Annotated in this window: 45 protein-coding genes (1 of these 45 running past the window's edge); 17 read left to right on the top strand and 28 right to left on the bottom strand. The window is 64.7% G+C overall.

The window, feature by feature from the left end; genetic code table 11:
• Nucleotides 1-487: the 5' portion of a LysR family transcriptional regulator gene (locus B0G57_RS25845; RefSeq protein ID WP_018441745.1), read on the bottom strand. Its footprint begins 392 nt before the window's first position; only the first 487 of its 879 coding nucleotides appear in the window; the start codon lies at nucleotides 485-487; its stop codon lies beyond the left edge, outside the window.
• A gap of 127 nt (nucleotides 488-614) precedes the next feature.
• On the opposite strand from B0G57_RS25845, the gene B0G57_RS25840 reads away from it, so the two are divergent.
• Nucleotides 615-2000, top strand: a complete 1386-nt coding sequence (locus B0G57_RS25840) for an MFS transporter (protein ID WP_018441744.1) — start codon at nucleotides 615-617, stop codon at nucleotides 1998-2000.
• Nucleotides 1997-3121: an NAD(P)/FAD-dependent oxidoreductase gene (locus B0G57_RS25835; protein ID WP_018441743.1), complete on the top strand. Its 1125-nt coding sequence runs from the start codon at nucleotides 1997-1999 to the stop codon at nucleotides 3119-3121. The genes B0G57_RS25840 and B0G57_RS25835 overlap by 4 nt, the downstream gene beginning before the upstream one ends.
• A gap of 47 nt (nucleotides 3122-3168) precedes the next feature.
• On the opposite strand, the gene B0G57_RS25830 is transcribed toward B0G57_RS25835, so the two are convergent.
• Nucleotides 3169-3504 (bottom strand): HigA family addiction module antitoxin, encoded by a 336-nt coding sequence (locus B0G57_RS25830; protein WP_018441742.1) that lies wholly within the window; start codon nucleotides 3502-3504, stop codon nucleotides 3169-3171.
• A gap of 259 nt (nucleotides 3505-3763) precedes the next feature.
• On the opposite strand from B0G57_RS25830, the gene recC reads away from it, so the two are divergent.
• From recC to recD, 3 genes are read left to right on the top strand one after another with little or no spacing between them, the layout of a single operon-like run.
• Nucleotides 3764-7360: an exodeoxyribonuclease V subunit gamma gene (gene recC, locus B0G57_RS25825; protein ID WP_223258740.1), complete on the top strand. Its 3597-nt coding sequence runs from the start codon at nucleotides 3764-3766 to the stop codon at nucleotides 7358-7360.
• Nucleotides 7361-7378: 18 nt separating this feature from the next.
• Nucleotides 7379-11206 carry an exodeoxyribonuclease V subunit beta gene (recB, locus tag B0G57_RS25820; protein WP_223258739.1) on the top strand — a complete coding sequence of 1276 codons (3828 nt, stop codon included), beginning with the start codon at nucleotides 7379-7381 and terminating at the stop codon, nucleotides 11204-11206.
• Nucleotides 11203-13416 (top strand): exodeoxyribonuclease V subunit alpha, encoded by a 2214-nt coding sequence (gene recD / locus B0G57_RS25815; RefSeq protein ID WP_102607251.1) that lies wholly within the window; start codon nucleotides 11203-11205, stop codon nucleotides 13414-13416. Before recB ends, recD begins: the two co-directional genes overlap by 4 nt.
• Before the next feature lie 30 nt (nucleotides 13417-13446).
• Here recD and B0G57_RS25810 read toward each other — a convergent pair whose 3' ends face one another.
• Nucleotides 13447-13893: an SRPBCC family protein gene (locus B0G57_RS25810; RefSeq protein ID WP_018441738.1), complete on the bottom strand. Its 447-nt coding sequence runs from the start codon at nucleotides 13891-13893 to the stop codon at nucleotides 13447-13449.
• 137 nt (nucleotides 13894-14030) lie between these two features.
• Between B0G57_RS25810 and B0G57_RS25805 the strand changes: the two genes are divergently transcribed.
• Nucleotides 14031-14510 (top strand): GNAT family N-acetyltransferase, encoded by a 480-nt coding sequence (locus B0G57_RS25805; protein WP_026229859.1) that lies wholly within the window; start codon nucleotides 14031-14033, stop codon nucleotides 14508-14510.
• Between the two features lie 53 nt (nucleotides 14511-14563).
• Here the strand turns inward: B0G57_RS25805 and B0G57_RS25800 are convergent, their stop codons facing one another.
• From B0G57_RS25800 to B0G57_RS25790, 3 genes are all read right to left on the bottom strand, one after another.
• Complete coding sequence (locus B0G57_RS25800) at nucleotides 14564-14773, bottom strand: hypothetical protein (RefSeq protein WP_018441736.1); 210 nt, start codon at nucleotides 14771-14773, stop codon at nucleotides 14564-14566.
• A gap of 171 nt (nucleotides 14774-14944) precedes the next feature.
• A complete protein-coding gene (locus tag B0G57_RS25795; protein ID WP_018441735.1) occupies nucleotides 14945-16255 on the bottom strand; it encodes an Nramp family divalent metal transporter in 1311 nt (436 codons plus the stop codon).
• Nucleotides 16256-16420: 165 nt separating this feature from the next.
• On the bottom strand, nucleotides 16421-17287 hold the full coding sequence (locus B0G57_RS25790; protein WP_035468931.1) for a helix-turn-helix domain-containing protein: 867 nt from the start codon (nucleotides 17285-17287) through the stop codon (nucleotides 16421-16423).
• A gap of 331 nt (nucleotides 17288-17618) precedes the next feature.
• Between B0G57_RS25790 and B0G57_RS25785 the strand changes: the two genes are divergently transcribed.
• The 3 genes from B0G57_RS25785 (at nucleotide 17619) to B0G57_RS25775 (ending at nucleotide 23623) form a co-directional block, all read left to right on the top strand.
• Complete coding sequence (locus B0G57_RS25785) at nucleotides 17619-18530, top strand: DMT family transporter (RefSeq protein WP_018441733.1); 912 nt, start codon at nucleotides 17619-17621, stop codon at nucleotides 18528-18530.
• Nucleotides 18531-18748: 218 nt separating this feature from the next.
• Nucleotides 18749-22417 (top strand): ATP-binding protein, encoded by a 3669-nt coding sequence (locus B0G57_RS25780; protein WP_018441732.1) that lies wholly within the window; start codon nucleotides 18749-18751, stop codon nucleotides 22415-22417.
• A 180-nt stretch (nucleotides 22418-22597) separates the two neighbouring features.
• Nucleotides 22598-23623, top strand: a complete 1026-nt coding sequence (locus B0G57_RS25775) for a class I fructose-bisphosphate aldolase (protein ID WP_018441731.1) — start codon at nucleotides 22598-22600, stop codon at nucleotides 23621-23623.
• Nucleotides 23624-23707: 84 nt separating this feature from the next.
• Here B0G57_RS25775 and B0G57_RS25770 read toward each other — a convergent pair whose 3' ends face one another.
• Nucleotides 23708-25378, bottom strand: coding sequence for an NRAMP family divalent metal transporter (locus B0G57_RS25770; protein WP_018441730.1), 1671 nt, complete (start codon nucleotides 25376-25378; stop codon nucleotides 23708-23710).
• A 604-nt stretch (nucleotides 25379-25982) separates the two neighbouring features.
• Nucleotides 25983-26741, bottom strand: coding sequence for a Mut7-C RNAse domain-containing protein (locus B0G57_RS25760; RefSeq protein WP_018441728.1), 759 nt, complete (start codon nucleotides 26739-26741; stop codon nucleotides 25983-25985).
• Nucleotides 26742-26861: 120 nt separating this feature from the next.
• On the opposite strand from B0G57_RS25760, the gene B0G57_RS25755 reads away from it, so the two are divergent.
• Entirely contained in the window at nucleotides 26862-27731 is an 870-nt protein-coding gene (locus B0G57_RS25755; RefSeq protein ID WP_018441727.1) for an NAD(P)-dependent oxidoreductase, read from the top strand.
• Between the two features lie 97 nt (nucleotides 27732-27828).
• Here B0G57_RS25755 and B0G57_RS25750 read toward each other — a convergent pair whose 3' ends face one another.
• Nucleotides 27829-29088: an MFS transporter gene (locus tag B0G57_RS25750; RefSeq protein ID WP_018441726.1), complete on the bottom strand. Its 1260-nt coding sequence runs from the start codon at nucleotides 29086-29088 to the stop codon at nucleotides 27829-27831.
• A 99-nt stretch (nucleotides 29089-29187) separates the two neighbouring features.
• Here B0G57_RS25750 and B0G57_RS25745 point away from each other — a divergent pair, with 99 nt between their 5' ends.
• Both B0G57_RS25745 and B0G57_RS25740 read left to right on the top strand, forming a co-directional pair.
• Nucleotides 29188-30111 (top strand): LysR family transcriptional regulator, encoded by a 924-nt coding sequence (locus B0G57_RS25745; RefSeq protein ID WP_018441725.1) that lies wholly within the window; start codon nucleotides 29188-29190, stop codon nucleotides 30109-30111.
• Between the two features lie 298 nt (nucleotides 30112-30409).
• The gene (locus tag B0G57_RS25740) at nucleotides 30410-30889 is read left to right on the top strand and encodes a response regulator (RefSeq protein WP_018441724.1); all 480 of its coding nucleotides are present in this window, start codon (nucleotides 30410-30412) and stop codon (nucleotides 30887-30889) included.
• A 317-nt stretch (nucleotides 30890-31206) separates the two neighbouring features.
• Here the strand turns inward: B0G57_RS25740 and B0G57_RS25735 are convergent, their stop codons facing one another.
• From B0G57_RS25735 to B0G57_RS25715, 5 genes are all read right to left on the bottom strand, one after another.
• Nucleotides 31207-32040, bottom strand: coding sequence for an OmpW/AlkL family protein (locus tag B0G57_RS25735; RefSeq protein WP_018441723.1), 834 nt, complete (start codon nucleotides 32038-32040; stop codon nucleotides 31207-31209).
• Nucleotides 32041-32162: 122 nt separating this feature from the next.
• Complete coding sequence (locus B0G57_RS25730; protein WP_018441722.1) at nucleotides 32163-33431, bottom strand: DUF2957 domain-containing protein; 1269 nt, start codon at nucleotides 33429-33431, stop codon at nucleotides 32163-32165.
• Nucleotides 33432-33565: 134 nt separating this feature from the next.
• Nucleotides 33566-34906 (bottom strand): DUF2957 domain-containing protein, encoded by a 1341-nt coding sequence (locus tag B0G57_RS25725; protein WP_026229855.1) that lies wholly within the window; start codon nucleotides 34904-34906, stop codon nucleotides 33566-33568.
• Between the two features lie 561 nt (nucleotides 34907-35467).
• Nucleotides 35468-36418, bottom strand: a complete 951-nt coding sequence (argC, locus tag B0G57_RS25720; RefSeq protein WP_018441720.1) for an N-acetyl-gamma-glutamyl-phosphate reductase — start codon at nucleotides 36416-36418, stop codon at nucleotides 35468-35470.
• A 174-nt stretch (nucleotides 36419-36592) separates the two neighbouring features.
• Nucleotides 36593-37162, bottom strand: coding sequence for a YbhB/YbcL family Raf kinase inhibitor-like protein (locus tag B0G57_RS25715; protein ID WP_018441719.1), 570 nt, complete (start codon nucleotides 37160-37162; stop codon nucleotides 36593-36595).
• A gap of 168 nt (nucleotides 37163-37330) precedes the next feature.
• Between B0G57_RS25715 and B0G57_RS25710 the strand changes: the two genes are divergently transcribed.
• Entirely contained in the window at nucleotides 37331-38050 is a 720-nt protein-coding gene (locus B0G57_RS25710; protein WP_018441718.1) for a response regulator transcription factor, read from the top strand.
• On the opposite strand, the gene B0G57_RS25705 is transcribed toward B0G57_RS25710, so the two are convergent.
• Nucleotides 38044-38730 (bottom strand): orotate phosphoribosyltransferase, encoded by a 687-nt coding sequence (locus B0G57_RS25705; RefSeq protein ID WP_018441717.1) that lies wholly within the window; start codon nucleotides 38728-38730, stop codon nucleotides 38044-38046. The two genes, B0G57_RS25710 and B0G57_RS25705, sit on opposite strands and share 7 nt — an antisense overlap.
• A gap of 353 nt (nucleotides 38731-39083) precedes the next feature.
• On the opposite strand from B0G57_RS25705, the gene B0G57_RS25700 reads away from it, so the two are divergent.
• Nucleotides 39084-41354 carry an NADP-dependent malic enzyme gene (locus B0G57_RS25700; RefSeq protein WP_018441716.1) on the top strand — a complete coding sequence of 757 codons (2271 nt, stop codon included), beginning with the start codon at nucleotides 39084-39086 and terminating at the stop codon, nucleotides 41352-41354.
• A 134-nt stretch (nucleotides 41355-41488) separates the two neighbouring features.
• Here the strand turns inward: B0G57_RS25700 and B0G57_RS25695 are convergent, their stop codons facing one another.
• Complete coding sequence (locus tag B0G57_RS25695) at nucleotides 41489-45076, bottom strand: indolepyruvate ferredoxin oxidoreductase family protein (RefSeq protein WP_020566308.1); 3588 nt, start codon at nucleotides 45074-45076, stop codon at nucleotides 41489-41491.
• A gap of 400 nt (nucleotides 45077-45476) precedes the next feature.
• On the opposite strand from B0G57_RS25695, the gene B0G57_RS31455 reads away from it, so the two are divergent.
• On the top strand, nucleotides 45477-45653 hold the full coding sequence (locus B0G57_RS31455) for a hypothetical protein (RefSeq protein WP_018441714.1): 177 nt from the start codon (nucleotides 45477-45479) through the stop codon (nucleotides 45651-45653).
• A gap of 75 nt (nucleotides 45654-45728) precedes the next feature.
• On the opposite strand, the gene hppD is transcribed toward B0G57_RS31455, so the two are convergent.
• Nucleotides 45729-46826: a 4-hydroxyphenylpyruvate dioxygenase gene (hppD, locus tag B0G57_RS25690; protein WP_018441713.1), complete on the bottom strand. Its 1098-nt coding sequence runs from the start codon at nucleotides 46824-46826 to the stop codon at nucleotides 45729-45731.
• Between the two features lie 165 nt (nucleotides 46827-46991).
• Between hppD and B0G57_RS25685 the strand changes: the two genes are divergently transcribed.
• Complete coding sequence (locus B0G57_RS25685) at nucleotides 46992-47483, top strand: Lrp/AsnC family transcriptional regulator (RefSeq protein WP_018441712.1); 492 nt, start codon at nucleotides 46992-46994, stop codon at nucleotides 47481-47483.
• 27 nt (nucleotides 47484-47510) lie between these two features.
• Here the strand turns inward: B0G57_RS25685 and B0G57_RS25680 are convergent, their stop codons facing one another.
• The 11 genes from B0G57_RS25680 to B0G57_RS25630 all read right to left on the bottom strand — a co-directional run bounded on the left by B0G57_RS25680 (nucleotide 47511) and on the right by B0G57_RS25630 (nucleotide 55776).
• A complete protein-coding gene (locus B0G57_RS25680; protein ID WP_018441711.1) occupies nucleotides 47511-48152 on the bottom strand; it encodes a GNAT family N-acetyltransferase in 642 nt (213 codons plus the stop codon).
• Between the two features lie 287 nt (nucleotides 48153-48439).
• A complete protein-coding gene (locus tag B0G57_RS25675) occupies nucleotides 48440-49042 on the bottom strand; it encodes a TetR/AcrR family transcriptional regulator (protein ID WP_026229851.1) in 603 nt (200 codons plus the stop codon).
• Nucleotides 49043-49217: 175 nt separating this feature from the next.
• Nucleotides 49218-50306, bottom strand: coding sequence for a 1,2-phenylacetyl-CoA epoxidase subunit PaaE (gene paaE, locus B0G57_RS25670; RefSeq protein ID WP_018441709.1), 1089 nt, complete (start codon nucleotides 50304-50306; stop codon nucleotides 49218-49220).
• Between the two features lie 9 nt (nucleotides 50307-50315).
• Nucleotides 50316-50924 (bottom strand): 1,2-phenylacetyl-CoA epoxidase subunit PaaD, encoded by a 609-nt coding sequence (gene paaD, locus B0G57_RS25665; protein WP_018441708.1) that lies wholly within the window; start codon nucleotides 50922-50924, stop codon nucleotides 50316-50318.
• 88 nt (nucleotides 50925-51012) lie between these two features.
• Entirely contained in the window at nucleotides 51013-51813 is an 801-nt protein-coding gene (gene paaC / locus B0G57_RS25660) for a 1,2-phenylacetyl-CoA epoxidase subunit PaaC (protein WP_018441707.1), read from the bottom strand.
• 10 nt (nucleotides 51814-51823) lie between these two features.
• Nucleotides 51824-52108, bottom strand: coding sequence for a 1,2-phenylacetyl-CoA epoxidase subunit PaaB (gene paaB, locus B0G57_RS25655; protein WP_018441706.1), 285 nt, complete (start codon nucleotides 52106-52108; stop codon nucleotides 51824-51826).
• A 79-nt stretch (nucleotides 52109-52187) separates the two neighbouring features.
• Nucleotides 52188-53186 carry a 1,2-phenylacetyl-CoA epoxidase subunit PaaA gene (paaA, locus tag B0G57_RS25650; RefSeq protein WP_018441705.1) on the bottom strand — a complete coding sequence of 333 codons (999 nt, stop codon included), beginning with the start codon at nucleotides 53184-53186 and terminating at the stop codon, nucleotides 52188-52190.
• Between the two features lie 103 nt (nucleotides 53187-53289).
• On the bottom strand, nucleotides 53290-54252 hold the full coding sequence (locus B0G57_RS25645) for an alpha/beta fold hydrolase (RefSeq protein ID WP_018441704.1): 963 nt from the start codon (nucleotides 54250-54252) through the stop codon (nucleotides 53290-53292).
• A 170-nt stretch (nucleotides 54253-54422) separates the two neighbouring features.
• Nucleotides 54423-54923 (bottom strand): lytic transglycosylase domain-containing protein, encoded by a 501-nt coding sequence (locus B0G57_RS25640; RefSeq protein ID WP_018441703.1) that lies wholly within the window; start codon nucleotides 54921-54923, stop codon nucleotides 54423-54425.
• 37 nt (nucleotides 54924-54960) lie between these two features.
• Nucleotides 54961-55389: a hypothetical protein gene (locus B0G57_RS25635; protein ID WP_018441702.1), complete on the bottom strand. Its 429-nt coding sequence runs from the start codon at nucleotides 55387-55389 to the stop codon at nucleotides 54961-54963.
• 12 nt (nucleotides 55390-55401) lie between these two features.
• Nucleotides 55402-55776 carry a hypothetical protein gene (locus B0G57_RS25630; protein WP_018441701.1) on the bottom strand — a complete coding sequence of 125 codons (375 nt, stop codon included), beginning with the start codon at nucleotides 55774-55776 and terminating at the stop codon, nucleotides 55402-55404.
• 371 nt (nucleotides 55777-56147) lie between these two features.
• On the opposite strand from B0G57_RS25630, the gene B0G57_RS25625 reads away from it, so the two are divergent.
• Nucleotides 56148-57374, top strand: coding sequence for an SGNH/GDSL hydrolase family protein (locus B0G57_RS25625; protein ID WP_399278836.1), 1227 nt, complete (start codon nucleotides 56148-56150; stop codon nucleotides 57372-57374).
• Nucleotides 57375-57671 lie beyond the last annotated feature (297 nt).

The raw sequence follows: 57671 nt of genomic DNA, 5'->3' as shown, positions 1-57671 counted from the left end.
CGTAGCTTCGAATTCGAGTCGATACGAGATCGGCATGGTCGGCGGGCGACAAAGTAAATGCGGCGTTGAGGTGTCCCGATGCGACTCTGTTTGCCAGCTGCCAGTACCGCCCGCTTTCCAGGTGCAGGCGGATCGGCGGATCTTCGCGCGATAGTTCGGCCACGAACGGCGGCAGCACGTGGATCGCAACGGCATCGACAGCGCCAATCGCCAGATAGCGATCGCTTTCCATTTTCAACTGCTCGGCCTCCATCTCGAGGCGCTTCCACCGTTCGGCGATATCGAGGAACCGCTCGCCATGCGGCGTGAGCGCGATTCGTCGCGAGCCGCGCGACCGCAGCAGCAACGAATGGCCGATCCGTCGTTCGAGCGCCTGAATGCGATAGGAAACCGTCGACTGCGTCGCGCATACGATCTCCGCCGCTTGCAACAGGCTTCCGGTGCGCACGACCGCTAGAAACGTATTGATCTCTTCGCTGAACAACATATCGATCCCTTCGATATGACGTAAATAAAGAACGACATTGACCGATATTTAACGCGTCTCTAGCCTTGATGCAAGCGGATGAGAAGAAGCCGCCTCTACCCCACATGTAAGCATCGGGAGCCCCACCATGACAGAGAGACGTGTCAGCCTCGACGAATTGCCTACCAGTCGCTTTCATCGACGCGTCGCGCTCGTCGCCGCCGGCGGACCGTTTTGCGACGGTTACTTGCTCGGGATCATCGTTGTAGCGTTGCCGCTCATCGCGCGCGATTTACATCTGAGCGCGGCCCAAGCGGGGCTGATCGGCGCGGCGAGCTTGCTTGGTATGTTCGTCGGTGGAATCGTGTTCGGTCCGATGACGGACCGGTTCGGGCGCCAATCGATGTATGTGCTCAATCTGGCGGTGTTTGTCCTCTGCTCGATCGCGCACCTTTTCGTCACGGGTGCGACGGCGCTCTTCGCGCTGCGCCTCGTCATGGGGATCGCGCTCGGCGCCGACTATCCGATCGCAACGGCGCTTGCCTCCGAGTTCTTGCCAAGGCGGCTGCGCGGGCCTGTTCTGTCGAGCCTCGTGCTCTGCTTGTGGGTCGGCTACACGCTGAGCCTTGCCACCGGGCTGTTCGTCCATACCGGCGATAGCAGTACCTGGCGTTACGTGCTGGCCAGCGCGGCCATTCCATCCGCGATCTTCCTCGTGCTTCGGCTGAACATCCCCGAATCGCCGCGCTGGCTCGTGTCCGTCGGACGAATCGACGAGGCGCGACGGATCGTCGAAACACATCTCGGGCGGCAGGCCGACTTCGATCACCTGCTTGCGCATACTTCGCGGAGCGCGCCGCGCACCGGGCTCGGCTTGTCGAGCCTTCGGGACTTGTTTGCACGCGGTTACGGCCGGATGGTGTTTTTCTGCTCTGTGTTCTGGACCTGTCAGATTGCGCCGTCATTCGCCATCAAGACATTTCAGCCGCTGCTGCTGAAATCGCTAGGCGTGACGCATGTGCTCAGCGGCACGCTCGTGATCATCTCCTTCGCGATCGTCGGCACCGCGCTCGGCATGCTCGTGATCAATCGCATCGGCCGCCGGCCGCTGCTGATCGCGGCGGGCACTATCGCAACGCTCTCGTTGTTCGCGCTCGCCACGCCGCTCTCGGCGCTGGCTGTTTTCGCCATCGCGCTGTTCATCGTTTTCACAATCGCCGAAGCCGCCGGCTCGGCGCTGCAGTTCGTCTATCCCAATGAGGTGTTCCCGACGGACGTTCGTGCCACCGGCATGGGCCTCGCGATGTCGGTGAGCCGCATCGGCGCGGCGGCCGGCACATTCGTGCTGCCGATCACGATTGCGAAGTGGGGCGCGGCGAACGGGCTCCTGATCGCAGCCAGCATTGCTGCGCTGGGCTTGCTGGTGTCATACCGGATGGCGCCGGAAACATGCAATCTGCCGCTTGCGGACTCGGAGCCGACTCAAGCGCGCGAAAAGCTTTCTCCTGTGAGCAACAACGAGGTTCGAACATGACGATATCTTCTCCCCGCGTCCTGATTGTCGGCGCAGGCATCATCGGCGCCATTCTTGCCTACGATTTCTCGCGCCGCGGCGCGCGCGTCACCGTGCTCGACCGCAATGAGAGAGCGAGCGGCGCGACGGCGGGATCATTCGCCTGGATCACGAATCAGACGAAGTTTCGCAATGCCGATACGCTCAGCGAGGCCGGCGCACGCGACTATTTCAATCTTCATCGGCTCTCGCATCTGCGTTGGCGCCATTTGCAGGACGAGGTGAAGGCGAAGCTGCCGATCCGCTGGTGCGGGTGTCTGCAACTGGCGATTCCAGGCACTCAGCAAGCGACGGAGCTCGACGCGGAACTGCAGCGCCGCCTGAGGTGGGGGAGTCCGACGTTCAAGGTGAGTGCCGCCGAGGCGCGCGAACTCGAACCGGCCCTGCATCCCGGTGACGAGACATTCATCACCTACACGCCGGACGAAGGCATGATGGCGCCGGTGCAGATGACCGCTGCGATGCTTGACGAAGCGATTGCGCTCGGAGCCTCCTACAGTGCGAACGATGCATTCGCGAGTCTGCAACGAACTGCGGGGGGATATACGGTGACGAGCGCCAAGGGCAAGCGTGAGGCCGATATCGTCGTATTCGCGGGCGGGATCGCCAATCCGGAGTTGGCCGAACAGGTTGGACTGAAAGCGCCGCTTGTTCATAGCGTCGGCAGTGTCGTTCACCTCGCGCCGCTGCCCCCACTCTTCGATAAAGTCGTGCTCGGCTCGCACGTGCATGCCATCCAGCGCTTCGACGGGCGAGTGGTCATCGCGCAGCATTTCTCGGGTTCACCCGTTGGCGACCCGAGTGCACCCAATCCCGAGCAACTCGTCGAAGTTGCCGCCGCAATTCTCCCGGGGCTGAAAGGCGCGAAGGTCGAAAAAGTCACCGAAACGCGCCGCGTGATCCCAGCTGATGGTCTGCCGGTGTTCAGCCGCAGCGATGATAATCCTGGGATCGCGGCGATCACGACGAATGCCGGCGTGAGTTTGGGAGCGATTCTTTCACAGTTGATCGTGACCGAAATGATCGACGGTCTGCGCGTGAAGCTGCTCGATCCGTACCGCGCGGAACGGTTCACCGCTTAAGGGCGGAACTCGTAAGATCCTGGCGCGCGGATGACTGCGCGCCTTTCTCATTCATAATCCCACGGCAACGCTTGCTGGTATTCACTTTCTAGGTTTAACCAATAGTCAGCGGGCATGCCCAGCGTCCTCTCGAACTTGAGGGCGGTTTCAGGTGTAATCGACGACTTCGCTTGGACGACCGAGACAATGTAGTTCGGACTCAGACCCGTCCGCTTTGCGAGCTCTTGCTGAGTCATCCCGCGTACTTCCAGTTCTTCGCCAAGCACTTCGCCTGGCGCGACGGCGTAGTCAGGCCGAAATTCGTTCCCATGCGTCTTGACCATCGGCTTCTCTTCGTTGAGTTGCTCGCACAACAGCGCCTTGTTGGCGAAAGTGATGCCCATTCACGTTGAAGACTGAGACTTCATTGACCTGTGAGGTTAGCATTTCTTGCGGTGGTTTCCGAGCACGATGTCAGTTCCTGCATCGCGTCCCGAAAGCGCGCTGCCGTGCCCCGATTTTCCCGAACGACCTTGAGTCCAATGCTGCCTTAATATGTATGCCGGCTCGCCGCGGTCCGGAGCCGATCTCTTCGAAACTACCCTCGGTCTCTGCGACGGGCCGTCGCTGACCGGATTCACAAGCACGTTAATGGAGTCCCGTTTGACCTCACAAACGCTTCCCGCCGGGCTGATGCTGGTGCATGGCAACCGGCCCGAGCGACTGCGCGAGCTGATGATCGAATGGATCAAGCAGTACCCGCTGGCGCCGTTGGAAAACGAAGTCATCCTCGTGCAGAGCAACGGGATCGCTCAGTGGCTGAAGCTAGCGTTCGCGGCCGATGCCGAAGAGGGCGGCTGCGGGATTTCCGCCGCGCTCGATTTGTCGCTGCCCGCACGGTTTCTCTGGCAGGTCTACCGCGCGGTGCTCGGCGCCGACGCGGTGCCGGCTGTCTCGCCATTCGACAAGTCGCGGCTCGTATGGCGGTTGACGCGTCTCTTGCCGGCGCTGCTCGAGCTGCCGGAATACGGCCCGCTCAAGCGCTTCATGGCGCACGACGACGATCAGCGTAAGCGGTTCCAGCTCGCCCAACGTGTGGCTGAACTGTTCGACCAATACCAGCTGTATCGCGCGGATTGGCTCGCGAGATGGGCCGCGCACGACGACGTGCTGATCGATGCCCGCGACGCGCGCACGCCGCTGCCCGACGAGCATCGCTGGCAGGCGGCGTTGTGGCGCGCGCTGCTCGACGATGTCCGCGCGCACCGCCCGGACGGCATCGACGCGGCGAAGGCCGGCCGCGCGGCGGTGCACGACGCATTTCTGCGACGTGTCGCCGCCATGGGCGACGGTGAGCGGCCGCGTGGGCTCCCGCCGCGCGTCATCGTTTTCGGAATCTCGAGCCTGCCTCGGCAATCGCTCGAAGTGCTCGCCGCGCTGGCAAGCTTCACGCAGGTGCTGATGTGCGTGCACAACCCGTGCGCGCACTATTGGGCCGACATCGTCGCCGACCAGGATCTGTTGCGTGCGCAGCGCTCGCGCCAGCGCCGTCGTCAAGGCGCGCCTGCGATGATCGACGAGGCGGAGCTTCACCTCTACGCCCATCCGCTGCTCGCGGCCTGGGGCAAGCAGGGGCGCGACTTCATCGGCTTGCTCGACGAATTCGACAGCGACGCCGACCGCAACACGTATGCGTCGCGCTTCGCGAGCATCGGTCAGCGTATCGATCTGTTCGAGAGCGACGGCACCGCCACGATGCTGCAACAGTTGCAGGACGATATTCGCGATCTGCGGCCGCTCGCGGAAACGGGCGAGCGCTGGCCGGCGGTGGACCCACGCGCGGATCAATCGATTCGCTTTCATATCGCGCACAGCCCGCAGCGCGAGGTCGAGATCCTGCACGACCAACTGCTCGCCGCATTTGCGGCCGATGCGACGCTGCGCCCGCGCGACGTGATCGTCATGGTGCCCGACATCGAGGCCTATGCGCCGCACGTGCAGGCCGTGTTCGGCTCGCTCGATGCGGGCGATTCGCGCCACATCCCGTTCAGCGTCGCCGATCGGGGCCAACGCGACTTCGACCCGCTGCTCGGCGCGCTCGAGACGCTGCTTGCGCTGCCGCAATCGAGAACGACCGTCAGCGATGTGCTCGACCTGCTCGAAGTGCCCGCGCTGCGAGAGCGCTTCGGCATCGCGGCCGACGACGTGCCGACGCTGCACCATGGGATCGGCGGCGCGAACATTCGCTGGGGCCTGCACGGCGAGCAACGCGCGAGCCTCGGTTTGCCGAAGGCGGGCGACGACGATGCGCCGAATACGTGGGCCTTTGGCCTGCGCCGAATGCTGCTCGGCTACGCGGTGGGCGACAAGTCGGACGCGTGGTCCGACATCGAGCCGTATGCCGAAATCGGCGGGCTCGACGCGGCGCTCCTCGGACCGTTGACGCGCCTCATCGAGGCGCTCGACGAGACATGGCGCACGTTGCGCGAGCCGGCCACCGTCGATGAGTGGTGCAGGCGCCTGCGCAAGATCAAGGGCGCATTCTTCGCGCCCTCCGATAGCGACGATGCCTACACCCTCGACCGTCTCGATGCCGCGCTCGAAGCATGGCGAGACGAGTGTGACGACGCCGCGCTGACCGAGGAGCTTCCGCTATCGATCGTGGCGGACTATTGGCTGTCGCAATTCCAAGGAGGCGGCCTGTCGCAGCGATTCTTCGCGGGCGCGGTCACGTTCGCGACGCTGATGCCGATGCGCGCGATTCCGTTTCGCCGCGTATGTCTGCTCGGCATGAACGACGGCGACTTCCCGCGCACGCGGACGCCGCTCGACTTCGATCTGATGCGGCAGAGCTATCGGCCTGGCGATCGGTCGCGCCGTGAGGACGATCGTTATTTGTTCCTCGAAGCGCTGCTCTCGGCACGTGAGCATCTGCATGTGTCATGGGTCGGGCGCAGCGTGACCGACAACACGCCGCGCCCGCCATCGGTGCTGGTGGGGCAGCTGCGCGAGCATCTGTCGGCCGGCTGGCGCCTGGCGGGCGACGAGAGCGGCAAGCCCGACGCGCTTATCGACGAACTGACGATCGTGCACCGGCTGCAGCCCTTCAGCGCCGACTATTTTCCCGCCGATCCGCACGCCTCGAAGCTGTTCACTTTCGCGAGCGAATGGAATCAAGTAGAACAGGCGGACGACGCAACCCGCCGCGCCGTGACGAAGTTGCCGCCCATCGAACGCGAAGAGCCGTTGTCGGTTCGCGAGCTGGCCGCCTTCTTGAAGGATCCGGTCAAGTGTTTCTTCCGCCAACGGCTGCGCGTGGCCTTCGAGGCCGATGCGACGGCCAGCGAGAACGACGAACCGTTCGCCCTCGATGGGCTCGAAACGTGGCAACTTCAAAATGAGTTGATCCGCGCGCAGACCGCGGCGCTCGAGCGCGGCGACGAAGAGTTGATGCCGACTGCGCTTGCGCGTCTCGAGCGCATGTACCGCAGCGGCGATCTGGCGAAAGGCGGTTTCGGCGAGCTCGTCGGCGAGGAACTGCTTGCGCCGATGCCGGACCTCTTCGCGCGCTATCAGGCCGCGCTCGCACGTTGGCCCGAGGCGCTCGAAGAGCAATTCGAACTGCGTGTCGAGGCGATGCTCGATGACCGCGCGCGCTCGATCGAAGACTGGATCGGCGGTCTACGCGGCAGCCCGGACGGCGGACTGGGCCACGTCATTCTCGATGCGAGCACGCTCGTCAAGGACAACAAGTATCGCCGCGATAGAGTCATCGCATTCTGGGTCCCGCACTTGGCCGCACAGCTCGCGGCGGGCCCGCTTACGACGGTGGTGATCAGTAAGGTAGGCGGCATCGAGCTCGCGCCCGTGGCACCGGATGAAGCGCGCGCGCATCTGCTCGCATTGCTGCGCGCGTGGGACGAGGGTATGCGCAGGCCGTTGCCGCTCGCGGTCAACACGGCGTTCGCATGGCTCGGGAAGCGGCGCAACGGCGACGGCAACGGCGCGCGCGAGGGTTCGCCGGACGCCGACGAAACGCAAGCGCGCGACGCTGCGCGCGCGGCCTATGAAGGCACGTCGTGGCAACCGGGCGAGCGCGATATGAACGCTTACTTGTGCCGCGTGTACCCCGATTTCGACGCACTCGCCGCGGGCGGCGAGTTCGAGGCGCTGGCCGTCGAGTTGCTGCAGCCGCTCCATCTTGCAATTCCCGCGACGGCAAGGGGGAAGAACGATGCCAAAAACGGTGGGGAGTCCTAATTGATGAACGATGCACCCGTGAGTGATCCGATTGGGTCGGCTGCCGTGGTGTTGGACCCGCTACGCTTTCCGTTGCGCGGCAGCAGTCTTATCGAAGCGAGCGCGGGCACCGGCAAGACGTTCACGATTGCGATGCTTTATGTGCGACTCGTCTTGGGTCATGGCGATCCGCAGCAGCGCACGCAGGCATTGACGCCTCCGGAAATCCTCGTCGTGACGTTTACCGATGCGGCGACGAAAGAACTACGCGAGCGGATCCGCGCGCGTCTCGTCGAGGCCGCCGCGTACTTCCGCGCGGATCCTGCTGACGTTGCCGGTCCGGCGGGCGACGACCTGCTGCACGCGTTGCGCGCCGACTATTCACCCGATGAGTGGCCCGCCTGCGCGCACCGGCTGGAACTGGCCGCGGAATGGATGGATGAAGCAGCCGTCTCGACGATCCACGGATGGTGCAATCGGATGTTGAGCGAGCATGCGTTCGATAGCGACAGCCTGTTCTCGCAGACGCTCGAAACGGATCAAAGCGCGTTGCGCGCGGAGGTTGTGCGCGATTACTGGCGCATCTTCCTCGCGCCGCTCGATGCGCAGTCGGCGGGCGACGTGCGTCGATGGTTCGCCAGTCCGCACGCATTGCAGTCGATGATTGGCGGTCTCATTGCGCACGCACACCTTCTGCCCGAAGCGCCCGCGCCGGAACACGCGCTGCGCGACGCGCGTGAAAGGCTTCACGCGCATCTGGCATGCCTCAAGGAAAACTGGACGATATGGGCCGATGAACTGCAAGCGATCCTCGACGATGCGCGCGAGAAGAAGCTATTCAACGCGCAGCGCCTGAATCGGACGAACTGCCAGAACTGGCTCGACAAAATGCGCGCATGGGCCGCCGATCCGGACATGATCAAGCCGGCGTTCGCCGACGATGCGGCCGTCTGGACGCGCTTGACACGAGACGGGCTCGCCGAGATCTGGAAGGCCGGCGATCCGCCGTGTCACCCGGCGCTCGACGCGATGCAGGGGCTCCCCGCCGCGCTGGCGGCGCAGCCGACGGCCTATCGAGAACTGCTTTGCCACGCGGCTCGCTGGGTTGCCGAGCGCTTCGCGGCCGAGGAGAAGAAACGGTCGCAGATGGGCTTCGACGACCTGCTGACACGCCTTCGCGATGCGCTGCGCGCACCGAACGGTGCGCGCCTCGCCGAGATCATTCGCCGGCAATACCCGGTGGCGCTCATCGACGAGTTTCAGGACACGGACCCGGTCCAGTACGACATATTCGACTCGGTCTATCGAATTGCCGAGAACGACGCAGACACGGCCATCATCCTGATCGGCGATCCGAAGCAGGCGATCTACGCGTTTCGCGGCGCGGACATCTACACATACCTGACGGCGCGCCGTGCCTGCGCGGGGCGTCTCTTCACGCTGAAGAAGAACTTCCGCTCGACGGCCGCGATGGTGGCGGCCGTCAACCGCTGCTTCGCGGCGGCGGAGGCGCGGGCGGAAGGGCAGGGTGCGTTTCTGTTCCGCAACGCAGCGGATGGAGACAACCCGTTGCCGTTCGTCGCCGCCGACGCGCAAGGCCGTCCCGACAAGCTTCGCGAGAACGGACATGACTTGCCGGCGCTGACCGCATGGTGGCTGCCGCCCGCCGAGGATGGCAAGCCGCTCGGCAAAGAGGCTTATCTGCGCGCGATGGCGGCCAGTTGCGCGACGGAGATGGTTCGTCTGCTGAACCTGGGCCAGCGAGGCGAAGCGGGGTTCGTCGGCCCCGAGCGGATGGCGCCGCTCGAGCCCGCCCACATGGCTGTACTCGTCAACAACGGTGAGGAGGCGCGCACGATTCGCGCCGCGCTCGCCGAGCGCGGCGTGCGCAGCGTCTACCTGTCCGACAGGGACTCCGTCTTTCAGACCGAGCAGGCAGCCGAACTGCGTCATTGGCTCGCGGCCTGCGCCGAGCCCGATGACGGACGGCTCCTTCGCGCCGCGCTCGCGACGGCGACACTCGGGCTCGATTGGGCCGCGCTCGATGCCCTCACGCACGATGAAATCGAGTGGGAATCGCGCGTGCTGCAGTTTCGCGGTTACCGCGATTGCTGGCGCAGCAAGGGCGTGCTGCCGATGCTGCGCCGGCTGCTCAACGATTTTCAGGTGCCGCGAAGACTGATCGGGCAAGCGAGCGGCGCGTCGGCGAACGGCGAGCGCGTGCTCACCAATCTGCTTCATCTGGCCGAGCTGCTGCAGCAGGCAAGCACGCAGCTCGACGGCGAGCACGCGCTGATTCGCTACCTCGACGAGGAGATTGCGGACGACGCGGGCGGCGCAGTCGGCGACGCGCGGCAGCTGAGGCTCGAAAGCGACGCGGGCCTCGTGCAGGTCGTGACGGTTCACAAGTCGAAGGGGCTCGAGTACCCGCTGGTGTTCCTACCATTCGCGTGCAATTTTCGGCGAACATTGCCGTCCGATATGCCGCTGAAGTGGCACGACGAGACCGGTGGGCTTCATGTGACGGTCGGTGATGCGTCCGTCTTGCCGCAAGTCGATCGCGAGCGGCTCGGCGAAGATCTGCGCAAGCTCTACGTGGCGCTCACGCGCGCTCGCTACGCGACATGGATCGGCATGGCGCCGATCCAATGCGTCGAGTCGAGCGCGCTCGGCTATTTGCTCGACGGCGGCAAGCCGATTGCGCCGCATGCGCTCGGCGAGCTGCTCGAGCGGCTTGCCGAAGGATGCGCGCAGATCAGCGTCGGACAAGCCGCGACTCCGAGCGACGAGCCCTTCACATTGCGCGGATCGCAAGTCAGGCGAGGCGCCGCGCGGACGTTGCGGCAGGCCGTGAGCGAGCGCTGGTGGATCGCCAGCTATTCGAGCCTGCGCAAGGTTGACGGAGTGATCGGCGGCATGGGCGCTCATTCGCATGGACCGTCTAACGCGGACGAATCGGGTGACGCGCATGCCGCGCCCGACACGCGTGGACAGGACGTTTTCCAGGAGCTCTCCGAAGCCGAGGTGCCCGACGAGCCGGATGTGAACTGGCCGCCGACGGGCGCCGCGACCCGCACGTCGGAGCAGCCAGACGGGGCGCTCCACGATTTTCCGCGCGGAGCCGACGCCGGCAGCTTCCTTCACGAGTTGATGGAATGGGCGGCGACCGAAGGATTCGAGGAAGTGGCCAAGCGCCCCGACGTGCTGCGCGATACGGTCGCGCGCCGCTGCAGTCTGCGCGGTTGGGCGCGCTGGATCGAGCCGCTGACCGCTTGGCTGCTGCGCCTTTTGCACGAGCCGTTGCACTTGCCGGCCCGCGGCGGCGAGCCGATGCGGGCCGTTACGCTGCGCGCAATGAAGTCGTATCTGCCCGAGATGGAGTTTTGGTTAGGCGCGCATGCGGTCGATGCGCAAGTGCTTGACCGCATCGTCTGCGAGATGACGCTCGACGGCGCGGCGCGCCCCGCGCTCGAGCCGGCGCGGCTCAACGGCATGCTCAAAGGCTTCATCGACCTCGTGTTCGAACATGAGGGCCGCTACTACGTCGCGGACTACAAATCGAACTGGCTTGGGCCGGACGATGCGGCGTATACGCCGGCGAGAATGCGCGCCCAGATCCTGCATTCGCGCTACGAGCTGCAGTACGTGCTGTACCTCTTCGCCCTTCATCGGCTGCTGAAGGCGCGTCTGCCGGATTATGACTACGATCGCCATGTCGGCGGCGCGGTGTATTTGTTCCTGCGCGGCAGCCACGCGCCGAGCCAGGGTCTTCACATCGATCATCCGCCGCGCGCGCTGATAGAGCGACTCGATGCGCTCTTCGCGCATCGCGTGAGCGAAGAAGAATGGGCGGGGGACATCGCATGACGACTCCAGTCACTCATCCTATTGAAGCGGCCGAGGACACTACGACGCACCGAGCCCGCGACGACGCGCGCGCGGATGCGCGACGGATGCTCGCCATGCTCGACGATTGGGTCGAGCGAGGCTGGCTGCGTGCGCTCGATGCGGCATTCGCGCGCTTTCTGTCGCGCGAAGTGCGGGAGGCGCCGCCGCTGCTGATCCTTGCGGCGGCGCTTGCCAGCCACCAACTCGGCCGCGGCCATGCCTGCCTGGATCTGCGCGCGACGCTCGACGACCCGGCGTTCGCGTTGTCGCTGCCGCCGGACGGACCTCCCGAGTGGTTGGCCGACGCGCCAGCCTGCGCGCCCGCCGATCTGCTGGGCGGCGTCACGCTCGCCGGGTGGCTGGCGGCGCTCGACGAGCGGATACTCGTGAGCCCGGGTGCAGGCAACACGCCGCTCGTGCTGGTTGGCACGCGCCTGTACCTGCGTCGCTATTGGCAATACGAACAAGACGTGCGGGCCGGCATCGAACGACGATTGCATGCGTCGAGAGAGCAGGCGGTGCTGTTGAATACCGATGCGGTGCGGGCTGCACTCGACATGCTGTTTCCTGCGCGGAAAGCCACGACGCCCGGCGCGAACTGGCAGAAGCTGGCCTGTGCGCTGGCGGCGCGCAGTGCGTTCAGCATCGTCACGGGCGGCCCGGGCACGGGCAAGACGACGACGGTCGTTCGCCTGCTTGCGTTATTGCAAGCGATCGCATTGACGAATGATGCAGCTGGCGCAAACACGGCTCGGCGTGCCCGACCGCTCAGAATCAAGCTCGCGGCGCCGACCGGCAAGGCGGCTGCGCGACTCAACGAATCGATCGCGGGTACGGTGGCGCGCCTGCCGCTAGACGGCTTCGCGGACGGCGTGGCGGTGCGGGAGTCGATCCCGACGGCTGTCAGCACGCTGCACCGCGTGCTCGGCACGCGTCCTGACAGCCGGCGTTTCCGTCATGACGCAGCCAATCCGCTGCCGGTCGACGTGCTCGTCATCGACGAAGCATCGATGGTCGATCTCGAAATGATGGCGGCCGTTCTGGACGCGTTGCCCGAATCGGCAAGACTGATTCTGCTCGGCGACAAGGATCAGCTCGCCTCGGTGGAAGCGGGCGCCGTGCTCGGCGAGCTTTGCGGCCGCGCCGCCAAAGGACATTACACGTCCGAGACGATCGACTGGCTGCAGGCGGCGACCGGTGAGCGAATCGACGACTCGATGCGCGACGACCATGGCACGACGCTCGATCAGGCGATCGCCATGCTGCGCGAGAGCCATCGATTCTCGTCCGATAGCGGCATCGGCGAGTTGGCGCTGTGCATCAATGAAGGCGATGCCGCGGGTGTCATGCGAGTGTTGAGTGAGCGGCGCGCCGACGTCGCGTTGCTGAGCTGTTCGGCGACTGAAGATGCGTCGTTCAGATCGCTCGTGGTCGATGGGCGGGGTGCCGCCGATCCTGCTTCCTGCGATGCGGCGGGAGCGGCGGTAGCGGCGCGGCAAGGCTACCGCCACTATCTGGAGACGATGGCGCGCTGCAAGCCCGAAGCAGATGCCACGCCGGAAGCGTTTGCCGCATGGGCCGCGCAAGTGCTGAAAGCGCACGGCGCGTTTCAATTGCTCTGCGCGGTGCGCCGCGGCCCGTGGGGCGTCGAGGGGCTGAACAAGCGAATCGCGCGCCTTCTGCACGAAGAAGGTCTGATCGACGCGCGCAGCGAATGGTATCCGGGGCGGCCGGTGCTCGTGACCCGCAACGACTACGAGCTCGGGCTGATGAATGGCGACATCGGGATCGCGCTCCCGGTGCCCGGCGGCAAGGACGGAGTGCGGGCATTGCGTGTCGCGTTTCCGTCCGCCGATGGCTTGGGCGGCATCAAATGGGTCTTGCCGAGCCGGCTCCAGGCGGTCGAAACGGTGTTTGCGCTGACCGTGCATAAGTCTCAGGGCTCCGAATTCGAGCATGCGGCACTGGTCTTGCCGGACACGTATAGCCCGATTCTGACGCGCGAGCTCGTCTATACGGGTGTGACGAGGGCGCGGGCATTTCTCACTTTGGCCATGCCCGAAGGGAAGACCGTCCTCGAGCAGGCCGTGACCGCGAAAGTGCAGCGGGCGAGTGGGCTTCTGGCGGGATTCGGCGAACGCGGCCGGTCGCAAGACGAGTCGTCGGAAGCGCTTGGCTGGCCCAAATAGGATAGGCCGCTCGTGTGAGCGGCCATTCAACTACTGCCGAATCTCGGCCTCCACCAACAAGGCGAGCAACGCAAGCGACTCCTGCCACCCGAGATAGCACGCTTCGGCGGGAAGGACTTCCGGAATACCTTCCTGCACGACATGGAGCTCTGTTCCAAAGATCACAGCCCGTAGCGACACGGTCGTCTGCATGGTCCCCGGCAAGTTCGGATCGTCGAACTGTGCTGTATACCGAAGTCGCTCATGCGGCACGAGCTCGAGATACTCGCCGCCGAAAGAATGGCTATCGCCCGTCGTGAAGTTCGTGAACGACATCCTGTAGCCGCCCCCCACCTTGGCATCGAGCTCATGAACCTTGCCGGTGAACCCATTCGGCGGAAGCCACTTCGACATTGCATTCGCGTCGAGGAATGCGCGATAGATGCGCTCGGGCGTGGCCCGAATGACTCGATGCAGACGGACAGTTTGTGTAGACATGATCGACTCCCGGAGTGAACGGAGGATGAGCCTCCGATCCTACGCGACGATCGAGGCTGGGAGAAATCGACAGCGCGCATGCGTGCTAGCATGCCCTCTCGTCGCGCCTACAGAACCTGCAGAATAGGACAACTCGAGTGAACGCATCATTGAACAACGACGCGCCGCTGATCGTACGCGCTATCGAGGAAAACGATTTTGACCGTTGGCTCCCGTTATGGGACGGCTACAACCGGTTCTATGGCCGTTTCGGCGATACGGCCTTGCCGCGGGAGATCACGAATCTGACGTGGTCGCGGTTCTTCGACGGCTACGAGCCCATGCACGCGTTCGTCGCGCAGCGCGGCGAGGCCCTCGTCGGCCTCGTGCATTTTCTTTATCACCGCAGTACGACGCTCGCCGGCCCGCTCTGCTATCTGCAGGATCTATTTACGCTCGAGAGCGAGCGCGGCAAGGGCGTCGGCCGCGCGTTGATCGAAGCGGTCTACGCCGAAGCGCGTGCCGCGCGCGCCGAACGCGTCTACTGGCACACGCACGAAACCAACCACACCGCAATGCGGCTCTACGATTCCGTAGCGGACAAACCGGGTTTCGTGATGTATCGACGATCGCTCTGAAAACCGGCGAGCGGCCCGGCCGACTTCGAACTTCTTCTGAACCCGTTCACGCTTCAGTGCTTGGGGCCAAAGCACGCCTGCACCGCCTCTTCCGGCGTCAGACCAAACCGGAAGTACTGATGCATACGGGTCAGTACCTCAGCCTCGGGCTGATAGGGTTCCTCGACGTAGTTGGCCGAAAGCGCTTCTTCGTACCAAGCCTGCGTCCATTCGACGAGCTTCTTCATTTCGTCGAGCGCGAGATATTCCGATGTCGCGAACATGGCAACCTCCAATCGTTTCAAATGCCGCCGCCGGCCTCCGGAGCCGCTGCTGCCCGTACCCGGAACGGCGCCGACTGTTGCTGCATGAAACCAGTCTAAAAGGCGACATGTCACGAATAAATACGCGCGATATGAAATCACTGGTGTGCCCAAGTGAACAATCCGCGCCACTCAAGGCGCGCCCAACCCCGGTACCGCCACACCGAGCGTCTGCAACACGAGCACGACGTTGAGCACGACGATCAACGCGGTCGCCCCCACGGCGGCAAGCCGCACCGTGCCTGTGTTGGCGAAAGGCCCCATGATGTCGCGCCGATTCGTCAATACGAGGAGGGCGATCATCGGCACCGGCAGCGCGAGACTGAGCACGATCTGGCTGTAGACGAGTGCTTCGGTAGCATTGGCGCCGAGCGCGACGACGATGATGGCCGGCACCATCGTGACGAGGCGGCGCAGGCCGACAGGAATCCGGAAGCCGACAAAGCCCTGCATGATCATCTGCCCGGCCATCGTCCCGACGACGGAGCTGGACACGCCCGACGCGATCAACGCAATAAGGAACACGGCAGCCGCGCCGGCGCCGAAGAGGGGCACGAGGCTGTGATAGGCGGTCTCGATCTGCGCCACGTCGGCGTGCCCGTCGTGAAACGCGCCCGACGCCATGACGATCATCGCCATATTGACGAGCCCGGCGACCGAAAGCGCGATGACCACTTCCCAATTCGAAAAGCGCAGCAGCTTGAGGCGACTGGCGTTGTTGCGCGCCGGCGCGCGGTTCTGCGTGAGTCCGGAATGCAGGTAGATGGCATGCGGCATGACGGTCGCGCCGAGCATCGCCACGGCGACCGACAACGCCCCGGCGCCCGGCAATTGCGGCACGGTGGCGCCGTGCACGGCTTGTTGCCAGTCCACATCGACGATCGAAAGCTCGATCACGTACGAGAGCGCAACGGCGGCAATCAACCCGCCGATGATGAGTTCCATCGGCCGAAATCCGCGTTTTTCGGCCGCGAGGATGCCATACGTGACGATCCCCGTCACGATCATGCCGGCCCACAAGGGCAAATGGAAAAGCAGCGAGAGGCCGATCGCGCCGCCGAGAAATTCGGCGAGGTCCGTGGCCATCGCGGCAATTTCGCTGACGGCCCACATCGCGTAGACGACGGGCCGAGAAAAATGCTCGCGGCTCATTTCGGCGAGATTGCGGCCCGTGACGATACCGAGCTTGGCCGAGAGCGCCTGAAACAGCATCGCGATGACGTTGGCGACGGCGACGACCCAGAGCAGCGAGTAGCCGTACTGCGATCCGGCCTGGATGTTGGCGGCGAAGTTGCCCGGATCCATGTAGGCGATGGAGGCGACGACGGCGGGGCCGGCGAAGAGCAGCGCCGAGCGCAGGCTCGTGCCGCGCGGGGCGAGCGCGGCGCCGATCGCCTGCGTCGCTCTTTCCGTCATTCCCAGCTGCAATTGTGCTGTCGTCATCGCACACCTCGTCGTCACGCTTTCGTTGCTTCAACCCTGTTACGACGAATGGTGCCGTGCGCCGCGAAAAAAGAACAATTGAACGTTCCCATCGCGGCGATAACGATGGGTGGCTATCGATGCGATAGCGCACCTACATGCGGGTCAAGAACGAGGGAAGGGGATTCAAGCGGCGTTCATTGCGCGCCGAAAGCCGAGCGGGGAGGCGCCCACGACCGCGCGAAACCGGTGGCCGAGGTGGCTGGTGTTCGCATAGCCACATTCGGCCGCAACCCGATCGAGCGCAAGCGTCGTCGAGCGCAGCAGCGCCCGTGCGCGTTCGATGCGTTGCTCGGCGATCCACGCATGCGGCGGCATGCCGAACGATGCGCGAAACATGCGCGAGAAGTGAAATTCCGACAGGCAGGCCACGTCGGCGAGTTCCCCGAGCGTGACCGAGCGCGACAGGTGAGCGTCGATGTATTCGCGTACGCGGCGGCGCGTCGCCGGGGCGAGCCCGCCCGTGACGGGCGCGTCTTCCCGGCGCACGGCCTGGCCGCGCAGCAACAGGCTCAGGATCTCGTGCGCGGCTTCGTTGGCGCGCAGCCGATCGTCGGGGTCGTCCCACGGCGCGACGGCGAGCGATTGACAGAGCGCCGCCAGCCGCGCGTCCTCGAAGTAAGTCCGATCGGCGAGCGTGAGCTCGCGCGGCTCGCGGTCGAGCTCGCGGATGGCCCGGCGCGTGAAATGCTCGGGCAGGAAGTAAAGATGCACGAAATGCATGTACCCGCGTACCCACCAGCGCGATTCATGATCGCTCGGTAGCGCGCAAAGCCGCTGCGGCGCGCCATACCGTCCCGGCAGCTTTTGTCGCTCGGTCCGATGACCGCCGTCGAGGTAACACGAGAGCGTATGGTGGCCTGGATTGTCGTAAGCCGTTTCGGCCTCGACGATGTCGCGCCGCCAGACAGCTGCCGCGAGCCGATCGCCGAGCCAGGCGAAACGCTCGAGCGTCGCGTTGGCCTCGGCGAGCGTGCGGCCGATCGAGTGCATGCCAAACGGCGGCTCGTCCACGCGCGCACCGGCCGCGAGGGCGGCGTCGGGCGCGGCGCACGCCGAAGGTGCGCCGGCGCGATCGGCGGTGGTCAGGAACAGGCTCGCATCCACGGCAAAAATGCAATTCGTAACGATCAATCGAGGAGTTCCGAGTATAGCGAGCCAGCGCGTTCGGCGCCTTTCTGTCCCGAAAAAACCGCAAGGCTGGACAACGCCTGGAGCGGCCGGCGATGCATAGTCGGACTCGATTTCGCCGTCGGTCCGCCTGCGCACGCCCGTTTGCGTGCGGCTGGCGGGCTTCCGGCCAAAAGACAAATCGGACTCGAACATGAATCTCTTGCTTTATTTCGCCACCGTATTGATCTGGGGCACGACCTGGATCGCGATCAAATGGCAGACCGGCGTCGTCGCGCCCTCGGTCTCGATCGCCTTTCGCTTCTGGCTCGCCGCGCTCGTCATGCTGGCGCTCGTGCGTCTCATGCGCCGCCCGCTGTTGCCGCCGCGCAAGGCTTGGCCGCTGCTTTTCTCGCAGGGTCTCGCGCTCTTTTGCGTGAATTTTCTCTGCTTCTACTACGCCGAGCAGATCGTCCCGAGCGGGCTCGTGGCCGTCGTTTTCTCGACGGCCCCACTCTTCAATGCGATCAACGGGCGCATGTTTATGGGCCGTACGCTGCAGCCAAGCGCGATCGTCGGCGCGGTGCTCGGCCTGATCGGCATTCTGTGTCTTTTTGCGCCCCAGATGGTCGGGCATGCGAACGATCATGCGATGTGGGTGGGGCTCGTGATTACGCTCATCGGCACGATGTCGTTTTCGGCCGGCAATCTCCTTTCGAGCCGCATGCAGGCGATGGGGCTGCACCCGACCGTCACGAACGGCTGGGCGATGCTGATCGGCGCCGCGATCCTAACGGCCGGCAGCTTCGCGGCGGGTCTCTCTTTCGAGCCCGAATCGACGGCCCGCTACCTCGGCGCGCTCGTCTATCTGGCCATACCGGGCTCGGTCATCGGCTTTACGACCTACCTGACGCTCGTCGGACGCATCGGTCCGGAGCGGGCCGCCTACTGCACGGTGCTGTTTCCGTTCGTCGCGCTCGCCGTCTCGACGGTGTTCGAAGGCTACCGCTGGTCTCCTTCAGCCGTCGTCGGTCTCCTGCTCGTCGTGACGGGTAATCTCATCGCCTTCAATATGCTGCGGCGCTTGCCGTTCGTGCGCAAGCGCGAGCGCACCGCCCGCGTGTGAGCGCGCCGGGAAGCGCTGACCGCGACAAAGACCGGCGCGGCGCCGATCAACGCTCGTTCGTCGCTCCTTCGTCGCTCGCCGCCCGCGCCTTACACTGAGCGATCGTCCTATCTTTTGGCATTCTCTGTTAGATCGCCGCTCGACTTGGCTAGCGTAACGGCCTCTCACTAACTACGCTAGCGGCGCCCAGTTCGAGGCGCCACAAGGACTTCGCGCCGATGAACCGAAAACGCTCGTGGTCGCGCAGGCTGGCCGCATGGCGCAAGCGCCTGCGCCGGTCCGCCGAAAACGCATCGCTCGCCGGCCTCTACGATCGCACGCTGCTGTTCGGCGGCGGCGCCGTACTGACGCTTTCAATCCTCGCGGCCGCCATCGCCGGCATCGCGCATCGTTATACGCGCTGCATCGACGACTGGCGTGCCGGCTTCCTCGCGCAGCGCGACTTCGTCAACGCGTCGGTCGAGCGCAATCAGGCGCGCTTGCGGCATACGGTCGAAACCTATGAGGCGCTCAGCGCCGTGCACGAGCGCGATATCGTGCCTGTCGACCGCTATTCGCGGCTGCTCGCGCAAAACGGCGGCATCGTCGTCACGGGGCAGGACCTCGGTGCGGCGCCGTTCACGATCGTTTCGACGCTGACGGCGCCCGAGGATCGCGAGCGTCTCGCCGGCCTGCTGCGGCTCGTGCGCGAAATTTCGCCGCGCTCGCTGTTGAGGCGGCAAGAAGCGGCTGACGACATCGGCGGCTTTCTCTATACCGAGGATCGGCGCTTTCTGGCGGCCTGGCCGCCGCTGCGCAACGAGAGGCTCATGGGCGGCGCGCACGTGGAGAGAACTGAGGCGCCCACGCCCGCGCCAGGGCGCAACGAAAACGAGAGCGCGGCCGCGCGGCCCGCCTCGGACGGCATCCAGGCCCTCATCGACCGCTATGTCGCCCACGTCGACGCGGAGCTCGGCAATCACGCGGACGCCTTGCTGCGCCGCGATCGGGTGTTCTGGGTCACGCTCCACGACTCGGACATGTACGGTGCCCTCGTCAAGCACTACGCGGCGCCGATCTATCGCGGCGACGAGCGCCTGGCCGTGCTCGCCGTGACGCTGCCGGCCAGACAGATCCCCCGGCTCTTCCAGCCGGCGGTGCACGATCCCGATTTCTTCATGGTGTCGCGCGATCGCCGCCATCTGATCGGCATCGACGAATCGAATCCGCGCGGCGAGCGCTGGATGCACGCATTGGCTGCGAAACCGTCCGTCTTCGAGGTCGCCGACGAGCGCGTACGGCTCGTACGTCGCGGCGGCGATTTCTTCATCATCCAGCGTATTGCCGGGCCAGAATGGATCGCGGTGTCGGCCTTCGATTGGCGCACGATCGCGGCCAATCTCAAAGGGCCGATCGGTTGGACCGTCGCGCTGACTTCGGTCGTGCTCGCGGTGCAGTGGGCGTTCGTTCTGCTGATCGACCGGTTTGTGCTCGCGCCGCTCCGCCTGCGCGCGCAAAGCGTCTTCGAAAGCGAGGCGTTCAGCCGCACGGTGCTCGCCACCGCACCTGTCGGCCTTACCGTATTCGATCCCGCGACAAGCCGCATCGTCTTGCAGAACGACATTGCGCGCGCATTGCTGTCAGCATCGACCGACGAGGCTGGCTTCTACGCGCGGCTACTCGAGCCCCGTCCGCGCAGGCGCCGCCGCGCACGCCGAGGGCGCCGACGCGCCACGCGAGCGGCATCCGGCAGCGGGTCCCGCGGCGCGCGTCACAACGGGCTCGTCGATGCGTCCAGCGGTTCGCGCCCGACGTCCACCGGCACCATTCGCAGCGCCGAGGTGTCCGTAACAGGGGCCGACGGCATGCGCCGCGAGCTCGCCGTGGCATTTGCGCGTGCGCGCTATCGCCTGCAGGAGGTCGTGCTTTGCAGCCTCACGGACATCAGCCGCCAGAAGGAAACCGTCCGGCTGCTGCGCCGTGCGCGGCAGGCCGCCGACGAGGCGAGTCGCGCCAAGTCGATGCTCGTCGCCACGATCAGCCATGAGCTGCGCACGCCGCTTTATGGCGCGCTCGGCAATCTCGAGCTGCTGTCGATGGAGGCCCTGACGCCTTCGCAGGCCGCGCGCGTCGGCTCAGTCAGGCGCGCGTTCGATTCCTTGCTCTCGCTCGTCGACGATGTGCTCGATCTGTCGAAGGCCGAGGCGCGCGAGCTGAGCTTGCACCTCGAACCGTTTCGGCTCGACGAAGTCGTCGAGCGTTGCGCGCAGACGCTCGCGCCGGCGATCACCGGCAAGGGGCTGCACTTTCTCTGCCTCATCGATCCGTCGATCGGCGGCAGTTGGAACGGCGATGGGTTGCGCATCGCGCAGATCGTGACGAATCTGCTCGGCAACGCCTGCAAGTTCACGCAAAGCGGCTCTATTACGCTGCGCGCGACGGTGGTGCAAGCGGCGGGCGGCGACGAGATGGTCGTGCTGTCCGTCGCCGATTCGGGCATCGGCATTCCGGCAAGTCAGCTCGCGCGCATCTTCGAGCCGTTCGTGCAGGCCGACGGTTCGATCGGGCGCCGCTTCGGCGGCACCGGCCTTGGGTTGTCGCTGAGCCGGCGTCTCGTCGATCTGATGGGTGGCCGCATCGACGTGAAAAGCGTGGAGGGGCGCGGCGCCGTCTTCGCGGTTCGTCTGCCGCTGTCACGCAATCCGACTGCGAAGGCCTGCGCGGCCGCACCGATCGATGAGACGCTGGAGTTCGATGCGATCGCCGTCGCTTGCGACGACGCGGCCTGGCGGGCCACACTCCTCGCCCGGTTGCGTCACCGGTTCGGTGGGGTAGCCCGGATCGAAGAAGCACGCCCCGATGCGCCTCTCGCCGCGACGGACGTGCGTACCCTCATCGTGCTCGGCTCTCATGCCGACGACATTCCGCCAGCCTGGCGCGCGGCGCTTACAGCGTATGCCGATGTCGTCGTCGTTTCCGAGCGCGGCCCGCTCCATCCGCAACGTCGCGCGGGCGCGCTGCACATCACTTCGCTTTGCTGGGCGAAGCTCGAGCTGGCCCTCGTCGCTTGTGGGCGCGACGGTGCAGTGCCCGGCCCAGAGACGAGCCGCGATACCCATTCGCCGCCAAGCTGTGAACATCGCGGCGCGCGGATCCTCGTCGTCGACGACGATCCCGTCAGCCGAGCGCTGCTCGCCGACCAGCTCGACGCGCTCGGCTATCGCCAGGTCGCCGTCGCAGCCGACGGGCAGGAGGCGCTTGCCGCCTGCCAGCGGCACGCCTGCGACGTCGTCGTGGCCGATCTCTGCATGCCTCTCATGGGTGGCCGCGAACTGCTCGCGGCTTTGCGCAAAGAAGGGATGACGATGCCCGTGATCGCGCATACCGCCGCGCCGCACGCGGCCGCCGACGCAAGGCGCAGCGGTTTCGCCGCGCTTCTCATGAAGCCGCTCTCGCTCGAGCGGCTGCGCGAGGCGCTCGATAGGGTGTTCGCGTCGTCGCAGCCAGCGTTGCGCGTGTCGCCTTCATCCCTGCCGCTCTCAACTCCAGGCTTTCCATCGATGAATTTGCTGGACGCGCCGCACGCGGGCGCTCTCAAATCGCGCGCCGCAATGCTGCACGCGGTGTTTGCCGCATCTTGGCCCGAGGACGATGAGCGTTTGTGCGCCGCCGCAAAACGTGGCGACACCGAGTCGTTCTTACAAGCACTGCATCGAGTGAACGGCGCGCTGCTCGCGCTCGGCGAGCGCGAGGCGAGCCGGCGCTGCAGCGCGTTGCGGGACCGGGTCTGCGCGAAGGGAATCGCTGCGAGCGCGCAGGCACTCGAAGCGTTTCGGCGCGGTGTCGCACGGATTGCGGAATCGGGCGCTGCGATGATGGCGGACGACGGAGAGGCGGCTCACGAGTGACGGGCGAGCGGCCGCCGATGCGTGCCCTGCCGCGCCACGCCTCAGCGCTCCGTGGGCACCGAACTTGCAGCGCAGGGCGGACCGGCACCAGGCGGTTCATCCGCGCGCCGGAGTCTTCTTGCCGCTTGAAGTCGCCGGCATTCAATGGTCCCTGGTGCAACAGCTTTCGGAGGATCGACGATGAGTACGCTCAGACAGGAATTACAAGCCACCATCGATGCCCTCGTGCAGGAGGGCAAAGGGCTGCTCGCAGCCGACGAGAGCGGCCCCACGATCGCGAAGCGGTTCAAGACGGTCGGCATCGAATCGACGGAAGAGAACCGCCGTCAGTGGCGCAGCCTGCTGCTCGGTGCGCCAGGGCTCGGCGAGTTCGTGAGCGGGGTCATCCTGTACGAGGAAACGCTCGGGCAAAAGGCCGACGACGGCGAACTGCTGCCGCGTCTGGCCGAGCGCCAGGGCATCGTGCCCGGCATCAAGGTCGATAAAGGCAAGATTCCGCTCGTCAATGCGGCCGGCGACGAAATCACGCAAGGGCTCGACGGGCTCGCCGAGCGACTCGAGCATTACAAGGAGCAGGGCGCGCGCTTTGCGAAGTGGCGCGCGGTCTACAACGTGTCGGACACGTTACCGAGCCGGTTGGCGATCGAGACGAATGCGGAATCGCTGGCCTGCTACGCGGCAATTTGCCAGGAGGCGGGCGTCGTGCCGATCGTCGAGCCGGAGGTGCTGATCGATGGCGATCACTCGATCGAGCGCTGCGCCGAAGTCACCGAAGCGGTCTTGCACGAGGTGTTTCATGCGCTGCACCGCCATGGCGTCGCGCTCGAGTTGATGTTGCTGAAGCCGAGCATGGTGCTGCCGGGCAAGGAGCACGCGAAGCAGGCGAGTATCGACGAAGTCGCATCGAGTACGGTGAGGGTGCTCGGCCGTACAGTGCCGCCCGTCGTGGCCGGCGTTTTCTTCCTGTCCGGCGGCCAGACGCCTGAGCAGGCGACCGCGCATCTCGATGCGATCAATCGCACAGGGCGGCGCCCATGGCCGCTCAGCTTCTCTTATGCGAGGGCGCTGCAGGAGCCGCCGTTGAAAGCATGGCGCGGCCAGTCCGCGAACGTCGGGGAAGCGCGTCAGGCGCTGCTCAAGCGCGCACGGCTCAATGGAGCCGCGGCACGCGGACGTTACGACGCCGCGGACGAGAAGAAGGGCTGAACCGGACCTGGCGTTGGGAGCTGGACCGCCGCCGCACGATGGCGATCATCGAGCGGCAGCGGCCGGGGCGTGCAGGTGCTCTGGTCAATGCACCGCGAGTTGCACGACCTTGACGATGACGAGCCCGACGGCGATCACCAGATAGCCGCGCAACGCGGCCATCCATACGCGCGTCGAAAGCGTCAGCTTCGGCGGCGGCAATTCGTCGAGCGGCGGCATACGCCATGAATCGCGCGCTGCATCGTCGTCGCCGTTCCCGTGTGCCGGCTTATGTTCCCCACCGAGGACTGGCTTCGCGACCCGGCGCTGCGCGATGAGCGTCGCCAGGTACCCCACGACGAAGAGCACGATCCCGCCGACAAGGATTTCGACGATCGTGCCGCCCGTGATGTCGGGGAAGACCGTCGCGGCCGTCAGGATGATCGAGAGTACGACGAGGACGGCGATCACAGTGCCCGTGAACGCATTGAGCCGCTTCGAGTTGACCCATGGGCCGAGCACTGCCTTGTCGTTGCAAAGCAGCAGCAGGAACACCGTCGCGCTCGGCAACAGCACGCCGGCGAGCGTTTGCACGGCTTCGGTCAAGAGGCCGAGCGGGGTGCCCGGCAGCAGGACGAGCGTGGCGGCAAGCGCGATGATCGCGAAGTAGACGAGATAGAACCCCTTCGCATCGGACACGCCTCGATGCAGCGAATGACGGATCGCGAACACGTCGCCGATCGCGTAGGCGGTCGCCAGCGAAACCGCGGCGGCGCCGATGATCGATGCGTCGAGCAGCGCCACGGCGAAGATTGTGGCCGACGTCTTGCCGACATACTGGTGCAGCCCCGCGATCACGCCGCCCGCGTCGGTGAAGTTGCCGGACTCGGGGCGGCCGGAAAAGAGCGCGGCCGTGAACGCCATCATCGCGACAGCGCCGACGATCACGAAGACGATCCCGATCCAGAGGTCCGCCTTTTCATACTTCATGAAGCGCGGCGTGATGCGCTTGTCGATCACGTAGCTCTGCTGGAAGAACAATTGCCACGGCGCGATCGTCGTGCCGACGATGCCGATCACGAGCAGCATGACGTCCGAGAGCTTCGCACCGTGCGGCCAGCCCGGCACCGCGAAGTCGTGCGCGATGACGCCGACGGGCGGATGGATCGACACGAGCACGGGCACGAGCAGCAGGCTCAGCAGACAGAGCACGATGGCAAAGCGCTCGAAGCGCCGGAAGTCGCCGGTGCTGACAGCGGCCATCGTCAGCACGGCGGCCGCGCAGACGCCGAGGATCTTCGGCACGCCGAGAAATTGCAGCGCGAACGTAATGCCGATGAATTCGGTGACGATCGTGAGCGCATTGAGCAGGAACAGGTCGATGACGCTGAAGGCACCCCAGAACTTGCCGAAGCGCTGGAAGATGAGGCGCGCATGGCCCACCCCCGTGACGGCGCCGAGCCGCAGCACCATCTCCTGGTTCACGTAGAGCACCGGAATCAGGAGGGCGAGCGTCCAGAGCAGCGTCGTGCCGTAGTTCTGGCCCGCTTGTGTGTAAGTGCCGAACGCGCCGGCGTCGTTGTCGCCGACCATGACGATGAGGCCCGGGCCGAGGATGGCGAGCAGCGTGCGCAGGCGCGCCATCCACGTGCGGCGCGGCGCCACGTCGTGATGGGCGATGGTGCCGAACGCACCCCTGATGTCGCCGATGTGCGCGTCGTCGAGCACGGCGCTACGTGCGCGGGCGAGGTTCGTGATGTTTGCAGGTGTGGACATTTCGCTTCTTCCGCTGATGATGCCGGTTATTGGAGCGACGACTCGGTCCGCCGGGCGTTTGCGCATCCGCGCAGCGACGGATCGTGTTCGACGATCGCTTGTTGCCCGCGCTACGCGCGGACATGTTCAACCACGCGCGGCCAGTACGGCCGGCCGCGCGAACGAATGGCGCACGAACCCGCCAGGCCCGTGCGCACCGAACCATCGAAAACGGACGTGCGAGCGGAAACGGCCATACCGGCCATACGCACGCGTTCCGTCCCGATGGCGGAACGGCCATTCGAAGCGATGCGCGAGTGATGTCAGAGAAAGAAGACTACGAAGCGCACCGTCTGCCTGCTGGCTAGACGGCGGCGAAGAGGGGAATCAGCGCGGACGTCGTGCCGGTCAGGCAGAAAAACTGTTCGAAGGTCGACTACTGCAACCGTCCAAGGGATACACCCCACTTGTTGAGATAACGAAATTGTAGTTTCCCAGTGAAACGACGGTCAACCGTTAATTTCGGAGTCCTGTGCGTTTTCAGCCACTCCGGTCGCGGGCGAGCGTTCGATAGGAGTGCGAACCATTTCGAAAGCGGGCCGGGTCGCATTGAACTGCTTTCGGACTACTGAGCGTTCCGGTCGCGGGCGAGCGAATCGACGAGCGCGCGCATGCGGCTCCAGTGCGAGCCTTCCCAGAAGATGCGCTTGCAGACGTCGCAGGTGACGAACCGCGTTTGCCGCTCGAAGACGCCATCCGGTACGCGCCCGAGCGCCTCGGACCGCTCGAGCGAGCGCAGCGGCACATTGCAGGTCAGACAAAGGCGGAACGGCCTGAGGCTTCGGATCAAGTCGAGTCTGCCGACGATTTCGCGCAATTGTTCCTGCGGCTTCAGCGCGCGCACATAACAGCCGTGCGTGATCGTACGGCGCTTGAGCAACTCGCGATCGCGCGAGAGCACGATGCGTCCCTCGGCGGCGGCGAGCGCCTCGATTTCTTCATCGGCGTAATGATTGTCGTAGAGCGTATCGAAGCCGGCGAGGCGCAGCAGATGGGCGAGGCCGCCGAGATGGGCGTCGGCCACGAAGCGAATGACACGCAGCGGCGCCGGCCGCACGCGCAGCATGGGCGTGATGTCGAGTGCCTCGAACTTCGGATAGACGGCGACGCGATCGCCTTCTTCGAGCACGCGATCGAAGCCGACCGATTCGCCGTTGACGAGAATGAGCTCGACCTCGGTATGCGGCACGCCGAGTGCTTCGATCATGTGTTTGGTGGTGGCCGCCCGCGCGCAGACACAGCTGATCTCGCGCCGACGCAGCGGCGGGGCCAGAAAGTCGTTCAGCTCTTCGTAAAAGCGAAAAGTCGCGGTCACGGGCGGCATGAATACGAGTATCGCATAGCGGGCACGACCCCGAGGTTTGCCGAGTCGGCTGCAAGCGCCGGACGTTCGTGCTGCACTAGGCGCCTTTCGGCAAGAGCCGTTCGTCAGAAGGAGCGATAGATGGACATCGGATTTATCGGCCTCGGCAGCATGGGCCGGAGCATCGCGGAAAACATCCTGAAAGCCGGCCACGGCGTGCGCGTCTGGAACCGCTCGCGCGAGCGGGCGCAACCGCTCGAGGCGCTCGGCGCGAAGCTCGTCGATACGCCGGCCGATGCGTTTTCCGGCGACGCCGCGTTCTCGATGCTGGCCGACGATGCGGCCGTGCGCGAGGTGTTCGCGACGGGCCTGCTCGATCACGCGCCGCGCGATTTCGTGCACGTGAACATGGCGACGGTCTCCGTCGCGTTCGCCGAAGCGTTCGCGCGCGAGCACGAGGCGCGCGGGATTCACTATGTGGCCGCGCCGGTCATGGGGCGCCCGGACGTCGCCGCGGCCGGCAAGCTCACGATCATCGCCGCCGGCGCGAGTGCCGCGATCGATCGCGTGCAGCCCGTTCTCGATGCGATCGGTCAGAAGACCTGGCGGATCGGCGCCACGCCGCAGCATGCGAACGTCGTGAAGCTCGCCGCCAACTTCGCGCTGGCATCGGCCGTCGAAACACTCGGCGAGGCTTCGGCGCTGCTCGCCGGGCACGGCGTCGCGATGACGGATTTTCTCGACGTCATCACGAATAGCGTGTTCCCGGGCCCCGTCTATTCAGGCTATGGCAAGCTCATTGCCGAGGATCGCTACGAGCCCGCGCAGTTCAAGGCGCGGCTCGGATTGAAGGATGTGCGGCTGGCGCTCGCCGCCGCCGAGGCTTGCTCGACGCCGCTGCCCATCGGCAGCGTCGTGCGCGACAGCCTGCTCGACGCGATCGCCCATGGCGACGGCGAGAAGGATTTCGCCGTGCTTGGCAAAGTGGCGGCGCGGCGGGCGGGGCGATAGGCGGCCATTACGAACCGTCGAACCGTCGAGCCTTCGAGCTTGTCCTGCCGCGGCCATCATCGCTGGCGGTTGCGGCAGCGACGGTTCGCCAACCATCCTAATCGCTCGCCCCCCGAGCCAATCCGAGCGCGAGCGCGGTGCCGGCGAATGCCAACGCGACGACGGTGACGCCTGTCCAGCCTGCCCACGCCCAACCCAAGCCGCCGAGCGACGCGCCGAGTGCGCCGCCGACGAAGAAGATGCCGACGAAAAGACCGTTGAGCCGGCCGCGAGCGGCGGGATTCATCAAGTTGATCGCGCGCCGCCCCAGCGTCTGATCGGTCACGACGCCCGCATCGAGCGTCGCCGCGCTCGCGACGAGCAACGCGAGCGCCCATCCGCGATGCGCGGTTACAGAAAAGCCGAACCATCCGGCGCCGGCGATGCCGCTCGCGATCACGGCCACGACCATGCTCAGGTGGCCAATCGTGAGTGCCGCCCTGCCGTGACCAAGATCGCCGGCGCGGCCGGCGAGCGGCGTGGCGACGACCCCAGCGGCGCCGGCGAGCGCGAAGATGCCGATCTGGTAGAAGTCGAGTCCGAACGGCGCTTGCGCGAGCTTCAGGCCGATCGCGGTCCAAAAGGCGCTGAACGAACCCATCGCCAACGCGGCGGATAACGCGCGGCGCTGCAAGGTCTGCTCATGGCGCAGGAGCGTCCATAGGGAGCCAAGCAACTGGGGATATCGCGTGGCGACCTCCGGTGTCCGTTTCGGCAACTGTGTCGCGAGGACGAACGCGATCACGACGTCCGCCGCGGCCGCGATGCCGTAGAACGCGCGCCATCCCACCGATCCCGCCACGACGCTCGCGAGCGGTCGCGAGAGCAGAATCCCGAGCATCAGGCCGCTCATGACGTTGCCGACAGCGCGGCCGCGATGGCTCTCAGACGCCATCGACGCCGCCATCGGCACGAGCATCTGAATGACGCTCGAGGTGGCTCCGGCGAAGAAGATCGCCGCGAGAAAGAGAGTCCCCGAGTGCGTGAGCAGGGCGACACTGAGCCACACGGCCGCGGCCGCGAGCGTGCGCACGATGAGCCTGCGGTTTTCGACGAGATCGGCGAGCGGCACGAGCAGCACGAGCCCGAACGCGTAGCCCAACTGCGGCAGCATGGCGACAGCGCCAGTGAGGCTCGCGGGCAGCGCGAGCGAGCGGGCGATCGGGCCCGTGAGCGGCTGCGCGGCGAACAGGTTGATGACGATGATTCCGGTTGCCGCGGCAAAGAGCAGCGTGAGCGCGGTCGTGAGCGTCTGGGGTGCTTCGACCTCGATGCTGTCCGTCACCGTGGCGGGGCAAGTGTCGGCGGGCCGGTTCATAGCGGCTGGGTCCATGAACGAGTGAAGGAGCGTTCATCGTAAGTGCCCGCCTTATATGCGACAATTGAAATATATCGATACTGATTATGCGTAACTGTTGTGAACACTCGTGACCTTCAGGCGTTCGTGGCGGTCGTCGATAGCGGCTCGATGGTGCGCGCGGCGACGCGGCTGCATCTGACGCAGCCTGGCCTTACGCGTCGCGTGCAGAACCTCGAAGCGATGCTCGGCGTGCCTTTGCTCGACCGTCAGAGCAAGCCGCTGAAGCCCACGAGCGCGGGCAGGGAGGTATACGCGCTCGCGCGCGCGGTGCTGCGCTCCGTCGACGATCTGCTCGCCGTTGCGGCGCCAGGCAGCGAGCCGACCGGCGAACTGAGAATCGGCGTGCCGCCGTTCTTGTCCGAGCTGGCGCTGGAGGCGCCTGTCGACCGGCTGCGCGCGGCGTTTCCGCGCTTGACGCTGCGCGTGATGGCCGCGTGGTCGCCGGCATTGCTCGAGCGCCTGACGCGCGCGGAGGTCGACGCGGCGGTCGTCCTGATGCCGGCGTCCTTCGAGATGCCGGACTCGATCACGTCGACGTTGCTGGCTGTGCACCCGACGCTCGTCGTAGCTTCGCGTGCGTTCGAGTTGCCGCGCCCGCCACGCGGCAAGGAGGCGGCTTCGCTGACGCTCGAGGAACTCGCGCGCTACCCCTGGGTGCTCAACCAGGACGGTTGCGGAATGCGTTCCGTGTTGAACCGCGCGTTGCAAGCGGCCGGACTTCGATTCGAAGTCGCCGTCGAAGCGTTCGGGTCGGACTTGCAGCTCTCGCTCGTTGCGCGCGGCCTCGGCCTCGGCGTCGTCACGCCGCACGTGCTCGCGCGCAGCCCGTATCGAGACGCGTTACGGCCGATCGATGTCCCGGGCTTCGACGGGCGCCTCAATGTCTGGCTCGTGCACGGAGCCTTGCCTGGCCGGCTCGTGCGGCCGATCGAGCTGTTGCGCGACGCGCTGACCGAGCTGCTGGACGACGAGCGTCCCTAGCCACCGCGCCGTGCACGCAGCTTGCTCGCCTTACAACATGGACAGGTGGGCGGTCCACGATCGCCGTTCGGGCCGCGCCGTCGAGTGAATGCCGTTTATGCCAACGGGAAGCGCGATGCAGAAAAATTTTGCCAATCTGTGAGAAAAGGCTCTATTTTTAGCAGGGCGCTCACGATCGAATGCGCTTTCGGACTGTCAAAGACGTTTAGGACTCCGGAGCGATCGATTGGGCAAGGGCGGTAGTCGACAGGAATGCGAGGTGAGCTTGACTTCCTCTGACGCAAGTCAAGGACGGGCCATGACGAACACGATGAAATCGAACTCACCGGATACCGGTCGCGTCGCGGTGGCGACGCCGGGCCTCCATGCGAGCCAACAACCTGATCTCGGCACCGCGAAGACCGAAGCCATGCAGCACAAGTGCGTCCTGATCGTGGACCGCGACGCCGAGACGCTCGCGGGCCTGACGTTCCTGCTCGAATCGATGGGCTACGGCGTCGTCGCGACCTGCGACAATCGCGAGGCCCTCGAAATCGCGCAACGGCGGTTGCCCGACGCGGCGTTGATCGACGTCGGCGCACCGCAGCTCGAAGGGCTGAGCGTGGCGCACGCCTTGCGCGAAATCGCCGGCAAGCGTCCTCTCTTGCTGATCGCGCTGACGGGATGGGGCCAGCCGCAATATCGCGAAATGGCGCTCGAGGCAGGGTACGACGTCCATTGGGTCAAGCCGATCGGCGCGGATCAGGTGAATTTTCTGCTGTCGATGACGCTCGTATGACTGTTGTCGAAAAGCAACGAATCCCGTCCGAATCGGACAGGTTGTTGCAACGCACCAAGGTCTTTGGTAAAGTAGGAACTGTCTCCTCCATGTCTCCTCTGATATGGATTCAGCCCGCCACCAGGCGGGCTTTTTTTTGCCTGTCGCGCGCATCCAGTGCAGAAACCGCCGATTGACAGACTGACCGCACTGATGGTCCGCGGCGACGGCCGTTTGCCCGATCGAGCCGGACCGGAAGGCCGCTTCGCCGTTCCTCAGGCGGCCGAAGGACGATGCCCTCGACGCGGCTGCGGCGGCTGCGTACATCAGCCCCTGCTTCAGAACTTATAAGACAAGGCGAGGAAGGTAATCAGCGGGTCCGCCGTGAGCTTCCCTTGAGTCACGCCGAGCACCGTTCCGTCCGCGGCCTTGACGATGACCGACGACGTCGTCTTGAGCGGGATATAGGTCAAGTTCGCCGTCAGCCCCCAGTGCTTCGTGAGGCTGTATGCGGCTCCCACATTGAAGACCGGGGCCCACGAAGGCGACGCCTTGGCCTCGACGCTCGTCGGTCCCGGCTTGTTCGCGCCGGCTGCGAGCACGGCGCCGAGATTGTTTTGAGTCGAGGTGACGAAGTTCGGGTTGAGCTGAATGTCGGAGTACCAGTTGTACGACACACCGATACCCAGATATGGCCTGAAGCGCGCCGTCGCGGATCCGAAGTAGTAGTGCAGCAAGACGGCCGGGCTCCATTGCCGCACGCTCTTCACGATGGGCTCGTTCGACGGATCGTCGAGATCGACGGTGCCGAGCGCGGCCGCGGGTCCCGGCGGCACGATCTTGCCGCGTCCATACATCTTGAACGTCGGCGGCACGCCCGCCACCGTCGTGAGGGCGATATGGTCCGTGAAGAAGTGGCTGATCACGAGCCCGGCCGTGTCGGCGTTCGTCGTCGATAAACCCGTACCCGGCGAATTGAACGAGCTCGGCAGCCGCAGCGGCGTATCGATCGGCTGCGGTGCGACGCCGGTCGTGAGCGTCGTGCTCGAATCCTGGGGCATGACATGGAACCAGCCGAGCGAGATCACGTTGGCGCCGGCCGCCTGTCCGTGCGCGACGCCGGAAACGGAAAATGCGAGTGCGGCGGTTGCCGCAATCTGAGTGCGTTTCATTTTTTCTCTCTCCCTTAGCTGCGTTTTCCCGCAGCATTTTTATCGGTCTTGCGTCCCGCGCTGTCCGGCTCGCAGCGAGCCGCGCGACAGCGCGGTAACGCACGCGGGGCAAGCTCGATCCGCTACTGCACCGGCTGCTGCACGAATGCGTTGATCAGGAAGTACGGCGACGACGCATTCGATTGATCGAGATAGCCGAACACGCCGCCCGTAAAGATGAATTTCCCGGTCGGCGTGCTCGAGGACGCACTCGCCGGCCACGACGTGACGACCCCGGGCACGCTCTCGGCGAAGCTGAGATCCAGTGCCGTCGCAAGCGAGGCCTGAGAAGGCTGATACGGGTCGAGCATCGTCGCCTGCGTTCCTTCGAGCGCCGTCGCGCGGTAATTGAATTGGCTGTCGACGCCGATGTATTGACCGTTTTGCGAGTTCACCGAGACGTTCGTTTGCGGCGCGAGGATCGAGATGCCCGACTCGTCATCGGCGACGAGCGTGTTCGGATTCGCATACCCGTTGCGAATCAGGATCGGCACGAGCTGATTGTTGAGCTTGCCGACGATGAGATAGCCCGTGCCCTGCGGCTGCGCGGCAAGTGTCGGCTTCGCCTGCCCCTGGAAGTGATCCGTCTCGAACGTGCCGCTGCCGTCCGTCGCGGGTTTCCAGTTATCGCCGGGTTGCAGGCATTTGCCGGCGTTGACGCCCGTGTTGTCGCATTCAGTCCACGTGCCGTCGGCGTTGATTTTGATCGTGGCGTCGACGGCTACCGGCATGAAGTTCTGCGACGGCACCTGGTGATAGCCGAGCTGATTGTAGGTGCCGGCCACATCGGCGAAGTTCGAGTCGAGCGTCGAAAATCCGATGAACGGGTAGAACGGGAACTTGGTGTCGGGCACCGCACCCACGCCGGCCATGCCGTTGTATTGGATCTCTTTGCCCGGAATGGTGCCGCCGAGCACGCCAAAGCCGACGAAGATGCGCGACGGCCGGCTCGCATCGAGGCTTACGTTGTTGCCGCTGCTATCGGCGAGGTAGTACGCGCATTGGTTCTGCTTGTCGGTCGGCAGCTTCGTTTCCTGCACGAGCTTGCCGCCTTGCGTGGTGCCGGCGCGCGTCGGCGTGACCGTGCCCGTCGTTTGAGGAACGGCTGACTCGACATAGGTGACCTGCCACGTCATATTGGTCGTGTCGATTTGCATCTTGACGAGCTCGCCGTCGCCGCCGCCGCCCGTGAAGACGGTGCTGTAATCGAGCGAAGCGGGGCAGAGCCTTTGCACCACGGGCGGCGGTGGATCGCCGCCGCTGGCGGCACTACCGCCGCAGCCCGCAAGAATCACAACGGACGCCGCCAGCGCCGGCGTCAAAAGGCCGTTCAGGATTGCCCGAATCATCATGTTTCTCCCTTCGCTCGTTTATCGTTATCGGGCGGCCTCCTCCCTGTCGGTCCGCCCTTTTCATTTATTTCGTACTGCTAACTTCTCCTCCCTTCATTGCCTGACGACTTCAACTGGCCGAAAGTCTTCTCTTCTTAACGAGGACCGGCGAACGCACCAATGCCGAAATAAGGCGCGGAGCTCGTCGTTTGCCCGACGATCGCCGAGGACGGTGTGATGCCTCCGTTCTCCGTGCCTTGCAGCAAGATCGCGTAGAGTCCCCCTATCGTCGAGGTCGGCGAAAAGCCTGTCGCGATCGCGTAGCCGGAATTGCCTTGATCGTCCTGAATCGAGAGCAGACCCTGGTTCGACGACGGGTAGGTGAGCGTGAACCTGCTCTCGATCGTGTTCGTCGGTGGGTCGACGAACTTGCCCGATGCGCCCTGGATGATCGCCGCGGTGTACTTGAAGTTCGAATCGGCGCCGGCGTAGCCGCCATCGATCGCGCCCGATGCGATCGGGCTTGCGGCGGCGAGCATCGCGATGCCCGATTCGTCGTCGACGGCGAGCGAGAGCAGGTTCGAGTTCGCGTAACCGGTTCGCACGACGATCGGCACGATCGAGCCGTTGAATTGCCCGAGCACCATGTTCGCGTGCGCGCCGCTGCCGAGCGTTGTGCCACCGACGATCGCGGGCGGATTGCTGCTCATGAAATAGTTGCCCGAGCTGCTCGCGGTCCATGCGCTGCCCGTCGTCTTGCAGTTGCCCGATGTCGAGGTGCAATTGCCGCTCGCATCGAACGTTTCAGTATCGTTCGTACCAACCGCCGCGTAGTTATCCGACGGTTGCTGGTGATAAAGGAGTGCGTTGTAGGTGCCTTGCAGATCCGCCAGACGAGTGTCGACTTGCGCAAAGCCGATGAACGGATAGAAGTCGAACTTCCTGTCAGGGACGGCGAAGAGCCCGGCCACGCCTGAGAACTGAACCTCCGCGCCCGGAATGCCGCCGCCCGCCACACCGCCTTCGCCGATGAAGATCGTCGGCGGGTTGCTCGAATTGAAGGTTGCGGAAGTCGAGTAGGAGGATCCGCCTGATGTGGTGCCTGTGCCCGGCTCCAGAATGAACGCACAGCGGTTCTGCTCGGCCGTCGGCAAGTTCGTCGTGTGCTGCACGGCGCCCGTTATCGTGATGCCGGCACGCGTCGGCATGACTGTTCCCGCTTGCAGCGGAATCGGTGATTCGAGCCACTTGAGCGTGTAAGTCATCGCCGTGGCGTCGATCCGCAGGCTCACGATCTCGCCGCTACCCGCGCCGCCGAGATAGGTGTTGCTGGAAATGGCATCCGCCGTCGGGCACAGCGATGCAGTCGGCGTCGACGTCGGCGCGCCTTGCGTGCCGCACGCGGCACCCGAGCATTGCGAGGCGCTTGCGGCGGGCGCGCCGTCGCCGCCTCCGCCTCCGCAGGCGGACCACAATGGGGCGCTCGCAATCGCCAATAGCGAGCCCCATGACATGACACGTGAGGACATGCTTTCGTCTCCCTGATCTGATCTCGTTATGCGGCGTAATTTCGCCGTGCATTTCTGCGCTGTCAATTGAAAGAGGTGTCTAAATTTCCGAATTCAAACAGCGACGCATGTTGAAAATGCGCATTGCATCGACGATCGAGGGCAAATTGAAACGCAAACCGCGTTTCAATCGGAAGTGCGACAAGATGTAACAGAACGCATTGGCCGTGTGCGGCGCGCGGCAAGGACGTGGGTCGGCAGACGAGGGTCGCCAGACGATGCAGCGCAGATAGAACGAAGATCTGGTGTCCTTATGCGGAAAGTAATTCCGGCCGAGTGACGGCATTCGCTAAAGGCGCTGGATGATTTTTCCGATTGTGATCACTATCTCGCCGGTGCCAGTTGAAATCCCAATATCTGAGGTTTTGCCTCACGATCAGCCCCAATGAAAAAGCCGGCTGAAGCAGCCGGCTTGATCGATCGCGGATTGTCGATTGCCGAATGGCGTTCCGCGCGGAAAACGATTCGGCGAACTCGCCGATGGCTTCGTCAGCGCACGAGCCCAGTGTCCTCGGCCGCGCCGATGCTGAGGTTCATGCATTGGATCGCCGCGCCCGATGCGCCCTTGCCGAGATTATCGAGCCGCGCGACGGTCACGAAGCGCTCGTCGTTACCGAACACGAAGAGGTCGACTCGGTTGGTGTCGTTGTTGGCCTGCGCATCGAAGAACCCGCCGTCGAGATTCTCGTCGGCATCGAACGGCGCGACGCGCACGAACGCTTCGCCGCTGTAATACTCGGCGAAGAGCGCCTGGATGTCGCGCGGCGTGGCGCGCTTCGCGAGCTGCTCGGGCGAGAAGTACGTCGTGACGGCAAGGCCCTTATAGAAGTTGCCGACGATGGGCGTAAAGATCGGCACAGACTTGAGCCGCGCATGCGCGGCCATCTCGGGCAGATGCTTATGGCCAAGCGCGAGCGCATATGCGCGCGGGCTCGCGAGCTTCGCGGCGGGCGGGCTCGCCTCGTAGTCGGCGATCATCTTTTTGCCGCCGCCACTGTAGCCTGTCAGCGAGTACGAATGGGCCTGGAACTCAGGCGCGACGATGCCGGCCTCGATGAGCGGACGCATGGCGAGCACGAACGCCGAGGCATGGCAGCCCGGCACGGCGATGCGCTTCGACGTCCGGATCCGCTCACGCTGCGCGCGCGTGAGCTCGGGCAGACCGTAGGCCCAATCGGCGTGCGTCCGAAACGCCGTGCTCGCATCGATGACGACGGTCCGGTCGTTCTCGACCAGGCTTGCGGATTCGCGCGAAGCGACGTCGGGCAGGCAGAGGAACGTCACATCGGACGCATTGATGAGCCTGCGCCGCTCGTCGATGTCCTTGCGCTTTGCTTCGTCGATCCGCAGCACTTCGACGTCGGTGCGTCGCGACAGGTATTCGTAAATCTTGAGGCCTGTCGTGCCTTCCTGTCCGTCGACAAATACTTTCGTGCTCATTTCGCTCTCGTTGAGTGGGGCGGATTGACGTGGTGGCGCGCAGGCGGCGCCCGAAACCGTGATTTTAAGGCTTTGTCGCGATTTGTGCGGATTTCGCCGCGAATGCCGACGTACCCGGCCTGATCTGTCGTGATAGTGCGACATCGGCCTCCGTCCGGCGGGCCGGCGGCCCGTTCAGCGCCCGTATTTCACCGTGATGCTCGCCTTGCCGAGGATCGACGTGCCGATTTCATGATCGAACATCGGCGCGGGCTGCCCGGGAGCGAGCCGCAGATCCGACGTGCCGAGCGCATAAACGGTCACGATGTATCGATGCGTCTGGCCCTGCGGCGGGCAGGGGCCGCCATAACCTGGCGTGCCGAAATCGTTGCTTGCCTCCACCGCATGCATGCGCTTGAGAAAGCCGGACGCGCTCGCATTCGACGGCAATTCGCGCACGTCGGCGGGTATTTCGGCGACAGCCCAATGCCACCAGCCCGCGGGGCCGGGCGCATCGGGGTCGAACATCGTGACGGCGAAGCTTTTGGTGCCGGCGGGCACGCCGCTCCAGCGAAGCTGCGGCGATATGTTCTTCCCGCTGCAACCGTCGCTGTTATAAACGTGTTGGAGGCCGACCGCTTTATCCGGCTCGAGATCTTTGCTCGTCACCGAGAATGTGCCCTGCGCAAGGGCGGGCGCCGCAACGCCGAGCCATGCCGAGAACGAAAGTGCCACCGATGCAACGACCGACCATCGCGTGCTCATGAGCCGATACTCCTTGCGGGATGGCGAAATGGGAACTCGCGCCGATTGCCGGCCCGAATAACAGTTGGGGCCGGAATCGAGTCTAACATTGCATTTTTCGCCGGTGGCGGCAGCTGCACGATCGGTGCGCACGGCCGCCGGCGCGAACCCGTCAACGATCGCCTGCGGATGAACCTATTGTCGCAATACGAGACGCCGGCGAAGCCGGAAATCACGGCCAACGGCCCAAGGACTCGCGTGATCGTCGCGGACGATCACCCGGTCATTCTGCTCGGGGCGCGGCACGCGCTCGCGCGATTTCCGGACATCGAAGTGGTCGGCGAGGCGCGCCAATCCACCGAGCTCGTCAGGGCCCTGACGAATGCCCCGTGCGACGTGCTGGTGACCGATCTGGCGATGCCCGGAGGCCTGCATGGCGATGGCCTGCCGCTCATCGGCTACGTCAGGCGGCATTTCCCCGCGCTGCCGATCGTCGTGCTGACCATGCTCGAAAACCCCGCGTTGATCCGTCGGCTCGGGGAGATGGGCGTCACCGCCGTCGTCAGCAAGTCGGACGATCTCGCGCATATCGGCCTTGCCGTTCGCTATGTCATGTGCGGCGTGCCTTACGCGGGTCCGTCGGTGCGCGCCGCGCACGAGGCGCTCGGCAAGGGCGCCCCCGCAAAGCCCGCCGACAAGCTGCTGTCGCGGCGCGAGATCGAAGTCGTGCGGCTCTATGTCTCGGGAATGACGATGAAGGAGATCGCCGCGCGACTCAATCGCAGCATCAAGACGATCAGCACGCACAAGATCGCGGCGCTGCGCAAGCTGGGGCTCGAGCGCGATTCGGAGCTCTTCCAGTATGCGCAAAGCGCCGGTCTAATGAACCTCTCGTCGCCCAGTTACTGAGGCGCGGCCGTCGCCCCGCCGTGCGCGGCCGACCATTCGGCGGGCGCATGCAGGAACTTCTCGACTTCATCGAGCGTTCTGGTATCGAAGTAGCCCGATGCCTTGGCGACGCGCAGCACGTCCCACCACGTCGCGAGCGCGTGCAGGTCGACGTCGATGTCTTTCAGGACCGACACGCTCTCCTTGAAGATGTTGTAATGAAAGAGGACGAAGCAGTGATTCACGCGCGCGCCCGCGGTGCGCAGCGCATTGATGAAGTTGATCTTGCTGCGGCTGTCCGTCGTCAAGTCCTCGACGAGCAGCACGCGCGAGCCTTCCTGCAGAAACCCTTCGATCTGTGCGTTGCGGCCGAAGCCCTTCGGCTTTTTGCGCACGTACTGCATCGGCACCATGAGCCGATCGGCGAGCCAGGCGGCAAACGGAATGCCGGCCGTCTCCCCGCCCGCGACGCCGTCGATCTGCTCGTAGCCGACATCGCGCAGAATCGTCGTTTCGGCCATGTCCATCAGCCCACGGCGCACGCGCGGAAAAGAGATCAGCTTCCGGCAATCGATATAGACGGGGCTCGCCCATCCCGAAGTGAAGATGAACGGTTTCTCGGCATTGAAGTGCACGGCCTGCACTTCGAGCAGCATCTTGGCGGTCGTGTCGGAGATCGTTTGGCGATCGAAGCCTGTCATGGGCGAGTCCTTGCGGTAGGGGGCGAAGGGCGGCGAAGAAGGCGTCGACATCGTCGCCAAGCGCCGGGGGAGCCGCCCGAGAGCGAGAGCCTGCCTCTCGCGCGTAACCGCGTATTTTACCCGAGTCGCGGCGCCGGCAAGCGGGATCGGCAAGTCACGCGCGCGCTGCGCGCCAGGCCGCGCCTCCCTTGGGGCTGCCGCTTGCCATCCCATGCGGCATCGGCAGGTGTACACTGGCACCCCCCGCTAAAACGCTTCCCGCCGCCCTTGCTATCCGCCGAGGCACGGCGCTGCGCCGAACCGGCGCCTCTCGAGCGTGCAGGATCATATTTATTACGTCGCGTAGGTCAAATATGGACGAACAACTGAAGCAAAGCGCTCTCGCCTATCACCAGAATCCAAGGCCCGGCAAGATCTCCGTTACTCCGACGAAACCGCTCTCGAATCAGCTCGATCTGTCGCTCGCGTATTCGCCCGGCGTCGCGGCCGCGTGTGAGGCAATCCACGCCGATCCGCTCGATGCGCAGAAGTACACGTCGCGCAGCAATCTGGTCGGCGTGGTGACGAACGGCACGGCCGTGCTCGGTCTCGGCAACATCGGCCCGCTCGCGGCCAAGCCGGTCATGGAGGGCAAGGGCTGTCTCTTCAAGAAGTTCGCCGGCATCGATGTGTTCGATATCGAACTGGCGGAATCGAACCCCGACAAGCTCGTCGACGCCATCGCGATGCTCGAGCCGACGCTCGGCGGCATCAACCTGGAGGACATCAAGGCGCCCGAGTGCTTCTACATCGAAAAGAAGCTGCGCGAGCGGATGAAGATCCCCGTCTTCCACGACGATCAGCACGGCACCGCGATCATCGCGTCCGCGGCGATTCTCAACGGCCTGAAGGTCGTGGACAAGAAGCTCGAAAACGTGAAGCTCGTCTGCTCGGGCGCCGGCGCCGCCGCCATCGCCTGTCTCGACCTGCTCGTGAAGCTCGGCCTGCAGAAGGACAACATTCTCGTCATCGACTCGAAGGGGGTCATCTACGAAGGGCGCGGCAATCTCGATCCGTCGAAGGCCGGCTATGCCGCGCATACGGACGCGCGCACGCTCGACGACGCGATCAGCTCGGCCGATGTCTTCCTCGGCTGCTCGAGCGCCGGCGTGCTCAAGCCCGAGATGGTCATGAAGATGGCCGACAAGCCGCTCATCCTCGCGCTCGCGAACCCCGAGCCCGAGATTCGCCCCGAGGACGCGAAGGCGGTACGGCCCGACGTCATCATCGCGACGGGCCGCTCGGACTATCCGAATCAGGTCAACAACGTTCTTTGCTTCCCGTTCATCTTCCGCGGCGCGCTCGACGTCGGCGCGACGACGATCACCGAGGAAATGAAGCTTGCCTGCGTGCGAGCGATCGCCGAGCTGGCCGAGGAGACGGACCAGGGCGACGAAGTCGCGAAGGCCTATGAAGGACACTCGCTCGAGTTCGGTCCCGAGTACCTCATTCCGAAGCCGTTCGACCCGCGTCTCATCATCAAGATCGCGCCCGCGGTGGCGCAGGCCGCGATGGATTCGGGCGTGGCGACGCGTCCGATCCAGGACATGGACGCCTACCGCGAGCAGCTTGGCGCGACCGTCTACCGCACGGGCATGGTGATGCGTCCGGTCTTTGCGGCGGCGAAGCAGACGGCCGCCCGCATCGTCTTTGCGGAGGGCGAGGACGAGCGCGTGCTGCGCGCCGCCCAGTTCGTGCTGACCGAAAAAATCGCGAAGCCGATCATCATCGGCCGGCCGGCCGTCGTCGACATGCGCCTGAAGAAGATCGGCTCGCGGCTGAAGGCCGGCGTCGATTTCGAGGTCGTCAATCCTGAAGACGATCCGCGCTATCAGCAATGCTGGCAGGCCTACCATGAGCTCGGCGCGCGCGAAGGCGTGACGCCGGAAATCGCTAAGGCCGCGCTGCGCAAGTTCAATACCTTGATCGGCGCGGTGCTCGTGCGTCTCGGCGATGCCGACGGCATGATCTGCGGCCTCATCGATACGTACCACAGCCACCTCAAGTACATCGACCAGGTGCTGGGCCGCTCGTCGAGCGCCGAGCACTATGCCGCGATGAACCTGCTGATGCTGCCGGGCCGCAACCTTTTCATCTGCGATACCTACGTCAACGAAGTGCCGAGCGCCGAGCAGCTCGCCGACATGGCCATTCTCGCCGCGTCCGAGATCGAGCGGTTCGGCATCGTACCGAAGATCGCGCTGCTTTCGAGCTCGAACTTCGGCAGCTCGCGCACGGCTTCGTCGCAGCGTATGGCGGCCGCGCGCAAGCTGATTGCCGAGCGCGCGCCGCAGCTCGAAGTCGACGGTGAGATGCACGGCGACGCCGCGCTTTCGGAGATTGTCCGCAAGCAATCGTTCCCCGGCACGACGTTGACGGGCGAGGCCAACTTGCTGTTGATGCCGAACGTCGAGGCGGCGAACATTGCCTACAACCTGTTGAAGATGGTCGGCGGGGAAGGGGTGACGGTCGGACCGTTCCTGCTCGGCGCGGCGAAGCCCGTGCACATCCTCACGCCGGCGGCGACGGTGCGGCGGATCATCAACATGACCGCCGTTGCGGCGGCCAATGTCCGCGTCGAATAAGCTGACTGTCCGCCGCAAGGCGGATACGCAAAGCCGATGAGGCGATAAGCCGATACGGAAGGCAAATCAAAAGGCGAAACAAAAGGCGGCTGTCCAATGGGCAGCCGCCTTTTCTCTTATCGGCGAGCCGATGCTTACGCGGCGTGCCGCGACGCGCCGCCCGGCGTGCGCCAGCGACCAAGCAGCTCGTTCCACTTCGTGCGCACGGCGCGCAGGTTGTTTTCCTTCACATGTCCGTAGCCGCGGATCCCATCGGGCAGGCTCGCGAGCTCGACGGCGAGCGCAAGCTTCTCGGGCGTGAGTCCGCCGATCAGCTCGCGCACGAGCGCTTCATACTCGCCGATCAGCGCGCGTTCGGTGCGACGCTCCTCCGTCTTGCCGAACGGATCGAGCGCCGTGCCGCGCAGGAACTTGAGCTTCGCGATCAGCTTGAACGCGGACAGCATCCAAGGGCCGTACGGCTTCTTGATCAAATGACCGTTCGCATCCTTCTTGGCGAAGAGCGGCGGCGCGAGATGGAAGTTGAGCTTCCAGTCGCCCTCGAACTGGCTTTGCAGCCGGGCAAGGAAGGCCCGGTCCGTTTGCAAGCGGGCCACCTCGTATTCGTCCTTGAAGGCCATCAGCTTGTGCAGATTGCGCGCAACGGCTTCGGTCAGCGGCTCTTGCGCCGCGTCGCCGTCGAGCGCGCGCTCGGCCTTCCGCACCTCGTCGACGAGCGCGCGGTACCGCTTTGCATAGGCCTCGTTCTGATAGGCCGTGAGGTAAGCGACGCGCTTCTCGATCAGCGCATCGACGGCCTTTTTCGTATGCAGTGCGATGACCGTGGCCCCCGGGGCGTCGCCGCGTGCCTGCTCGGGCGTCGCGGCCCGCTGCACGCTCGCGAGATCGTAGGCGGCGCGGCGACCCCATTCGAACGCGGCGATATTCTTTTCGACTTGCACGCCGTTGAGCTCGATCGCCCGGACGAGCGAGCGATGCGTGAGCGGCAGCCATCCGCGCTGCCACGCGTATCCCAGCACGAACGGGTTCGTATAGATCGCGTCGCCGAGCAGCGCGACGGCGAAACGATTGGCATCGACGAGGTCGACCTGATCGCCGGCTGCCGCGCGCACATCGTTTTCAGTGCTCGAGCCCGGGAACGACCAGTCGGGGTTCCGGATGAATTCGGCCGTCGGCGTCTTCGCGCTGTTGACGACCACGCGCGTATGGCCGTGCTTCATCCGCGACGTGCACTCGTCGCTTGCCGTGACGATCGCATCGCAGCCGATTACGAGCTCCGCCTCGCCCATCGCGATGCGCGTCGCATGGATGTCGGCGGGCGCTTTCGCGATCTGCACGTGGCTCATGACGGCGCCGCCTTTTTGCGCAAGGCCCGTCACATCGAGCACCGTCACGCCCTTGCCCTCGAGGTGGGCCGCCATGCCGAGCAGCGCGCCGATCGTGACGACACCCGTGCCGCCCACGCCCGTCACGAGCACGCCGTAGGGCCGGCCGATCTCGGGCAGCGTCGGCTCCGCGACAGGCGGAAGATCGGCTGCCGCCGCCGAGCCCGCCGCCTTCGGCTTGCGGAGCTGGCCGCCTTCGACGGTGACGAAACTCGGGCAAAAGCCTTTGAGGCAAGAGAAATCCTTGTTGCAGCTCGACTGGTTGATCTGCCGCTTCGTGCCGTACTCCGTCTCGAGCGGCTCGACGGACAGGCAATTCGATTGCACCGAGCAATCGCCGCACCCCTCGCAGACGGCTTCGTTGATGACGACGCGGCGGGCCGGGTCGGGAAACTCGCCCTTCTTGCGACGGCGGCGCTTCTCGGTTGCGCAAGTCTGGTCGTAGATGAGGATTGTCGTGCCCGGCACCTCGCGCAGTTCTCGCTGGACGGCATCGAGCTCGTCGCGGTGATGGACGGTCACGCCTGCCGCGAGCAGCGTCGTGCCGTGATACTTCTGCGGCTCGTCCGTGACGACGACGATCTTGGCGGCGCCTTCGGCCGCGAGCTGATGCGTGATCTGCGGCACGGTCAGCACACCGTCGACGGGCTGCCCGCCCGTCATTGCGACCGCGTCGTTATAGAGAATCTTGTAGGTGATGTTGACCTTCGCCGCGATGGCGGCGCGAATCGCGAGCAACCCCGAATGGAAGTAGGTGCCGTCGCCGAGATTCGCGAAGATGTGCTTCTCGCTCGTGAAAGGCGCCTGACCCGTCCAAGGCACGCCTTCGCCGCCCATCTGACTGAACGTGCTCGTCTCGCGGTCCATCCAAAGCGACATGTAGTGACAGCCGATGCCCGCCATCGCGCGCGACCCTTCCGGCACGTTCGTCGATGTGTTGTGCGGGCAGCCCGAGCAGAACCACGGCTTGCGTTCGGCCGTCACGCGCGGCTTCGCGAGCGCCTTTTCCTTCGCCTGGATGACGGCGATTCGCGCTTCGATGCGCGCACGCACGTCCGAGGGCAGCTCGAACTTCTCGAGCCGCGTCGCGATCGCCTTCGCGATCAGCGCCGGGGACAGCTCGTAGTGCGCGGGCAGCAGCCAGTTGCCCATCGGCACCGACCATTCGCCGCCCGCGCCATCCTTCTCGTCGAACTTGCCGAAGACGCGCGGCCGTTGCCCGTCGGGCCAGTTGTAGAGCTCCTCCTTGATGGCATATTCGAGGATCTGGCGCTTTTCCTCGACGACGAGAATCTCCTGCAGGCCGCGCGCGAATGCCTGCGCGCCCTGGGCCTCGAGCGGCCAGACGCAGCCGACCTTATAGAGCCGAATGCCGATGCGCGAGCAGGTTTCATCGTCGAGGCCGAGGTCGACGAGCGCCTGCCGCACGTCGAGATATGCCTTGCCGCCCGTGATGATGCCGAAGCGCGCGACGGGCGAATCGATCTCGATCCGGTCGAGCTTGTTCGCGCGCACATAGGCGAGCCCAGCGTACCACTTGTAGTCGAGCAGCCGCGCTTCCTGAACGAGCGGCGGGTCGGGCCAGCGAATGTTGAGCCCGCCCTCGGGCATTTCAAAGTCGGCGGGAATGACGATTTGCGCGCGATGCGGATCGATGTCGACCGACGCGGACGATTCCACGACGTCGGTCACGCATTTCATCGCGACCCAGAGACCCGAATAGCGGCTCATCGCCCAGCCGTGCAGGCCGAAGTCGAGATATTCCTGCACGTTCGAGGGGAACAGCACCGGCAGCCCGCAGGCCTTGAAGATGTGCTCGGATTGATGGGCGAGCGTCGAGGATTTGCAGGCGTGGTCGTCGCCGGCGAGCACCAGCACGCCGCCGTGCCTGGCCGAGCCGGCCGAATTGCCGTGCTTGAACACGTCGCCCGAGCGGTCGACGCCGGGCCCCTTGCCGTACCACATCGAGAAGACGCCGTCGTACTTCGCGCCGGGGTAGAGGTTCACCTGCTGGGTGCCCCATACGGCCGTCGCGGCGAGATCTTCGTTGATGCCAGGCTGAAATACGACTTGATGGCTCGCGAGGTGCTTTTTGGCCTTCCAGAGCGCGAGATCGAGTCCGCCCAACGGAGAGCCGCGATAACCGGAAACGAATCCGGCGGTATTGAGGCCGGCGGCTCGGTCGCGCGCCTGCTGCAGCATCGGCAGCCTGACGAGTGCCTGGATGCCGCTCATATAGGCGCGGCCGTGTTCGAGCGTGTATTTGTCGTCGAGCGTGACGGAAGCCAACGCGGCTTCCAGCGAGGCTCTCTGGCCTGCGTCTAGCGGGGCATTCATTTTATGGAACTCCTCCAACCCGGTTTGGGATCACCAAAACATCGCGAGCGTCGGCATCTTGTGGATGCCTTCGCGGACCCGCCATAGTGACGGTTTTTTCCAGATCGTAGCACTGGTAAAAACCCGCCGCACTTTTACAAAATTCGCCGCTCGCAGCCGCTCGGCCGGGCCGGCGTGTTGCGCTCTTCGCCTTGCCGGCCGGGCTCGCCGCAGGCCGATCGCCGGCCGCGGGCACGCTCGTATCGATCTGTAACGGAGGGTAACGTGTTGTTGACCTGCTGGAACCGACGGGGGGGCGATGGTCTAATTCCGTTCTCGCGCGCCGGCTGCCGGGCTTTCGCGCGAGTGCCGTGAATCACGCATCGCGGCGGTAAGCGATGCGACAGATATAGGAGTACAGATGGATACACGACATACCCGAACCTTCCTGATGATTTCCGCCGCATTTTTCGCGATGAACATGCCCGTTCGCGCGACGAGCGCCGCGACGCCGTCCAGGCTGGCCGCAGCGGTGTCGCACACGGCGCGCATGGCGTCGGCCGGTGTCGGCGGCGAGCTCGAGGCAGCCAAGCCGTGATCAGGTAATGGATCATTCGCGCCGAGCTTCGGATGCGCGGCGCGTCAAAGCGATCGCGCGAACATCAAACGCAAATCAAGCCTTGTCTTGAACCACCCCGCGGCGAATCTGATCGAGCTCGATCGATTCGAACAGCGCCTTGAAGTTGCCTTCCCCGAAGCCTTGATTGCCCTTGCGCTGGATGATCTCGAAGAAGATCGGCCCGATCTGGTTCTCGGTGAAGATCTGCAGCAGCAAATCGTCCTTCGCGCCATCGATGAGAATCTTGCGCTTCTTCAGTTCGGCGAGCGGTTCCGCGTGTCCTGGTATGCGTCGATCGACGAGCTCGTAGTAGGTATCGACCGTATCGAGCAGTTTGATGTCCGTGGCGCGAAGACCGTCGACGGTTCGGTAAATGTCGTTCGTGCCGAGCGCGATATGCTGAATCCCTTCCCCGTGATAAGCGTCGAGGTATTCCTGGATCTGGCCCGCGTTGTCCGAGCCTTCTTCGTTGATCGGGATGCGGATCTTGCCGCACGGCGACGTCATGGCCTTTGACTTCACGCCCGTCACCTTGCCCTCGATGTCGAAGTAGCGGATCTCACGGAAGTTGAAGAGCCGCTCGTAGAACGAGACCCATTCGCGCATCGAACCGCGGTGCACGTTGTGCGTCAGATGATCGATATAGGTGAGGCCGTGTCCGACGGGCGCGGTGTCCGCTCCTTCGATCGGCTCGAAGTCCACGTCGTAGATGTCGATGTCGCCGACGGTGCCGGGCGCCGCGCCGTTCTTGCCGCGCCAGCGATCGACGAAATAGATCAGCGAATCGCCGACGCCCTTGATGGCCGGGATGTTCAGCTCCATCGGCCCCGTCTTGTTGTCGAACCCCCAGGCGCCGAGCTCGAGCGCATGACGGTAGGCTTTGGCCGCGTCCTGCACACGAAAGGCGATGGCACAGATCGATGGACCATGCAGACGCGCGAAGCGTTGCGCGAACGAGTCCGGTTCGGCATTGACGATGAAATTGATGCCGCCTTGCCGATAGAGCGTCACGTCCTTATGACGATGTTTGGCGATAGCGGTGAAGCCCATTCTTTCGAAGAGCTTGCCGAGCGCCTTCGGATCGGGCGCGGTGTATTCGATGAATTCGAACCCGTCCGTGCCGACGGGGTTCTCCCAGGTTTCGACCTTCATGCCCTGTCTCCTTCAGATCCTGTTCTGCCACGGGGCGGATTGGGCCGCGCGGCATCGATAAAAGCAAGTGTATGGCGCCAATACCGAAAAAATCTTGCGAGATCGGGTGACGGCTCCTACGATGGCGCAATTTACTGCCAGCGCTCACGCGATCGGATGAGAAAAATGGCCGAGATCGAATTGGACGCCGTCGACCGGCGTATCCTCGCGATCCTTCAGGAAAACGGGCGCTTGTCGAACCAGGAGATCGCGGAGCGCGTGAACCTGTCGCCGAGCCCATGCCTGCGCCGGATAAGGCGGCTCGAGGAAAGCGGCGTGATCCGCGGCTACGTTGCGCTGCTCGACCCGCAAAAGCTCGGTCTCGGCCTGCTCGCTTTCGTCAACGTGCGACTCGAGAAGCGCGGCGGCGCGACGGGCCATGCGGGAACGACGCATGCCGATTTGTTTCGGGCCGCCGTGCAGGCCTGGCCGGAGGTGGTCGCCTGCCATGCGATGACGGGCGAAATGGATTACCTGCTGCGGGTTTTCGTGACGGACATGGCGCACTTCTCGCGCTTCGTGCAGGATCAACTGCTGCACCATCCGTCGGTGGTCGACGTGAAATCGAGCTTCGCGCTCGAAAGCTTCAAGGAGACGACGGCGCTGCCGATTCGATGATTGGCCAGCCCGTCGCGTGGGGCGCTGTTACGCGGTTACGTCCGATTCCGATTCGGACGGCATCATCGCCTCAATGATGCGCGTCGTGCGTTGCACCTGACGCTTGATGGCGTAGTCGAACACCGCCGCTTGCTCCTGCAGCATTTCAGCAATGATGCTGGCCTGATCGGCCGGCGGCAGCGTCAGATAGGCATCCGCGCTGCCATAGGCGTGCTCGATCCGCATGCCGGCCTTCTTCGCGATATGCATCATCGTCGTGTTGCGCGACAGGCAGTACATGTACAGCGTCGAAACGTGCGTGTTGCGGCAGCGGATCGTCGCCCGCTCGAAAAGCTGGGTGCCGATGCCCTTGCCGCGCGAATCCTCGAGCACGGAAATGCCGAGCTCGGCTGTACGCTTATCCCCATCGGCCGGGAGGTAAGCGAGATGGCCGACGCCGACGAGCGCGAGGTCCTCGTCGAACACGCCGAACACCGCGTCGCGCGAGAAATCGATGGTGCGTACGTAGTTCTCGATCACGTGATCGGGCACCGCCTGGCCGAAACGCAGCAGGCGGTCGTCCACGTGGAGCGAGAGGAAGTGGGCGAGCAGGCGCTCGCGATCTTTTGCGGTCAGTTCACGGATCAGGGCCGGCTCGCGACCGTTCGCGTGCAGGCGCCGATCGCTCATCGCGTTCGAAGCGGTGGCCCGGGTTCGGTGCTGGCTCATGGCGGTTCTCCTTTTCGTGCTGCGTCCTGTGTTGCGACGCAGTACGAATTCTACTTGAAACGCCTGTTTGAGACTAGGGAAAACCCGTACTAATGCGATCGGGTCGCGCTCGGTTGCTTGCGGGTTTTATGTAATTACCTGATTTTTATGGAAAATTACCTACTGTTGTTTTCGCGTCAACTATGTGCTTATCACTGCGTCGAATGAGCTCGGCATGCTGCATTGCAACGCTACGCCGATGGAAGTGATCAACCGCTCGCGAGCCCCCGCTCGAGCACATCGACGACCTGTTTCGCGAAATCCTCATAGCGCAGGCGGCCGCCGGGCTTGAGCCAAGTGAAGGTCCAGTTGATCATGCCGAAGACCATCATCGTCACGGGCGTCTGATTGTCTTTCGTGACGCGGTCCGGATAGGCGCGCGAGAGCTGGCGCGCGAAGGCCGCGACGATGTCGCGCTGGCGGTCGAGGATGATTTCCCGCTGTGCCTCGACGAGATACTTGACGTCGTTCAGCAGCGCGACATGCCGGCTATGCGACGTTTCATACTCCGCGAGGAAGGCGCGCACGAGCTCGGCGAAGGTCTCGCGTTCGGACAGGCCGCGTCGCTGGCTCGACCCTTCGACTTCGGCGATGATCAACATGAGCCGCTTCGTGTGGCGGTCGAGCAGGTCGAAGAGAATCGCCTCCTTGCTGTCGTAATAGTGGTAAAGGCGGGCCTTCGAGGTTCCGCTCGCCGCGGCGAGATCGGCCATCGACGTGCTGGGGTAGCTCGTCTGAGCGAACTTCTCTGCGGCGAGTTCGAGGATCTGGTCGCGTTGCGATTCGTGATCGGGTGCTCGGGTGCGGGCCATGACGCTGTGGTTGTTGGTTGGCGGCTTAGCGTTGCCAGCGATGTGAGGCGACGCCATCGGATCGCGCCTGCGCGGCCGGATCGAACGCCTCGCCCCCAATGCGTGGCGCGTGCGGCGCTAGTCTACGCGAAAGCCGCCGGGCGAACGGCGGCTCGATGCGGCGGCGATTCGCGCTTCAGCGCTCGTCGTAGCTGACGACCACGCGCTCGCTGACCGGATGGCACTGACAGGTCAGGACGAAACCGTCACGGATCTCATGCTCTTCCAGCGTGTAGTTCTTCTCCATCCGCACCTCGCCTTCGAGCACCTTGGCGCGGCAGGTACAGCAGACGCCGCCCTTGCACGCATAGGGCAGCGCGAGCCCCGCATGCAGCCCGACGTCGAGCAGGCTTGCGCCCTCATAAGGAAGGCGCAGCTTGCGCCGCTTGCCGTCGAGGACGATCTCGAGCTCGGCGGCAGGCGTCGTCTCCGTGATCTCGATGACGGGGGCTCCAGCCTGGGGCAGCGGCGTGCCGAAGCGCTCGACGTGAATCCGGGTCTCGTCGACGCCCGCCGCCTTCAGCGCGGCTTCCGCCGCGTCCATCATCGGCGCGGGGCCGCAAATGAACGCCTCGTCGATCTCGCCCGCCGGCACGAGCGTCTCGAGAAAGGCGGCGCATTTCGCCTGATCGAGCATTCCGTTGAATAGTTCGGCCTCCTGAACATCGTCGGAGAGCACGTGGTAGAGCATGAAGCGGCTCATGTACCGGTTCTTCAGATCCTCCAGCTCTTCTGCGAACATGATTGAATCGACGTCGCGATTGCCGTAGACGAGCACGAAGGTGCTGCGCGGCTCGAGCTCGAGCGTGGTCTTGACGATCGCGAGCACCGGCGTGATGCCCGAGCCGCCCGCGAAGGCGACGTATTGCTTGCCGTGCTCGGCGTTCAGATGAGTGAAGAAGCGGCCGTCGGGCGTCATGACGTCGATCGTATGGCCCGGCTTCAATGTGTCGAACGCGAAGTTCGAGAAGCGTCCGCCGCGCACTCGCTTGATGCCGATGCGCAATTCGCCGTCGCGATCGTAATCGGTGACGCCGACGCAGATCGAATAGGAGCGGCGCGTTTCCACGCCGTCGACATGCGTTTTCAGCGTCACGAACTGGCCTTGCGTGAACCGATATTGCTCGCGCAGCTCGGATGGCACTTCGAACGAGACGGTGACGGAGTCGGCCGTCTCGGGGCGCACGTCGCGGATACGCAGTGCATGGAATTGCGGAGTCGCCATGGCCGGATGTCAGTAGGGTTTGAAATAGTCGAAAGGCTCGCGGCAGTCGAGACAGCGGTAGAGCGCTTTGCATGCCGTCGAGCCGAATTGCGCAAGACGCTGCGTGTGGACTGAGCCGCATCGTGGGCAGGCAGGTGTCGCGCCCGAGCCATTTGAAGCGCTCGAGTTGCTCGCGCGCGGCGCGAACCGGATGGTGTGCTCGACGGCGACGCTTGGCTGGGACGCCGCGTCGTTCACACCGCATCGGCCCGAAGGCGGCGCGATGCCATACGCGCGCAGCTTTTCGCGTGCGGCCTCGCTGATCCAGTCGGTCGTCCAGGCCGGTGCCAGCACGGTCTCGATGCGATAAGGGCCGAGGTCCGCGTCATCGAGCGCATGGGCGATGTCTTCCGCGATTTGCGCCATTGCCGGGCATCCCGAGTACGTCGGCGTGATGACGACCTCGAGTACGCCATCGACCGATTTCCGCACGTCGCGCAAGATGCCGAGCTCGCGAATGGACACGACGGGAATCTCCGGGTCGGGTACCGACTCGAGCACCGACCACGCTCGCACGAGCGCTGGGTCGGCCGCTCGCGCCGGTTTCGCGGCGGCGGTGGTGGAAGCTGTATGCGTCATGGTCGATCGATTCGTGGTCCTGAACATATGGGCGAATGTCGTCGCGCGTTTTTGCCGGCTTGTGCGCTGGGCGGGGCGGGCGTCCCTATCACCAGGTAGCGCCGGGATGCTGCCGCGCAACGCTTTGCATCTCGGCAAGCAAATAGCCGATGTGTTCCGAATGCTCGCCGAGCTTGCCCGTCGTCACGTGTTGCACCGGCTCGGGCAGCGCGAGCGTCGCTTCGCTGAGCGCTCCTTCGACTTCCGCCTTCCACGCCGCTTCGAAGTCGGCCGCGCGCACGCCGATGCCGGAGGCGGCAACCGCGTCTTCCAGCGCGTCCGGGGCAAAAAACTCGCGCGTATAGGGCATCAGATAGTCGAGCGCCGCCTGGGCGCGCCCGTGCGATTCGTCGGTGCCGTCGCCGAAGCGCACGAGCCAGTCGCGCGCGTGATGCAGGTGATAGCGCGTCTCCTTGACCGACTTCGAAGCGATCGCCGCCAGTTGCGCGTCATTCGAAGCTTCGAGCGCGGGCCAGAGCTGGACCATCAGCGCCGCGTAGAGAAAGTTGCGCACGATCGTCACCGCGTAATCGCGATCGGCTCGCGCGGTGCCGCTGAGCGGCCCGACGTGCGGCAGTTCGACGAGCGTGTAATTGGCGAACTCGCGCTCGGTCCGGAAGTACGCATAGTCGTCTTCGGTCTTGTTCGCGCCGGTCGCCATGGTTTCGAGTGTGGCCGCATGGGAGTAGAGCAGCCGCGCCTGGCCGATGAGATCGAGGCTCATATTGGCGAGCGCGATGTCTTCTTCCAGTACCGGGCCGTGCCCGCACCATTCGGCGTTGCGCTGGCCGAGAATCAGCGCGTTGTCGGCCAGGCGCAGCACATAAGCGAGATGTTCGGACGTCGTCATCTTGGCTCGCTCACATGTGATTGACTTCATCGGGCAGCGTATAGAACGTCGGGTGGCGGTAGATCTTGTCGCCGGCCGGCTCGAACAAGTCCGCCTTATCGTGCGGATCGGAGGCCGTGATCGCCGCTGCCGGCACGACCCAGATGCTCACGCCTTCCTGCCGCCGCGTGTAGACGTCGCGCGCCATGCGCAGCGCCATCGATGCATCGGCCGCGTGAAGGCTCCCGCAATGCTTGTGGTCGAGGCCTTGCTTGCTGCGCACGAATACTTCCCAGATCGGCCATTCCTTGTTCATTGAGATCTCCTCTAATACTTGGACTACCAGCGAACGAATATGAGCGCGGGAGCAACCGCCGCCCGCCGCCGGGGCGGCATCAAGCTGCCAGCTGCTCCGCGCGCCGGCGCTGCTTTTCGCTATAGGCGAGGGCGGCTTCGCGGACCCATGCACCGTCTGCGTGTGCCTTGACGCGCGTGGCGAGCCGCTCTTTGTTGCAGGGGCCGTCGCCATTGACGACGCGCCAGAATTCGTCCCAATCGATCACGCCGTAGTCGTAGTGGCCGCGCGCCTCATTCCATTTGAGATCGGCATCGGGCAACGTGACGCCGAGCACCTTCGCCTGCTCGACCGTCGCATCGACGAATTTCTGCCGCAGATCGTCATTTGAGATGCGCTTGATGCCCCACTTCGCCGATTGGTTGCTGTGGACGGAATCCTTGTCACTCGGGCCGAACATCATGAGGACCGGCCACCACCAGCGATTCACGGCTTGCTGCACCATCTCGCGTTGTGCCGGCGTGCCCTTCATCATCGCGAGCAGCGCGTCGAACCCTTGGCGCTGATGAAACGATTCCTCCTTGCAGATGCGGATCATCGCGCGCGCGTAGGGTCCGTAGGTGCAGCGGCAAAGCGGAATCTGGTTCATGATCGCGGCCCCGTCGACGAGCCATCCGATTACGCCGACGTCGGCCCAGCTCGGAGTCGGGTAGTTGAAGATGCTCGAATACTTGGCGCGGCCGCTGTGCAACGCATCGACGAGCGCGTCGCGCGAGACGTTGAGCGTTTCGGCAGCGCTATAAAGGTATAGACCGTGGCCGCCTTCGTCCTGCACCTTGGCGAGCAGGATCGCCTTGCGCTTCAGGCTCGGCGCCCGCGTGATCCAGTTCCCCTCCGGCAACATGCCGACGATTTCCGAATGCGCGTGCTGCGAGATCTGACGCACGAGTGTCTTCCGATAGGCATCGGGCATCCAGTCCTGCGGTTCGATCTTGCCGTCCGCGGCGATCACCGCATCGAAGCGCGCCTCGTCGGGCGAATCGGTTCCGGCCTCGGCCGGCGCCACATTGCCGGGAATGTCGAGCGATTGCGTGTACATAGGACAGTCTCGTCGTTAGTCGGGCGTGACGAGATTATAAATCAACCGACCGGTCGGTTGATGAATTTTGGCTATGATCGCAGGCAATCGCTGTGGGACGTCATTAGCCCCGCGGCAAGCGCCGCATGAAGTCGCGGATAAGCGCGGCAACCTCATCCTGCTGCTCGTCGAGCGCAAAGTGGCCGGCATCGATCACGTGTATGTCGGCTTTGGGAAGATCGCGACGGTAGGCGGCCGCCTCCGCCACCTGGAACGACGGGTCATAGCGTCCCCAAACGACGAGCGTCGCCGGTTGCGTCTTCCTGAGCCAGGCTTGCCAATCCGGGTAGGACGCCACGTTGGTCCGGTAGTCGTAGAAAAGATCCGTCTGGATCTCTTTCTGACCGGGCTGACTGAGGAACGCGTATTCGCCGGTCCACAGATCCGGGTCATACCGCTCGGGATTCGGCGTCGATCCCACATGACGTTGCTTCGTCGCTTCGAGAGAAAGGAAATTGCGCTGCAACGCCGCCTCGTTCGCCTCTCGATCGGCCCAGAAGGCGCGGCGCTTTTCCCAGAGCGGCCCGAGCCCATCCTCATGCGCGACGGCGTTTTGCACCACCAATCCGGCGACGCGTTCCGGATGCGCCATCGCAAGCCGGAAGCCGACGGGGCCGCCGTAGTCCTGCGCATAGAGCACGTAGCGCCGCAGGCCGAGCGTTTCGACGAAGTCGTTGGTCACGGACGCGATGTGATCGAACGTATAGGCGAAGTCCTTCGGTGAGGGCGCGTCGCTATGACCGAAGCCCGGGTAGTCGGGCGCAATGAGATGGTATCGGTCGGACAGTCTCGCCAAGAGCGGCTCGAACATGCGTGACGAGGAGGGAAAGCCGTGCAGCAACAAGATCGTCGGGGCGTCGCTCGGGCCCGCTTCACGGTAGAAGATGTTCAGGCCGTCGACTTTGATCGTTCGATAGGAGGTCGGATAACGCGCAGCGTTGCCACGCGCGGGGATGCTTTCGTTTGCCGCAAACGCGACGGACGCAGTGAGTGCCGCGGCCAGCGCGAATAGACTCTTCCTGTTCATGACGGGCTCCGGTGAATTTGCGAACCGCACGACGGTGCGGTAATCGTGGAGCCGAGTCTAGGGCTGGGTCCGTTCACGCGGAAGCCGCCGATGGCTCGAAACAGTGTCCGCTTTAACAGGACAATGCGGCCGGCAGTGTTTGGTTGTCGGGCGCGCCAGGGCCGGCCCGCTTACTGCGAAACGCCCCAGGAGACGAGCACGGCATGGATGCTGCGCGCATATTCATCGCGCAGCTTGGGGGTCTCTGAATGGAAGGCGCCGATTGCGCGCCAGGTGTTGCCGTAGCGAACCATTTTCTGCTTGACCATCCAGGCGGCAACGTAGGTGTTGATGCAGCCGTCCTTGAGCGCGCCCGGCGGGATACCGTTGCGGCGCAGCTCATTGAAATGAACCGAGTTGATCTGGGCCTGGCCCACGTCGATGCTTCCGTCCGCGTTGCGGTGGACGGCGTTGGGATCGCCCTTCGATTCGAACCACGCGATCGCGCGCAGGATCATCGGGTTGACGCCCTGATAGGCCCCAGCTTGCGCAAAACAGTCGATGTTGTCCGCGTAAGCGGGTACGCAAACGATTGCGCACGCGGCAGCGAAAATCGCCGCAACGAGAGCGCGAGGAGTCTGCGCGATGAGCGCAAGTCGCGAGCGTAACCGCGCGGGCTGGGTTCTTTTCATGGGGGCCACCGCTATCGATTGGATGGGAGAATGCGGCTCAGCGCGCCATTGCGACCGAAGCGGCGTCGAGCGTCACATGCACGCTCGACGCGCCGCCTTGCAACACGGCGTCGAGCTTGTCCGACACCGACGCGAGATAGGCATGTGAGTCGGGGCTGACGACGACGCGGACCGTGGTCTCGGCCGCTTTACCGGGCCGCGGGGTCACGCGGGCCATTTTTTTCGAATGACGCGTCGTGCGCGGCGGCGACGCGCTGGAGGAATCCGTCACCTCCTGTGCCGAAGACGGCGGCAGCGACGTGAGCGGTGGCAGTGGCGGCAGGACCTGGTCCGGCTGGGCGCTCACGGGCTTGCTCGCGAGCGCCGTAGTGGAGCCGGCCGCGGTAGCCTGCGCGTCGGCCGGCGGCGCGGCGAGGAGCCACTGCGAAGCGGCGAAGAGGGTAACGGCGGTGGCGAGTCGAAGCATGGCTGTCTCCGGTCATTCGGTCGGCTTGACCTGCACGCTGTACGGCTGGCAACTGCCCGTCGTCACGTTCTCGATATTGACGATGTTGCCGTGCCGTGCCGGGATGCCGCGCTGCACAGCCTGATTGAGATAGGGAAAGTCCTGCGCCAGCGCGGCAATGACGACCGTGGTCGATTGCGGCTGTTTCGCGGCAAGCGATCCCACCTTCCCGAGCACTTCGGTCAACTGCGGGTCGCGCGCGCCGAGCGCGTCGGGCGGAATGACGAAGTCGACGATGCTCGTCGACGCCGGTTGTGCCGGTGGTTGGCCGTGGCGGTTGGCGTCCGTCTGCAACTGGGCGCATCCGGCCAGGACGGCGACTGCGAGGAGGCTGGCGAGCAGTTTCACGATTCTGATTCCATGACGAGACTTGCTTATCGGCAGCCTGGGGAAATGATTTACCCCTGGGTTAACGACGACCCAGTAACGGCGGGCTTTTCGCGGCATTCGCGACACGAGGCGAATTCCGTAAACGCTGCATGTGCGCGCCGCCTACTGTAGCTCATAATTAGGGCTGGAAGCGAAGCGCGAGGAGGGCGCCGGGGCCGCTCACTGGGAAGGCGCCTGCCGTAGGGTAAATAAAAAGGGGGAGATCGTCTTGCGACCGTGCGACCCGGCGGATAGGGCAAAATCGGCGTTTTTCCATTGCGCCGACTTACATGGGCAATCGTCTTCGACTCTGGGCTGGGCTCATCGGAATCCTTTTGGGCGCCTTGGCGATGCCATGCGCTTCGGCTGCAGCCGGCGCGCCGCCCACGGCTGCTGAACAGTGGGTGACGTCCTGGGCGACCGCCTTGCAGGCGATCCCTGAACTGCGCGACCCGCCTCCGCTTTACCGAGCGCCGGACGTCTCGGACCGCACCGTGCGCGAGATCGTGTACCCGACGCTCTCGGGCCGGCGCGTCCGCGTCACGATCAGCAATGCGTACGGGCGCGCGCCACTCGCCATCGACGACGTCGTGATGGCGCAATCGGCCGGCGGCGCGGCGGTTCGGCCGGCCACCGCCGTGCCATTGACGTTTGCTGGACGCACATCGATCGTGCTCGAGCCCGGTGATGAAGTGGAAAGCGATGCGGCTGAGATGGAACTGCACGCGGGGGAGGCGTATGCGATCAGTGTCCACGCCCGTCATGGTCAGACGATGACGGCATGGCATCGCGTCGCGAACCAGATCAACTATGTTTCCTCTGCTGGCGACCATGCGGCGGATACCGAAGGATCGGCTTATACGACACGCTTCACCCAGCACGCCTGGGTAACGGCCATCAGTGTGCCGCGGGCGTCGTCGGCGGCGATTGCCGCGATCGGCGATTCGATCACGGACGGATTGCGCTCGAGCCTCAACCAGAATCGCCGGTGGCCTGACGCCTTGACTCGAAGGCTCGCCGGAGCGGGCGGCGCCTCCACGGCGGTCCTCGATCTCGGTATCAGCGGCAACCGCTTGCTCAGCGATTCCGCCTGCTACGGGGAGGCGCTCGAACGACGCTTCGCGCACGACGCGCTCGGACCCGCTGGCGTGAAGGCAGTCATCGTGCTGATCGGCATCAACGATATCAATTTCGCGACGATGCCTCGGCGCTCGGGGCTCGACTGCGACGCGCCGCATAGCGTGGTGACGGCGCAAGACCTCATCGAAGGCTACCGCCGGCTCATCGATGCGGCGCATCGGCGGGGCGTGCGCGTCTTCGGCGCGACGTTGACGCCAGCGGGCGCGCCGCCCGCGCGCGAAGCGATCCGCCTGGCCGTGAACACATGGATTCGGACGAGCGGCGCCTTCGACGGCGTCATCGACTTCGATGCCGCGCTGCGCAACCCGGCCAACGCGGACCGCTTGCGCCGCGACTACGACAGTGGCGACGGCATTCATCCCAACGACGCCGGCTATGAAGCGATGGGGGCGGCGATCGACCTGGCCGCGTTGACGAGCGCCACTCACCGGCAATGAAGCGGCAATGAAGCGGCTTTGCTCCGGGAGCTTTGCTGCCGGGCGGAGACCGCCCTGAAAAAAAGCTCGTCACGACCTTGTCACAGTGCGTTCGGTGGTCTACTATTCCGCTCCTTCGAGAGGCGGGAAGCAGTTGTCGCGAGTCGAACAGGTTTTTGGTTTTTAAGCAGTAGCATCAAAAACCCGTTGACGATCTACGAAAGACGCTGCATAATCTCGCTTCTCTGCTGCTGATGCAGCAACGCAAGACGGCGGTGCCGAAGGGTGGTAGTGGTAACGGCGCCGCGGCGGTTGAGC

The organism is Trinickia symbiotica, from assembly GCF_002934455.1.
GTDB classification, from domain to species: Bacteria; Pseudomonadota; Gammaproteobacteria; order Burkholderiales; family Burkholderiaceae; genus Trinickia; species Trinickia symbiotica.
The sequence above is the reverse complement of the archived record's forward strand: the minus strand, read 5'-3'. Positions and strand labels throughout refer to the sequence as shown.

What these genes read in the sequence shown, in the direction of transcription:
- B0G57_RS25840 (WP_018441744.1), top strand. Translation starts at nt 615, where the DNA reads ATGACAGAGAGACGTGTCAGCCTCGACGAATTGCCTACCAGTCGCTTT.
- B0G57_RS25835 (WP_018441743.1), top strand. Translation starts at nt 1,997, where the DNA reads ATGACGATATCTTCTCCCCGCGTCCTGATTGTCGGCGCAGGCATCATC.
- B0G57_RS25830 (WP_018441742.1), bottom strand. Translation starts at nt 3,504, where the DNA reads ATGGGCATCACTTTCGCCAACAAGGCGCTGTTGTGCGAGCAACTCAAC.
- recD (WP_102607251.1), top strand. Translation starts at nt 11,203, where the DNA reads ATGACGACTCCAGTCACTCATCCTATTGAAGCGGCCGAGGACACTACG.
- B0G57_RS25810 (WP_018441738.1), bottom strand. Translation starts at nt 13,893, where the DNA reads ATGTCTACACAAACTGTCCGTCTGCATCGAGTCATTCGGGCCACGCCC.
- B0G57_RS25800 (WP_018441736.1), bottom strand. Translation starts at nt 14,773, where the DNA reads ATGTTCGCGACATCGGAATATCTCGCGCTCGACGAAATGAAGAAGCTC.
- B0G57_RS25795 (WP_018441735.1), bottom strand. Translation starts at nt 16,255, where the DNA reads ATGACGACAGCACAATTGCAGCTGGGAATGACGGAAAGAGCGACGCAG.
- B0G57_RS25790 (WP_035468931.1), bottom strand. Translation starts at nt 17,287, where the DNA reads ATGCACTCGATCGGCCGCACGCTCGCCGAGGCCAACGCGACGCTCGAG.
- B0G57_RS25785 (WP_018441733.1), top strand. Translation starts at nt 17,619, where the DNA reads ATGAATCTCTTGCTTTATTTCGCCACCGTATTGATCTGGGGCACGACC.
- B0G57_RS25780 (WP_018441732.1), top strand. Translation starts at nt 18,749, where the DNA reads ATGAACCGAAAACGCTCGTGGTCGCGCAGGCTGGCCGCATGGCGCAAG.
- B0G57_RS25775 (WP_018441731.1), top strand. Translation starts at nt 22,598, where the DNA reads ATGAGTACGCTCAGACAGGAATTACAAGCCACCATCGATGCCCTCGTG.
- B0G57_RS25770 (WP_018441730.1), bottom strand. Translation starts at nt 25,378, where the DNA reads ATGTCCACACCTGCAAACATCACGAACCTCGCCCGCGCACGTAGCGCC.
- B0G57_RS25760 (WP_018441728.1), bottom strand. Translation starts at nt 26,741, where the DNA reads ATGCCGCCCGTGACCGCGACTTTTCGCTTTTACGAAGAGCTGAACGAC.
- B0G57_RS25755 (WP_018441727.1), top strand. Translation starts at nt 26,862, where the DNA reads ATGGACATCGGATTTATCGGCCTCGGCAGCATGGGCCGGAGCATCGCG.
- B0G57_RS25750 (WP_018441726.1), bottom strand. Translation starts at nt 29,088, where the DNA reads ATGAACCGGCCCGCCGACACTTGCCCCGCCACGGTGACGGACAGCATC.
- B0G57_RS25740 (WP_018441724.1), top strand. Translation starts at nt 30,410, where the DNA reads ATGACGAACACGATGAAATCGAACTCACCGGATACCGGTCGCGTCGCG.
- B0G57_RS25735 (WP_018441723.1), bottom strand. Translation starts at nt 32,040, where the DNA reads ATGAAACGCACTCAGATTGCGGCAACCGCCGCACTCGCATTTTCCGTT.
- B0G57_RS25730 (WP_018441722.1), bottom strand. Translation starts at nt 33,431, where the DNA reads ATGATGATTCGGGCAATCCTGAACGGCCTTTTGACGCCGGCGCTGGCG.
- argC (WP_018441720.1), bottom strand. Translation starts at nt 36,418, where the DNA reads ATGAGCACGAAAGTATTTGTCGACGGACAGGAAGGCACGACAGGCCTC.
- B0G57_RS25715 (WP_018441719.1), bottom strand. Translation starts at nt 37,162, where the DNA reads ATGAGCACGCGATGGTCGGTCGTTGCATCGGTGGCACTTTCGTTCTCG.
- B0G57_RS25710 (WP_018441718.1), top strand. Translation starts at nt 37,331, where the DNA reads ATGAACCTATTGTCGCAATACGAGACGCCGGCGAAGCCGGAAATCACG.
- B0G57_RS25705 (WP_018441717.1), bottom strand. Translation starts at nt 38,730, where the DNA reads ATGACAGGCTTCGATCGCCAAACGATCTCCGACACGACCGCCAAGATG.
- B0G57_RS25700 (WP_018441716.1), top strand. Translation starts at nt 39,084, where the DNA reads ATGGACGAACAACTGAAGCAAAGCGCTCTCGCCTATCACCAGAATCCA.
- B0G57_RS25695 (WP_020566308.1), bottom strand. Translation starts at nt 45,076, where the DNA reads ATGAATGCCCCGCTAGACGCAGGCCAGAGAGCCTCGCTGGAAGCCGCG.
- B0G57_RS31455 (WP_018441714.1), top strand. Translation starts at nt 45,477, where the DNA reads ATGGATACACGACATACCCGAACCTTCCTGATGATTTCCGCCGCATTT.
- hppD (WP_018441713.1), bottom strand. Translation starts at nt 46,826, where the DNA reads ATGAAGGTCGAAACCTGGGAGAACCCCGTCGGCACGGACGGGTTCGAA.
- B0G57_RS25685 (WP_018441712.1), top strand. Translation starts at nt 46,992, where the DNA reads ATGGCCGAGATCGAATTGGACGCCGTCGACCGGCGTATCCTCGCGATC.
- B0G57_RS25680 (WP_018441711.1), bottom strand. Translation starts at nt 48,152, where the DNA reads ATGAGCGATCGGCGCCTGCACGCGAACGGTCGCGAGCCGGCCCTGATC.
- B0G57_RS25675 (WP_026229851.1), bottom strand. Translation starts at nt 49,042, where the DNA reads ATGGCCCGCACCCGAGCACCCGATCACGAATCGCAACGCGACCAGATC.
- paaE (WP_018441709.1), bottom strand. Translation starts at nt 50,306, where the DNA reads ATGGCGACTCCGCAATTCCATGCACTGCGTATCCGCGACGTGCGCCCC.
- paaD (WP_018441708.1), bottom strand. Translation starts at nt 50,924, where the DNA reads ATGACGCATACAGCTTCCACCACCGCCGCCGCGAAACCGGCGCGAGCG.
- paaC (WP_018441707.1), bottom strand. Translation starts at nt 51,813, where the DNA reads ATGACGACGTCCGAACATCTCGCTTATGTGCTGCGCCTGGCCGACAAC.
- paaB (WP_018441706.1), bottom strand. Translation starts at nt 52,108, where the DNA reads ATGAACAAGGAATGGCCGATCTGGGAAGTATTCGTGCGCAGCAAGCAA.
- paaA (WP_018441705.1), bottom strand. Translation starts at nt 53,186, where the DNA reads ATGTACACGCAATCGCTCGACATTCCCGGCAATGTGGCGCCGGCCGAG.
- B0G57_RS25645 (WP_018441704.1), bottom strand. Translation starts at nt 54,252, where the DNA reads ATGAACAGGAAGAGTCTATTCGCGCTGGCCGCGGCACTCACTGCGTCC.
- B0G57_RS25640 (WP_018441703.1), bottom strand. Translation starts at nt 54,923, where the DNA reads ATGAAAAGAACCCAGCCCGCGCGGTTACGCTCGCGACTTGCGCTCATC.
- B0G57_RS25635 (WP_018441702.1), bottom strand. Translation starts at nt 55,389, where the DNA reads ATGCTTCGACTCGCCACCGCCGTTACCCTCTTCGCCGCTTCGCAGTGG.
- B0G57_RS25625 (WP_399278836.1), top strand. Translation starts at nt 56,148, where the DNA reads ATGCCATGCGCTTCGGCTGCAGCCGGCGCGCCGCCCACGGCTGCTGAA.